General features: G+C 40.6%; 61 protein-coding genes and 3 tRNA genes (2 of these 64 cut by a window edge). 57 read left to right on the forward strand and 7 right to left on the reverse strand.

Going from position 1 to position 57,671, the window contains the following annotated elements; all coding sequences use genetic code 11:
• Nucleotides 1-625 carry the 5' portion of a cytochrome C assembly family protein gene (locus ACOI22_RS00290; protein ID WP_420669050.1) on the reverse strand. The gene continues 179 nt to the left of window position 1, outside the view, so only the first 625 of its 804 coding nucleotides appear in the window; it begins with the start codon at nt 623-625; its stop codon lies beyond the left edge, outside the window.
• A 118-nt stretch (nt 626-743) separates the two neighbouring features.
• Between ACOI22_RS00290 and ffh the strand changes: the two genes are divergently transcribed.
• The 16 genes from ffh to tyrA all read left to right on the forward strand — a co-directional run bounded on the left by ffh (nt 744) and on the right by tyrA (nt 13,857).
• Entirely contained in the window at nt 744-2,168 is a 1,425-nt protein-coding gene (gene ffh, locus ACOI22_RS00295; RefSeq protein ID WP_420669052.1) for a signal recognition particle protein, read from the forward strand.
• Between the two features lie 245 nt (nt 2,169-2,413).
• A complete protein-coding gene (locus tag ACOI22_RS00300; protein WP_420669054.1) occupies nt 2,414-2,719 on the forward strand; it encodes a hypothetical protein in 306 nt (101 codons plus the stop codon).
• A gap of 88 nt (nt 2,720-2,807) precedes the next feature.
• The gene (locus ACOI22_RS00305; RefSeq protein ID WP_420669056.1) at nt 2,808-3,380 is read left to right on the forward strand and encodes a CBS domain-containing protein; all 573 of its coding nucleotides are present in this window, start codon (nt 2,808-2,810) and stop codon (nt 3,378-3,380) included.
• A 159-nt stretch (nt 3,381-3,539) separates the two neighbouring features.
• Nucleotides 3,540-3,836, forward strand: coding sequence for a hypothetical protein (locus ACOI22_RS00310; RefSeq protein ID WP_420669058.1), 297 nt, complete (start codon nt 3,540-3,542; stop codon nt 3,834-3,836).
• Between the two features lie 107 nt (nt 3,837-3,943).
• Complete coding sequence (locus tag ACOI22_RS00315) at nt 3,944-4,414, forward strand: DUF6491 family protein (protein ID WP_420669060.1); 471 nt, start codon at nt 3,944-3,946, stop codon at nt 4,412-4,414.
• 285 nt (nt 4,415-4,699) lie between these two features.
• A complete protein-coding gene (locus ACOI22_RS00320; protein ID WP_420669062.1) occupies nt 4,700-5,743 on the forward strand; it encodes a mechanosensitive ion channel family protein in 1,044 nt (347 codons plus the stop codon).
• A gap of 116 nt (nt 5,744-5,859) precedes the next feature.
• Nucleotides 5,860-6,108, forward strand: coding sequence for a 30S ribosomal protein S16 (rpsP, locus tag ACOI22_RS00325; protein ID WP_311368162.1), 249 nt, complete (start codon nt 5,860-5,862; stop codon nt 6,106-6,108).
• 36 nt (nt 6,109-6,144) lie between these two features.
• On the forward strand, nt 6,145-6,675 hold the full coding sequence (gene rimM / locus ACOI22_RS00330; protein ID WP_420669065.1) for a ribosome maturation factor RimM: 531 nt from the start codon (nt 6,145-6,147) through the stop codon (nt 6,673-6,675).
• Complete coding sequence (gene trmD, locus ACOI22_RS00335) at nt 6,675-7,421, forward strand: tRNA (guanosine(37)-N1)-methyltransferase TrmD (protein WP_420669067.1); 747 nt, start codon at nt 6,675-6,677, stop codon at nt 7,419-7,421. Before rimM ends, trmD begins: the two co-directional genes overlap by 1 nt.
• Nucleotides 7,422-7,464: 43 nt before the next feature.
• Nucleotides 7,465-7,824 (forward strand): 50S ribosomal protein L19, encoded by a 360-nt coding sequence (rplS, locus tag ACOI22_RS00340; protein WP_420669069.1) that lies wholly within the window; start codon nt 7,465-7,467, stop codon nt 7,822-7,824.
• Nucleotides 7,825-7,997: 173 nt separating this feature from the next.
• On the forward strand, nt 7,998-8,555 hold the full coding sequence (locus ACOI22_RS00345) for a sugar O-acetyltransferase (RefSeq protein ID WP_420669071.1): 558 nt from the start codon (nt 7,998-8,000) through the stop codon (nt 8,553-8,555).
• Between the two features lie 100 nt (nt 8,556-8,655).
• Complete coding sequence (gene modA / locus ACOI22_RS00350; protein ID WP_420669073.1) at nt 8,656-9,495, forward strand: molybdate ABC transporter substrate-binding protein; 840 nt, start codon at nt 8,656-8,658, stop codon at nt 9,493-9,495.
• A complete protein-coding gene (gene modB / locus ACOI22_RS00355) occupies nt 9,482-10,165 on the forward strand; it encodes a molybdate ABC transporter permease subunit (RefSeq protein ID WP_420672278.1) in 684 nt (227 codons plus the stop codon). The genes modA and modB overlap by 14 nt, the downstream gene beginning before the upstream one ends.
• A gap of 1 nt (nt 10,166) precedes the next feature.
• A complete protein-coding gene (locus ACOI22_RS00360; RefSeq protein WP_420669075.1) occupies nt 10,167-11,249 on the forward strand; it encodes an ATP-binding cassette domain-containing protein in 1,083 nt (360 codons plus the stop codon).
• Between the two features lie 341 nt (nt 11,250-11,590).
• Nucleotides 11,591-12,679: a 3-deoxy-7-phosphoheptulonate synthase gene (locus ACOI22_RS00365; protein ID WP_420669077.1), complete on the forward strand. Its 1,089-nt coding sequence runs from the start codon at nt 11,591-11,593 to the stop codon at nt 12,677-12,679.
• Nucleotides 12,680-12,687: 8 nt separating this feature from the next.
• The gene (gene tyrA / locus ACOI22_RS00370; RefSeq protein ID WP_420669079.1) at nt 12,688-13,857 is read left to right on the forward strand and encodes a bifunctional chorismate mutase/prephenate dehydrogenase; all 1,170 of its coding nucleotides are present in this window, start codon (nt 12,688-12,690) and stop codon (nt 13,855-13,857) included.
• A 55-nt stretch (nt 13,858-13,912) separates the two neighbouring features.
• On the opposite strand, the gene pheA is transcribed toward tyrA, so the two are convergent.
• The 3 genes from pheA to yciH form a co-directional block, all read right to left on the reverse strand.
• A complete protein-coding gene (gene pheA, locus ACOI22_RS00375) occupies nt 13,913-15,091 on the reverse strand; it encodes a prephenate dehydratase (RefSeq protein ID WP_420669081.1) in 1,179 nt (392 codons plus the stop codon).
• A 274-nt stretch (nt 15,092-15,365) separates the two neighbouring features.
• Nucleotides 15,366-16,163, reverse strand: coding sequence for a response regulator (locus ACOI22_RS00380; RefSeq protein WP_420669083.1), 798 nt, complete (start codon nt 16,161-16,163; stop codon nt 15,366-15,368).
• A 37-nt stretch (nt 16,164-16,200) separates the two neighbouring features.
• A complete protein-coding gene (yciH, locus tag ACOI22_RS00385; RefSeq protein ID WP_420669085.1) occupies nt 16,201-16,524 on the reverse strand; it encodes a stress response translation initiation inhibitor YciH in 324 nt (107 codons plus the stop codon).
• Nucleotides 16,525-16,823: 299 nt separating this feature from the next.
• Between yciH and ACOI22_RS00390 the strand changes: the two genes are divergently transcribed.
• The 38 genes from ACOI22_RS00390 to ACOI22_RS00575 all read left to right on the forward strand — a co-directional run bounded on the left by ACOI22_RS00390 (nt 16,824) and on the right by ACOI22_RS00575 (nt 47,783).
• Nucleotides 16,824-17,810: an extracellular solute-binding protein gene (locus ACOI22_RS00390; RefSeq protein WP_420672279.1), complete on the forward strand. Its 987-nt coding sequence runs from the start codon at nt 16,824-16,826 to the stop codon at nt 17,808-17,810.
• A 37-nt stretch (nt 17,811-17,847) separates the two neighbouring features.
• Nucleotides 17,848-19,464 (forward strand): ABC transporter permease, encoded by a 1,617-nt coding sequence (locus tag ACOI22_RS00395; RefSeq protein WP_420669087.1) that lies wholly within the window; start codon nt 17,848-17,850, stop codon nt 19,462-19,464.
• The gene (locus ACOI22_RS00400; protein WP_420669089.1) at nt 19,461-20,585 is read left to right on the forward strand and encodes an ABC transporter ATP-binding protein; all 1,125 of its coding nucleotides are present in this window, start codon (nt 19,461-19,463) and stop codon (nt 20,583-20,585) included. Before ACOI22_RS00395 ends, ACOI22_RS00400 begins: the two co-directional genes overlap by 4 nt.
• Before the next feature lie 133 nt (nt 20,586-20,718).
• Nucleotides 20,719-22,485, forward strand: coding sequence for an aspartate--tRNA ligase (gene aspS, locus ACOI22_RS00405; RefSeq protein ID WP_420669091.1), 1,767 nt, complete (start codon nt 20,719-20,721; stop codon nt 22,483-22,485).
• 19 nt (nt 22,486-22,504) lie between these two features.
• Nucleotides 22,505-22,954, forward strand: coding sequence for a dihydroneopterin triphosphate diphosphatase (gene nudB, locus ACOI22_RS00410; protein WP_420672280.1), 450 nt, complete (start codon nt 22,505-22,507; stop codon nt 22,952-22,954).
• The gene (ruvC, locus tag ACOI22_RS00415; protein WP_420669093.1) at nt 22,945-23,466 is read left to right on the forward strand and encodes a crossover junction endodeoxyribonuclease RuvC; all 522 of its coding nucleotides are present in this window, start codon (nt 22,945-22,947) and stop codon (nt 23,464-23,466) included. The genes nudB and ruvC overlap by 10 nt, the downstream gene beginning before the upstream one ends.
• Nucleotides 23,467-23,500: 34 nt before the next feature.
• A complete protein-coding gene (gene ruvA, locus ACOI22_RS00420) occupies nt 23,501-24,118 on the forward strand; it encodes a Holliday junction branch migration protein RuvA (RefSeq protein ID WP_420672281.1) in 618 nt (205 codons plus the stop codon).
• Between the two features lie 45 nt (nt 24,119-24,163).
• Complete coding sequence (gene ruvB, locus ACOI22_RS00425) at nt 24,164-25,168, forward strand: Holliday junction branch migration DNA helicase RuvB (RefSeq protein WP_420669095.1); 1,005 nt, start codon at nt 24,164-24,166, stop codon at nt 25,166-25,168.
• 259 nt (nt 25,169-25,427) lie between these two features.
• The gene (gene ybgC, locus ACOI22_RS00430) at nt 25,428-25,829 is read left to right on the forward strand and encodes a tol-pal system-associated acyl-CoA thioesterase (protein ID WP_420669097.1); all 402 of its coding nucleotides are present in this window, start codon (nt 25,428-25,430) and stop codon (nt 25,827-25,829) included.
• Nucleotides 25,819-26,499, forward strand: a complete 681-nt coding sequence (tolQ, locus tag ACOI22_RS00435; RefSeq protein WP_420669099.1) for a protein TolQ — start codon at nt 25,819-25,821, stop codon at nt 26,497-26,499. The genes ybgC and tolQ overlap by 11 nt, the downstream gene beginning before the upstream one ends.
• A gap of 2 nt (nt 26,500-26,501) precedes the next feature.
• Nucleotides 26,502-26,927, forward strand: a complete 426-nt coding sequence (gene tolR / locus ACOI22_RS00440) for a protein TolR (protein WP_420669101.1) — start codon at nt 26,502-26,504, stop codon at nt 26,925-26,927.
• Between the two features lie 18 nt (nt 26,928-26,945).
• On the forward strand, nt 26,946-27,842 hold the full coding sequence (tolA, locus tag ACOI22_RS00445) for a cell envelope integrity protein TolA (protein WP_420669103.1): 897 nt from the start codon (nt 26,946-26,948) through the stop codon (nt 27,840-27,842).
• Nucleotides 27,843-27,865: 23 nt separating this feature from the next.
• A complete protein-coding gene (gene tolB / locus ACOI22_RS00450) occupies nt 27,866-29,224 on the forward strand; it encodes a Tol-Pal system beta propeller repeat protein TolB (RefSeq protein ID WP_420672282.1) in 1,359 nt (452 codons plus the stop codon).
• A 29-nt stretch (nt 29,225-29,253) separates the two neighbouring features.
• Nucleotides 29,254-29,820, forward strand: coding sequence for a peptidoglycan-associated lipoprotein Pal (gene pal / locus ACOI22_RS00455; protein WP_420669105.1), 567 nt, complete (start codon nt 29,254-29,256; stop codon nt 29,818-29,820).
• A 4-nt stretch (nt 29,821-29,824) separates the two neighbouring features.
• Nucleotides 29,825-30,634: a tol-pal system protein YbgF gene (ybgF, locus tag ACOI22_RS00460; RefSeq protein ID WP_420669107.1), complete on the forward strand. Its 810-nt coding sequence runs from the start codon at nt 29,825-29,827 to the stop codon at nt 30,632-30,634.
• 155 nt (nt 30,635-30,789) lie between these two features.
• Nucleotides 30,790-30,865, forward strand: a tRNA-Lys gene (locus ACOI22_RS00465).
• A gap of 39 nt (nt 30,866-30,904) precedes the next feature.
• Nucleotides 30,905-30,980 (forward strand) — tRNA-Lys (locus tag ACOI22_RS00470).
• 158 nt (nt 30,981-31,138) lie between these two features.
• Nucleotides 31,139-32,197: a quinolinate synthase NadA gene (nadA, locus tag ACOI22_RS00475; RefSeq protein ID WP_420669109.1), complete on the forward strand. Its 1,059-nt coding sequence runs from the start codon at nt 31,139-31,141 to the stop codon at nt 32,195-32,197.
• Nucleotides 32,198-32,324: 127 nt separating this feature from the next.
• Nucleotides 32,325-32,415: transfer RNA gene (locus ACOI22_RS00480), tRNA-Ser, on the forward strand.
• Nucleotides 32,416-32,516: 101 nt separating this feature from the next.
• The gene (locus tag ACOI22_RS00485) at nt 32,517-32,777 is read left to right on the forward strand and encodes a hypothetical protein (protein ID WP_420669111.1); all 261 of its coding nucleotides are present in this window, start codon (nt 32,517-32,519) and stop codon (nt 32,775-32,777) included.
• A 92-nt stretch (nt 32,778-32,869) separates the two neighbouring features.
• Nucleotides 32,870-33,139, forward strand: a complete 270-nt coding sequence (locus ACOI22_RS00490) for a transposase (protein WP_420669113.1) — start codon at nt 32,870-32,872, stop codon at nt 33,137-33,139.
• Between the two features lie 83 nt (nt 33,140-33,222).
• On the forward strand, nt 33,223-33,477 hold the full coding sequence (locus ACOI22_RS00495; RefSeq protein WP_420669115.1) for an IS3 family transposase: 255 nt from the start codon (nt 33,223-33,225) through the stop codon (nt 33,475-33,477).
• Nucleotides 33,458-33,760 carry a transposase gene (locus tag ACOI22_RS00500; RefSeq protein ID WP_420669117.1) on the forward strand — a complete coding sequence of 101 codons (303 nt, stop codon included), beginning with the start codon at nt 33,458-33,460 and terminating at the stop codon, nt 33,758-33,760. Before ACOI22_RS00495 ends, ACOI22_RS00500 begins: the two co-directional genes overlap by 20 nt.
• On the forward strand, nt 33,757-33,978 hold the full coding sequence (locus tag ACOI22_RS00505; RefSeq protein WP_420669119.1) for an IS3 family transposase: 222 nt from the start codon (nt 33,757-33,759) through the stop codon (nt 33,976-33,978). Before ACOI22_RS00500 ends, ACOI22_RS00505 begins: the two co-directional genes overlap by 4 nt.
• 139 nt (nt 33,979-34,117) lie before the next feature.
• Complete coding sequence (locus ACOI22_RS00510) at nt 34,118-35,158, forward strand: hypothetical protein (protein WP_420669121.1); 1,041 nt, start codon at nt 34,118-34,120, stop codon at nt 35,156-35,158.
• Nucleotides 35,159-35,167: 9 nt separating this feature from the next.
• Nucleotides 35,168-36,196: a hypothetical protein gene (locus ACOI22_RS00515; protein ID WP_420669123.1), complete on the forward strand. Its 1,029-nt coding sequence runs from the start codon at nt 35,168-35,170 to the stop codon at nt 36,194-36,196.
• Nucleotides 36,196-36,600: a hypothetical protein gene (locus tag ACOI22_RS00520; protein WP_420669125.1), complete on the forward strand. Its 405-nt coding sequence runs from the start codon at nt 36,196-36,198 to the stop codon at nt 36,598-36,600. Before ACOI22_RS00515 ends, ACOI22_RS00520 begins: the two co-directional genes overlap by 1 nt.
• Nucleotides 36,593-37,651, forward strand: a complete 1,059-nt coding sequence (locus ACOI22_RS00525; protein ID WP_420669127.1) for a C1 family peptidase — start codon at nt 36,593-36,595, stop codon at nt 37,649-37,651. The genes ACOI22_RS00520 and ACOI22_RS00525 overlap by 8 nt, the downstream gene beginning before the upstream one ends.
• 20 nt (nt 37,652-37,671) lie before the next feature.
• Nucleotides 37,672-38,412, forward strand: coding sequence for a hypothetical protein (locus ACOI22_RS00530; RefSeq protein WP_420669129.1), 741 nt, complete (start codon nt 37,672-37,674; stop codon nt 38,410-38,412).
• A 2-nt stretch (nt 38,413-38,414) separates the two neighbouring features.
• Nucleotides 38,415-39,020 (forward strand): hypothetical protein, encoded by a 606-nt coding sequence (locus tag ACOI22_RS00535; RefSeq protein WP_420669131.1) that lies wholly within the window; start codon nt 38,415-38,417, stop codon nt 39,018-39,020.
• 37 nt (nt 39,021-39,057) lie between these two features.
• Nucleotides 39,058-42,675 (forward strand): hypothetical protein, encoded by a 3,618-nt coding sequence (locus ACOI22_RS00540; protein ID WP_420669133.1) that lies wholly within the window; start codon nt 39,058-39,060, stop codon nt 42,673-42,675.
• Nucleotides 42,676-42,929: 254 nt separating this feature from the next.
• On the forward strand, nt 42,930-43,499 hold the full coding sequence (locus tag ACOI22_RS00545; RefSeq protein WP_420669135.1) for a MotA/TolQ/ExbB proton channel family protein: 570 nt from the start codon (nt 42,930-42,932) through the stop codon (nt 43,497-43,499).
• Nucleotides 43,496-43,873, forward strand: a complete 378-nt coding sequence (locus ACOI22_RS00550) for a hypothetical protein (protein WP_420669137.1) — start codon at nt 43,496-43,498, stop codon at nt 43,871-43,873. The genes ACOI22_RS00545 and ACOI22_RS00550 overlap by 4 nt, the downstream gene beginning before the upstream one ends.
• Before the next feature lie 65 nt (nt 43,874-43,938).
• Entirely contained in the window at nt 43,939-44,838 is a 900-nt protein-coding gene (locus ACOI22_RS00555; RefSeq protein WP_420669139.1) for a hypothetical protein, read from the forward strand.
• A gap of 109 nt (nt 44,839-44,947) precedes the next feature.
• A complete protein-coding gene (locus tag ACOI22_RS00560; RefSeq protein ID WP_420669141.1) occupies nt 44,948-45,976 on the forward strand; it encodes a hypothetical protein in 1,029 nt (342 codons plus the stop codon).
• A 4-nt stretch (nt 45,977-45,980) separates the two neighbouring features.
• Nucleotides 45,981-46,286: a hypothetical protein gene (locus ACOI22_RS00565; RefSeq protein ID WP_420669143.1), complete on the forward strand. Its 306-nt coding sequence runs from the start codon at nt 45,981-45,983 to the stop codon at nt 46,284-46,286.
• Nucleotides 46,283-46,900, forward strand: coding sequence for a hypothetical protein (locus ACOI22_RS00570; protein ID WP_420669145.1), 618 nt, complete (start codon nt 46,283-46,285; stop codon nt 46,898-46,900). Before ACOI22_RS00565 ends, ACOI22_RS00570 begins: the two co-directional genes overlap by 4 nt.
• A gap of 349 nt (nt 46,901-47,249) precedes the next feature.
• Nucleotides 47,250-47,783, forward strand: coding sequence for a prepilin-type N-terminal cleavage/methylation domain-containing protein (locus ACOI22_RS00575; RefSeq protein ID WP_420669147.1), 534 nt, complete (start codon nt 47,250-47,252; stop codon nt 47,781-47,783).
• Between the two features lie 91 nt (nt 47,784-47,874).
• Here the strand turns inward: ACOI22_RS00575 and ACOI22_RS00580 are convergent, their stop codons facing one another.
• On the reverse strand, nt 47,875-48,282 hold the full coding sequence (locus ACOI22_RS00580) for a hypothetical protein (protein WP_420669149.1): 408 nt from the start codon (nt 48,280-48,282) through the stop codon (nt 47,875-47,877).
• 197 nt (nt 48,283-48,479) lie between these two features.
• Here ACOI22_RS00580 and ACOI22_RS00585 point away from each other — a divergent pair, with 197 nt between their 5' ends.
• Nucleotides 48,480-50,888: a DNA polymerase II gene (locus tag ACOI22_RS00585; protein ID WP_420669151.1), complete on the forward strand. Its 2,409-nt coding sequence runs from the start codon at nt 48,480-48,482 to the stop codon at nt 50,886-50,888.
• A gap of 16 nt (nt 50,889-50,904) precedes the next feature.
• Here the strand turns inward: ACOI22_RS00585 and ACOI22_RS00590 are convergent, their stop codons facing one another.
• A complete protein-coding gene (locus ACOI22_RS00590; RefSeq protein WP_420669153.1) occupies nt 50,905-52,773 on the reverse strand; it encodes a metallophosphoesterase in 1,869 nt (622 codons plus the stop codon).
• 209 nt (nt 52,774-52,982) lie between these two features.
• On the opposite strand from ACOI22_RS00590, the gene ACOI22_RS00595 reads away from it, so the two are divergent.
• Together ACOI22_RS00595 and ACOI22_RS00600 are read left to right on the forward strand one after the other, a co-directional pair.
• Entirely contained in the window at nt 52,983-54,080 is a 1,098-nt protein-coding gene (locus ACOI22_RS00595) for a Ca2+-dependent phosphoinositide-specific phospholipase C (RefSeq protein ID WP_420669155.1), read from the forward strand.
• A gap of 23 nt (nt 54,081-54,103) precedes the next feature.
• Nucleotides 54,104-56,851, forward strand: coding sequence for a TonB-dependent receptor (locus ACOI22_RS00600; protein ID WP_420669157.1), 2,748 nt, complete (start codon nt 54,104-54,106; stop codon nt 56,849-56,851).
• A gap of 94 nt (nt 56,852-56,945) precedes the next feature.
• Here the strand turns inward: ACOI22_RS00600 and ACOI22_RS00605 are convergent, their stop codons facing one another.
• On the reverse strand, nt 56,946-57,671 hold the 3' portion of the coding sequence (locus ACOI22_RS00605; RefSeq protein WP_420669159.1) for a TonB-dependent receptor. It continues 2,235 nt past the right edge of the window; only the last 726 of its 2,961 coding nucleotides appear in the window; its start codon lies beyond the right edge, outside the window; it ends in the stop codon at nt 56,946-56,948.

Raw genomic sequence — 57,671 nt, forward strand, 5'->3', positions numbered from 1 at the left:
AGCCATCGGCTAACATATTTTCAACAAATATAAATCCAGTAGCAAGCGCTACAAATAAAAGTATGCTGCCGTAGGTCATAAGTTTGTACAGTATGTTTTCAACCGCCATTAGTGGTGGCAAGGTGCCGCTAAGCATTATGCGTTTTTTGTGCTTAAGTTGATAATTTATATAAGCTAGCTGGCAAGCGTATAGCGTACTGATACTAAGAACACCAAATGCCATGAGTGATAGCAATATATGCAAAATCATTGGCAAGCTCATGTTGACGGTTATGCCGGTAGTAGCAGGCACCAGCATATCGATACTTATAAACAAAGCTGACACAAAACATACAACAGGAATAAAAAGTAAGTTTTTGATAAATTTATGAGTAATAAATATGGTGAGGGTGACTAACCAAGCTAACATAGCGGTCACAAAACTTAAGCTGAGTTGCTCACCGTTACTGTTACTAGTTTGTAGTATTAGCAAGCCTAAATGGCTAATTAAACCAAGCATGAGGCTAAGCTGAGCATATTTTGCAAGTTTATTAGAATGTGAAAAAAACTGCTTCGCATACAAAACACCAGCTGCCACATAACCTATGATAGCAAAGGCAAAAATGCACGCTTGGGTGCTAAACACTAGTAGACTCCTAAGAAAATTATTTAATTTACATGAATAAAGTTAACGCAAAGATTACGATCGCGCTAGGCTTATTGTATACTCTTTCACATATTAGAAAATACTAAATTGTTGTTTTATGTTTCAGAATCTTTCAGACCGCTTAGGTCAAACCTTAAAGAACATTAGCGGCAAAGGCCGTTTAACTGAAGAAAATATCAAGGATACGCTCCGTGAAGTGCGTATGGCCTTGCTTGAAGCTGATGTTGCTTTACCTGTAATTAAAGACTTTATCAGTAAAGTTAAAGAACGCGCACTCGGTATTGAAGTATCCAAAAGTCTTCAGCCTGGTCAAATGTTCATCAAAATTGTTCAAAGCGAGCTTGAACAAGCCATGGGTGATGGCTCAGAGGGGCTAAATTTAGCCGCTACACCTCCAGCCGTAATTATGATGGCTGGTTTGCAAGGTGCTGGTAAAACCACAAGTGTGGGTAAATTATCTAAGTACTTAACTGAACGCGAAAAGAAAAAAGTACTCGTAGTAAGCGCCGATGTTTACCGTCCAGCCGCTATACAACAGCTGCAAACCTTATCTGAAGAAGTAGGTGTAGAATGCTACCCATCTAACATCATGCAAAAGCCGGTGGATATAGTTAACGCCGCGATTGATCATGCGAAGATGAAATTTTTCGATGTGTTACTAGTTGATACCGCTGGTCGATTAGCTGTTGACGAAAAAATGATGGATGAGATTAAGCAGCTTCACGAAGCGGTTAATCCTGTAGAAACCTTATTTGTTGTTGACGCCATGACCGGCCAAGATGCGGCTAATACGGCAAAAGCTTTTAATGAAGCCCTTCCTTTAACCGGGGTGATATTAACGAAGGCTGATGGTGATGCCCGCGGCGGTGCCGCTTTGTCGGTAAAGCATATTACTGGCAAACCTATCAAATTCTTAGGTATGGGTGAAAAAGTTGACGCTTTAGAACCGTTCCATCCGCAACGAATTGCTTCTCGTATTTTGGGTATGGGAGATGTACTAAGTTTAATTGAAGATGTTGAACGTAAAGTAGATCGTCAGAAAGCAGAGCGCGTTGCTAAGAAGATTCAAAAAGGTCAAGGTTTTGACCTTCAAGACTTCAAAGAACAGCTTGAACAAATGCGTAATATGGGCGGCATGATGTCGCTAATGGATAAATTGCCTGGTATGGGCAACATGACCGCTAAAATAAAAGACCAAGCGAATGATAAGCAATTCACGCAAATGGAAGCGATTATTAATTCTATGACGCCAGGTGAACGCCAACGCCCTGATGTTATTAAAGGCTCTCGTAAAAAGCGTATTGCAGCAGGGTCGGGCACGCAAATTCAAGATGTTAATCGTATGCTCAAACAATTCACTCAAATGCAAAAAATGATGAAGAAAATGGGCGGCGGCAATATGAAAAAAATGATGCGCGGTATGGGCGGAATGATGCCAGGGGGAATGCCCGGTGGCGGTATGCCAGGCGGAGGCATGCCAAAAGGATTACCACCTGGTTTAGGCGGTTTTAGAAAAAAATAAGTGTAAACACACAAAAAAGCCAAACTGAGAAGTTTGGCTTTTTTATAAGTGCGAATAATATTATGCGCAAAGTGGCTCAAACTTTTATTATTAATTACATGAACTAAATGCTATTTTAATTGACCAAACTTTATAGCGCTTATTTAGCGTTCTTTTATTGAAGCTCTTTATACTGCCTTCAGTATGAGATTTTGTTTAGTACTTTATTAGTACTCAAGAGCACAATGTAACCCAAGGTTAAAACCGTGAAATTGACTCAGTTATTCATTTTAATCATGCTCACTATGTTAAGTCATAGTGCTGTTAGCTATGGTTATACTGATGATAAAAGTGAATTTACTGCGGCAAACTTTGATAAGTCTAGTTTTTCTGCATTTATAGAAAGTGCAGAGTTTGACGACGACATTGATGAGCCTTCTACACCTTTTGTTCTAAGGGCTGAAACTACTTTATTTAGTATTCTTCCCATTGCACTTCCTCAAGCGCAATATATTGCTGCATCAGTTTACCGCTTATCTATAAGAGCACCTCCTCAGTTATTTAATTCTTAAGTTCTCAATTCGCTTGCCTTGGGCAAGTTACTAAGCAGGCAAAGTTATTTGTACTGCCATTACTGAATTAAATAAAGAGATTTACATTATGAAAAACTTACCTTTACGTACACTCAATAGTATTGATACCTTAGCATGGCCTAATAACACAGGCTGCGTAACACATAAAACGCCTGCATTGAGCATTTTAACTGACTTTACTCAACATTTTCCTTTAGTGGTAACAGGCGATGTTAAAGCCATTGAGCTTGAGAAAATGATGAAACAATCTCATGTTAAAATGAAGCTCGTGGTAGATGACCACAACAAGTTCATAGGGCTTGTTACATTATTTGACGTAAATGAAGAAAACATCCTTAAAAAAGTCGATAAAAACATGCCTCGAAACGAGCTCACCGTGCGGGACTTTATGCACAACAGGGAATCGTTAAAATGTTTTGATTTTCACGATTTAGCCAATGCAACAGTAGGAGACGTGCTAGCCACGCAAAGAGAAAATCACCTACAACACTGTTTAGTAATTGATTCTACTGAAAATACCATTCGAGGCGTAATTTCTGCGCGTGACATTGCTCGCTTATTATCACCTAATGTAAGTGCAGAAAGACATTTCTCATTCGAAGATTTGTTTAATGAAATTACACCTAGAATGGCGAGTTAGCACGTAGTTATTTGATAAACGCGGTGGGAAAGCCTAGTCACATTGATACTTTTTCACTGCGTTTTACTACTGGCTATACATCAATAACAGATTAGCTATTCTATAGATGAGTACTCTAAAGCATTTAGTTATTTGGGCTTACTAAATTGAGGATAATGAATGAAGAATGTTATGTTTTATTTTGCGTTTACGTTTTATGCGCTTAGTGCTAATGCGACAAGCTTTGAAGAAAAAGAAACAGACAAGTTGCTGCTGATACAATGTAAGCATATTGCATGGCAAGATGTGCAGCTGTTGGTTCAACCGTATTTGTCAGATACCTTAAATACGGCTCTTGTGATGCAGGGGCAAAGCTCCAACTACAAAGTGTCTATAGCCGCTGAGCAGCTTATTGATGAACCGCTTCCTGACATAATTAAAACTATTTTGCGTGCAATTATACAAGCCGATTGCTAAACGGCTTGTAAAGAACTTTAATAGGCGTTAATGTAATAATGCTTGACAATAAAAACGTTTAACATGTAATTGCAAACCACCGTCAGTGATGGATATAAGGACATTTTATGAAATATTTATTTGTTGCCATATTATTAAGCTTATTAGTTAGTGCGTGCAGCTCTACACGTTTATCACATGCTGAAAAAAACAAAATTATAGAAGATTTTGTTCAAAGTGAAGGGCTAGAAAATAGAAGTTCTATTAGTTCATTTTCGATGCGTAGTTGGACGGCGCTTAACGAAGAATATTTGGTCCTTCATACCTCAGTGCGAAAGCCTCATTTAGTGAAACTATTTATGCGCTGCCAAGATTTAGATTTTTCACATACCTTGTATATACATTCACGTATACCCAATACTTTATCTACAGGATTTGACGGCGTAACGACCCCTGATGGAAGCAATATTAAGTGCCAAATAAGCCAAATTTATCCTTTAAGCAAAGAACAGTATAGTGCGCTACTCGACACTATTCGCGTAGAAGCAGAAGAAAAAGAGTTAAAAGCCGTTCAAGAAGAAGCACAAGCTGAATCTTGAAAATGGACATATAGCGCTCGAATATAAATACATAGTGTTTTTAGGATTATGATAGCGGTTTATTTTTTACCGTAATTATCAGTATTTTTTACATAGTTGTAGGCAGTATTTACCCTTGCTTCATTAGCATGGCACAAATAAGGCTTTCACTATGTTATTAATTGCCCGTCAAACCCTTGCTACCATTGGCCTGCTGCTAAGTATTCTATAAGCAATATTTAGGCACACAATCTGCTACGCCCTTTGTCAATTAAAACAACTAGCATATTTTCAAATGAGGCAAAGATGCAAGAGCCAGCAAGCGCAGCTAATGAAGCGCAAATTTTATTAAACGACGCAGAGTCTTTTTATACTTCTTTTATTAACCATTTACCGCAAACTTTAATTGGATTGCTGCTTTTCGTTATACTGTATTTTGCAGCAAGGCCTGTATCTGAATGGATGGTAAAAGTGCTGGCTTACACACAGCAAAGTGAATTAATTAAAGTAGTAATTCGCCGAATTATTAGCGCGGTAATTATTATATTCGGATTTTATTTGTTTTTACGCTTAGCAGGTTTAAGCGAATTTGCCATCGCATTACTCAGCGGCACCGGTGTAGCCGGTTTAATTATAGGCTTTGCATTTAAAGACATTGCAGAAAACTTTATGTCGAGCTTACTTTTAAGTATTCAAAAGCCCTTTAGGTTAGGGGAGGTTATTGAAGTTACAGGCCATTTAGGTGTAGTAAAGCAAGTTACCGCTCGCGCCACCACGCTGGTAGATTTTGATGGTAATCATATTCAAATACCCAACGCGACTGTTTATAAGAACACTATTCGAAACTTAACTGCTAATCCTATTACTCGAGGCAAATTTGTGGTGGGCGTAGGCTATGATTGTGACCCAAGCGCCGCGCAAGATATTGGGCTTGAAGCTTTAAATACCATGGAGTCAATTTTAAAGGAGCCTGAAGCGCAAATTTTAGTGCAAGAACTTGGCTCTTCTACTTACAATCTTACCGTATATTTTTGGACTAACACGCATCAATACAGCCTACTCAAAGTAGCTTCGTTGGCAATGAAGAATGTGGTTTCCGCTCTTGATAATGCGGGTATAAGTATGCCTGATGATGCGCGTGAGGTGATATTCCCAGAGGGTATCAATGTGTCTATGGATAAAGACGGTGCAGGGAAATATAGCGCGAAAAAAGTCGATAAGTTTTATGAGCCAGTAGACGCCGTAAAGCCTAAAAACAAGGGTGAAGAAGATTTAAGCAGCGACAATGATGATATTCGCCGGCAAGCCGATTTGGCTCGTGATCCAGAACAAGGCAGTAATATCCTCTAGATAGGCGTATTTAGCTTGCAATTACACACCATATACGTATAATTCGCGCACTCTTTTTCCCACGTAGCGGGGGAAGGGTGTGTTAACGGTAACGCTACAACGAGTTTGAGGCATATATGGTTACTATTCGTTTACAGCGTGGTGGTGCGAAAAAGCGCCCCTTTTATCAAGTGGTTGTTGCTGACAGCCGTCGTGCACGTAATGGCAAATTTATTGAAAACATTGGCTTTTTCAATCCAACTGCACAAGGTCAAGCTGAAAAGCTTCGTTTAGACCTTGAGCGTGTTGAGTATTGGGTTGGTCAAGGTGCTGGTTTGTCTGATCGCGTATCGCGCTTGGTAAAAGATGCAAAAGCGGCTGCTTAATAGCGGTTTCTTTGTGTTTAACAGTGTGGAGTAAAGATGAGTTCTGCGTCTGAAAATTTGATAGTTGGCAAAATTGGGGCACCTTATGGTGTTAAAGGTTGGGTCAAAATCAATAGCTTTACTCAAAACGCTGACAGTATTTTTGATTATGCGCCTTGGACCTTAATATTAGGCCAAAGCACAAATCAGAGTATTAAAGTTGACCAGTGGCGATATCACGGCAAAAGTTTGGTTGCCAAACTTGAAGGCGTAGATGATCGCAACGGTGCTGAGTTAGTTAAGAATGCCGAAATTAGCATTTTAACGTCGCAGTTGCCTGAGTTAGAACATGATTTCTACTGGAAAGATTTAATTGGCATGCAAGTAGTAACCAACAAAGGTTACGATATGGGTGTAATTAAAGACATGTTTGAAACGGGTGCTAATGATGTGATGTTAGTGAAAGCTAAAATTAACGATGCATTTGGTCAAAAAGAACGTTTGTTGCCTTTTTTACATGACTCAGTTGTGTTGGAAGTCAACAAAGATGGCAGAACCATTACGGTAGACTGGGATCCATCTTTTTGATGGAAAACAATAAGAGCTTACAACGCTTTGCGCTTGTAACTTTATTTCCTGAAATGTTTGATTCGTTTTTTTCACAAGGCGTAATTGGCAGAGCAGTAAAAAAAGGTCTTATTGAAGTGCATGTGTTTAATCCTCGTGATTATACCCATGACAAGCATCGCACGGTTGATGATAGACCATACGGCGGTGGACCAGGAATGCTGATGATGGTGCAGCCATTAACAGACGCAATAGCCGATGCAAAATCTGCATTAGGCGACAATGTAAAAGTGGTGTACTTATCACCGCAGGGACGAAAGCTAGATTACCAGGGTGTGAAGCATATTGGTCAGAATACTGACTTAGTGCTTGTAGCGGGGCGATATGAAGGCATTGACGAGCGCATAATAGAAACGTTGATTGATGAAGAAGTGTCAATTGGTGATTATGTGTTAAGCGGCGGTGAATTACCGGCGATGGTGTTAATGGATGCAATATCTCGTTTGCTACCTGAAGTTTTGGGGCATAAGCAATCAGCAGTAGAAGATTCTTTTACTAACGGTTTGTTAGATTGCCCTCATTACACAAGGCCCGAAGTGTATGAAGGTAAAAACGTACCTGAGGTATTGTTAAGTGGCAATCATGAAAAAATTAGGCAGTGGCGTTTAGAAGAGTCGGTAAAACGAACTTTGCAAAGACGCCCTGATTTATTAAATAACCTAGCTCTGACTGAGGAGCAAAAAGCTATTTTAGCTAAGCTAAAATAATTTTTGTGGCATACGACAGTTACTACTAGGACGAGAGGATTCGATGGCTAAAGTCAATCAAGATATCATTAAAAAAATTGAGGAAGCACAACTCAAGACTGATCTACCGGCATTTGGCCCGGGTGACACAGTTATTGTGCGCGTTAAAGTAAAAGAAGGTGACAAAGAGCGTTTACAGGCATACGAAGGTGTATGTATTGCTAAGCGTAACCGCGGTTTACACTCCGCTTTTACAGTTCGTAAGATTTCAAGTGGAGAAGGTGTAGAGCGTGTGTTCCAAACTCATAGCCCTGCTATAGATTCAATTGAAGTGAAGCGTCGCGGTGCCGTACGCAGAGCTAAATTGTACTATCTACGTGAGCGTTCAGGTAAATCTGCACGTATCAAAGAAAAACTTAACTAATTCTAATTTTTCGTTACCGTTAACGTCCTATTTGGAAACTGAAAAACCGCCTTTAAAGGCGGTTTTTTTGTATCTTTACGCCAACGAAAAGCTAGCAGAGGTGATTATTACTAACACCCACATTGTTTTTTACTCTACACTTATTAACTTAATTATTACTCACAAATGCCTATATGAATTTAGCTAGAAGCCATGCCGACTTTCTGATCCAATCACCAGCTGCTCAGCAAATGATTTCTCAGCAACCGTACTTTGCGAATGACAAATACTTAGTACAAGTGCGAAGCCAAACTAAATCACTTTGTTTTGAATACAACCATTGCGAGCCCAGTAATACTAAGTTGCGAGGCGATACACTTAAACGCTTGTTGCCCCATACTAAGGGTATTCGAGTTGAAGCTAACTTTTTTTGCGATTACGGTGTAAACATAAAAGCGCAATCAGGTGTTTTCCTAAATCATAACGTGACCATTTTAGACGGCGCTGAAATATCTATGGGCGAAAACGTGTTAATTGGGCCCAATACTGTGCTTGCCACAACGAGTCACGCAAAGGATGCCGAGAAACGAAGGGCAGGTGAATGTTTATCACGGCCTATTATTATTGAGCAAGACGCTTGGTTAGGTGCCAATGTTACCGTGTTAGGCGGTGTTACCATTGGTGAGGGGGCTATAATTGGCGCCGGTGTGGTGGTTAAAAGCAATGTAGCGCCGTTTTCGGTCATCACCTGATCGTGAATGCATCCTTTTGCTTATATTTATTACAAAATACTGGTAGCATTCAGCTAAATTATTCCTTTATTTATCAAGCATTACACTGAGTCAGATTCCTATGAAGTATCAATTATGGCTTTTTATTGTATTTAGCATGCTTAGCCAATCTTTAAAGGCTGATACACCGCTTACCATTGGAGTGGCGAGTAATTTTCAGCTACCTCTTAAACAATTGTTGGCTGAATCACCTACGTGGGACACCCAAAACATTCGCATTGTAGTAGGTGCGTCGGGCAGTTTGTATAATCAAGTAGTAAAGGGCGCACCTTTAGATGTTGTATTGTTGGCGAACAGTGAGTGGCCTGAGCGCTTATACAATGAGGGCTTGGCGTCGCAAGTTCATAGTTATGCTATTGGAAAGCTTGTTGTGTGGCCATTTGGGAAAGCCAATACAAGGCTCATAAACATAAGCAAGGCACTTAATGCCACGCAAGGGAAAATTGCTATTGCTCACCCAGAACAAGCCCCCTATGGTGCTAGTGCTAAGGCCTTCATAAATAAACTTCCGATAAACGCAAACATACAGGCTAATTTAGTGTTAGCTCGAAGTGTTTCTCAGGCGTTTCAGTTTGTAGATTCAGGCAATGCGCAAGTAGGGTTTGTAGCAGAATCATTGTTGATTCAAGCCTACAAAAAATTGGGGAAAAGCAAATATTTAGATTACTACCTGATCCCGCAGGAGCAGTATCCGAAAATAGTTCAGAAACTGGCATTGTTAAACTCAGTAAACAATAGAAGTACAAAAATTCAATCACAGGCTAATGATTTTATTGATTTTTTATTAAATGAGAAAACCCAAGAGAAGCTTGAAAAATTAGGGTATTCGCCCCTTAGCTTAGGGCCAACACGCTCAGCAGTATCGGCTAATGAATTACCGGGGCTTAGTGCACATGAATGATTTAACCGCCATTTGGCTCACTCTTAAATTAGCGTTCTTAACGGTGGTGGTTTTACTTGGTATAGGGCTGCCTATTGCGTGGTATTTGGCGAAGTATACCGGCAAACTTAAACCATTCTTAGAAGCTCTTATAGCCTTACCTTTGGTGCTGCCACCAACTGTTTTAGGCTTTTATTTGTTAAGCGCATTTTCACCCAATGCTTGGTTAGGACGTTTATGGATTGATATTACCGGCGGGCAGTTTGTATTTAGTTTTGCGGGAATTTTGTTTGGCTCTATTATTTACTCGCTCCCTTTTGTTGTGCAACCTTTGCTCACTGGTTTTTCTCAAGTGGGAAATAAGTTAAGCCTAAGCGCCAGTACCTTGGGTTTATCGCCAAGTGCTCAAATTTTATTTGTTATATTGCCCGCAATAAAAGCCAATATCGTAACCGCAATCACCTTAGGCTTTGCTCATACATTAGGAGAATTTGGCTTAATTCTAATGATTGGTGGCAATATTCCAAGTGAAACACAAGTGGTGTCTATTGCCTTATTTAATTATGTAGAAACCTTACAGTACGAACAAGCACATCAGTTGTCGCTTATCTTACTTTTAAGTAGTTTAATCAGCCTAACTTTATTATATAAATTTAATCGCAATGCTCGCCCCTTGGGCTTAGGGGAATAAGATGATTGCTATTAATTTAAAACACACCTTAAACCGCCCCAATAGAAGCGATTTACACATAAATGTGTGCGCAAATTTTTGTGAAAATAAAACAATAACAGGCATCTTTGGTGACTCAGGCACAGGTAAATCAAGGTTGCTTAAATGTATTGCTGGGCTTTATTCAAGCAACACATTCACGCTAAACATTGACGGGCATGAAGCTCAAGCAAGACCTGCTCATAACAACCCGTGTGTTTACGTAGGCAGCGAGGCTATCTTATTCGAGCATTTAAGCGTAGTTAAAAATTTAAAGTTAATAGTGAATAAAACGAGTTATGGACAAGCGCCATTGCTTAGTTTGCGTGATGCCGTTAAATGCGCCGGCATTGAACACCTTCTCCAACAATTCCCCAGTAGTTTATCAAGCGGTGAAAAACAGCGCGCGCAGTTTGCGCGCGCTTTGCTATCTAACAAGCCTGTTGTTCTATTAGATGAGGCATTTAGCGCCCTTGATTGGAATGCTCGCATGGAAATGATTAATACTGTTAAGCAGCTAAATAGCACCACTTCTCTGCAATTTATTATTGTGAGTCATTCACTAAAAGAGCTGAGTTATTGCTGCCAAAACATTATTAAACTGCATCAAGGTGAAATTGAGTATTCGGCAAGTATTGATAAAATGCTGAGTTATTTGTCACAGGCGTCGCATTCTAGCAGCATGTTTTCAAGCTTTAAGCTCACCTTTGTAGATGAGGACTCAAGCGATCATATTAGTAGATGGTACTTGCATGGCGAACACCAAGTGAATGCCCAATGTGTTTATGTAAGTGCTTCTACAGCAACTGGCATGCAGCGCTCGGGCTTGGCCAGCTTGAGTATAGATGCCAATCAGGTCAGTTTGTCCCGTTTTAACAATTCCCAAACGAGTATGCTTAACTCTTTAACTGGGGTGGTAAGTGAAGTGTTATGCCACGAAAACGATGCAATAGTCACCTTAAAAGTCGATACTCAAGTACTTCGCGCAAGTATATCTTTGCGTTCGCTTCATGCATTAGATATTCATTTAGGGCAGAAGTTATACGCCTTATTCAAAGCGCTTTGATCAAATTAACATGTGTGTGGGCAACTATCACAAAGAGAAGCTAAACGCCCTTAAATAAGCTAGGTTTATCTTATTTGCATATTTAATAGACAATATACTAGCTTATGCTTTTTTGTTTGGTTTTTTTCTTGCTCATTAGCAACAAGTTTGTTACAACTCTAAACAACGCATCGCCATAAAAGATGCGAGTTGTAAGAGAAACAAAACATCGACAGAAAACGCTTCATTGTTACCTTTTAGTCATGACAGCGCATAATAATAAAATGGTCTCTCTCGTTTGAATCCCGTCAATATAAGGGCCGGATTTGTTGTCTTCATTATTCTAAAAAGTAGCCATAAAAATGCAAAAAGATAGCGTTAATAATTTACATGTAAGTTCAGAAAAAGTATTAGTTACTCCTCAGCAGCTTGCTGAAGAAATGCCAGTGAGTGACAAATCCATTGCCTTTGTTAAGCAATCTAGACAAATTATTTCAGATATTATTCATAGAAAAGATCACCGCTTATTAGTGGTATGCGGCCCGTGCTCAATTCACGATGTAGAAGCGGCCAAGGAATATGCGCTTAAGTTAAAAGAGCTTCACGAACAAAGTAAAGACACCTTGTTTATTGTGATGCGTGTTTACTTTGAAAAACCGCGTACAACAACGGGCTGGAAAGGCCTTATTAATGACCCACATATTGATGATTCTTTTGATATTGAGACCGGTTTGCGCAAAGCGCGTGAATTACTTAATTTCTTGGCTGAATTAGAAATACCAGTAGCAACTGAAGCACTTGATCCAATTAGCCCGCAATACTTGGCTGAATTCTTTAGCTGGGCTGCTATTGGTGCGCGCACCTCTGAGTCACAAACTCACCGTGAAATGGCCAGTGGTTTATCTATGCCTGTAGGGTTTAAAAATGGTACTGACGGCAGCTTAAATATTGCCATCAATGCTTTGCAATCTGCAGCTTCAGGACATAGTTTCATGGGTATAAATCGTGAAGGTCAAGTAAGTGTTATTAAGACCGAAGGCAACCCTGACGGCCATATTATTTTACGTGGTGGCAAGCAACCCAATTATGACTCGGTATGCGTAGCTGACTGCGAAGAATCTTTAAAGAGCCATAATGTTATATCTTCTTTGGTGGTTGATTGCAGCCATGCAAACTCTGCAAAAGATTACCGCCGCCAACCTTTAGTTGCAAAAAACGTGGTAAATCAAATTCTAGAAGGCAACCAGTCAATTATCGGCATTATGCTTGAGAGCCATCTTAATCCGGGCAACCAAAGCTCAAATGGCAAGAAAGTGGTTGATTTGGAGTACGGTGTATCTATTACTGACGGCTGTATTTCATGGGAAGAAACCGATGCTCTTATTCACGCCACTCGTGAAAAATTGATTACGGTTCTGCCTATGCGTTTGCAAAAGTATCAGGTTGCATAAGTTCTTAAATGAATAATAACGGTGCTGATTCAGCCAAAACTGATATAACAGAGCAACTTCAGGCGTATCGCGGCGAAATTGATGCGCTTGATGCGCAGTTAGTTGAGTTACTCGCTGCACGCAAAAAAGTGACCTCTGCCATTGGCCAGGTAAAGCGTGCGCATAGTATGCCTATATACGTGCCAGAGCGAGAAGCCGAGCTAATTGCAAAAAGACGAAGCCAAGCTGAGGCTGCCGGTGTGTCAGGTGACTTGGTTGAAGATGTGCTGCGCAGAATGATGCGTGATTCTTATTATTCACAGCATGCCAATTACGCTAAAGTCGACGCCAGTATCAACAACATAGTTGTTATAGGCGGGGGAGGGGCACTTGGCAAAGTGCTGGTTGGATTATTCCAAAGCAGTACTTATCAAGTAAGTGTAATTGAGAAGGAAGATTGGCCTAATCGTAAAGCGCTTTTAAAAGATGCTGATGCGGTAATTGTTGCGGTTCCTATTAACCAAACTACGCAAATTATAAGCGAGTTACCACCACTACCTGAGCACTGCGTACTGGCCGATGTGACCAGTGTTAAGCTAGCCCCCCTTGATGTAATGCTTAAGGTTCATAAAGGCCCTGTGGTAGGTTTGCATCCTATGTTCGGCCCTGACGCTCCAGGGATGATTAAGCAGGTTGTTGTAGTGTGCGATGGACGTAGAAGCGATGACTACCAATGGTTAATACAACAAATGTTGGTATGGGGTGCGCAAATACACCAAACATTAGCAAGCACTCATGATGAAGCCATGGCTTTTATTCAAGTGATGCGCCATTTCAGTACCTTTGTATACGGCCAGCATTTACAGCAGGAAAACCCAAATTTAAGTGAGCTTATTGCCTTTAGTTCACCTATATACCGCCTTGAATTAGCCATGGTAGGGCGTTTATTCGCGCAAGCCCCCACCTTATATGCTGATATTATTTTTAATAATGTTGATAACATTGCCTTATTAAAACGTTTTCATCAGCGATTTGGTGAAGCTATTGAAATTCTTGAGTCAGGTGACAAAGCAAGCTTTATAGAGCGGTTTACTGAAGTTGAGAACTGGTTTGGAGATTATGCGAAGCAATGCTTACGTGACAGTAAACAAATGTTACTTAAGGCCGATGATGGCCAACTTCTTAGAAAAGCGCCTTAATTAAGGCGCTTTTTTTATGCGTACTGGATACTAGCTAATTTTAATGTTGATGGCCTTACTCTAAGGCACTTGCCGCGGCAATTTTTGTCGGCGATATTTCTTCTACCGGATAACATCCTAATACTTTGAAATAGCGAGTCATTGAACGAAGTTTATCAACCGTTTCTTGCATTGGCCCATCGTCTATATTTCCAAGCATGTCCATATAGAACATTTCTTCCCATGGATTACCATTCACCGGTCTTGATTCTAACTTGGTCATATTAATGTTGTTCTCTTTAAGCACTAAAAGAGCGTCACATAGTGCGCCGGGTGACTGCACAGTAGACATGATAACCGTAGTTTTGGCAGGAACTTGCAAAGGCACTTTAATAGAGCGGCTTGCCACTACTATAAAGCGGCTGTGATTTTCTTTTTGATTCGCCAAATCAGATTTAATTGCCTTTAAGGCATAAAACTGCCCGCTTTCTTCTGAACCAATGGCCGCCACGTGTGGAGACGCAATTTCATTTACTTTGATCATTGCATCAGAGGTGCTGTCACAAGTTTTCACTTCTACATTTCCAAATTCAGCTAAGAAATGGCTACATTGCGCGAATACCTGCGGGTGTGCGTATATGGTTTTAATTTCCGCCTTTCCAACGCTTTCATGAACTAAAAGGGCATGCCTAATAGGGTGAGTGAGCTCTCCTACAATATTTAAACGCGTGTGCTGTAGTTGGTCATATACTTCGTTAATACTACCAGAACTGGTGTTTTCTATAGGAAGCACGGCAAAATCAGCTTCGTTATCTTCAACTTGCTCTATAATTTGAGCGAAACTGTTGCAGCCAATTTCAACTAAATCGCCAGGGCGCCGTGAAAAGTACTTTTGCGTGGCTAAGTAACTATACGAGCCTTTCTTGCCTAAAAACGCAACACGATTAATGGGTAAGCTTGAATTAGGATTTGCCCATTCATGCAACAAAGCTTGTTGCTGCAGCACTGAATCTTCAATTATTACTTGGAAAAGTTTAGTAATAAATAGCGGATCTAAACCCGATTCTTGGCCTTGTTTAATTAAACGGATAAGGAGTTGTTCTTCTCGCGCTTTGTCGCGCACCGAAATATTGTGCTTAACTTTTGTTTCGGCTACTTGAGCCGTTAGCTTTTGACGTTGAGCGATTAAAGCTAACAGTTTGCTATCGGTTTCAGTTATTTGCTCTCGGATTGACGATAAGACTTCTTTAGACACACTATTTCCCTGATTTACATAACTACTTATTTAATAAAAATAGATAGCTGACTATACGCTATTTACCTATTATAACGGCTTAATAATACAAACTTTTGCTATTGCTAGCTTAAGGTAAATATATCGCTGTTTAAATATTCATTTTCAATAGTGCAATGTAAGAAACGTGTATCCACCTGTCAACGACTTATTAGTGCTATTTTAGTTATAATTGATAAAATTGTATGCTAAACATCCTAATTGCGACTAATAATCATATCCAAATGAGAAAAATCTAGCTATCTAGCAAACGCGCCAATATTTTTTTCACCTCGTCAGACTCAAATGGTTTGTCACACAAAGCATTTACACCGGTTTGTTGAATGTTTGACATATGTGCACTTTCTGATGATTCAGAGGTAACCATAATAATGGGAATGTGCGTGGTTGACGGATTAAATCGAATATATTCTGACAGTTCACGGCCGTCCATTTCTGGCATGTTGTAATCAGTTACCACAAGATCAAACTCTTGCTCTTTTAAGTAGGTCAGTGCGTGCGCACCGTTTTCTGCTTCGGTAATAATACTAATGCCCATATTTTCTAGCACGCGCTTAATATGATTTCGGGCAAGGCGGCTGTCATCTACTAATAACACACGAACCTGATTTATATCGAACAAACTCAAATCGAGTTCTTCAGTATTCAGCAATTGTAAACTTGCGCTTAAGCCTCTTGTAAGGTGAATAGGCTCAAATGGCTTAGGTAAAATTGCAGCCACACCAGATTGCTTGAATTTATCTAATTTAGCCAAGCTGGTTTCGCTGCTTACAAGCATGAAAGGAATACTGGCAGTGCTATCATTTTCTTTTAGATAGGTCAGAATATCCAAACCGCTGCCATCGGCCAAGTACATGGAGCTAACTACAACGTCAATATTATGTTGATCAATTGCTTCTTTAGCTTGTGTCACATTTTTGACAATATCAACGCCGTTCACATCTTCTTGACTCAACAAGCCTGAAATTATTTTGGCTTGGGTATCAGAAGGCTCTACTAACAATATTTGTAAATCTGAAATTAGTAATTCCATTAATCCTCTTTATTGCAGTTTGCAATACTAAGCTGTGTTATCCACCAGCGAGTTTCACTTTCATGCCCTTTTGTTCTAAATAGAGCTTGAGTTTATCACGTACATCGCCTTGTATTTCTATCTCAAAGCCTTTTACACTGCCGCCGCAGCCGCAATGCTTTTTCAAATCGCTACATAAATTCTTTAATGCTTTTGCGTCTAAACCTAAACCTTCAATTGCACTTACACCTTTACCTTTTTTACCTTTAGTAATGCGTTTTATGCGCACAATACCATCTCCTTTCGGAGCTTGCTCGCTTTGGTTTTCGCTTGGTGTTATGCGTCCAGTTTCGGTTGAGTACACTAAACGTGAATCGTTCATGCTTAATTTTTACCTTATCAATGTGAATGTATACAAAAAAAGTGCCAAAACAAATAAATGTTCCAAATTATCAATTAACGAGTATACCAATGTAAATAATAAAGAATGACTATTCAATTGACATTATTTCTCATTGAGCTTAACCTTATTGATAATCATTATCATTTAATTATTTTTAATAAAAGTACTTTTTTGAGCTAGTTTTATTAAAAATTACACATAAATACAATATCATTATCACATTCATTGTATAGAAGGAGCGTTTTATCAAAACCTATATTTTTACTGTTGTATTATCAATCTTCTCGTTTCACTCGTTAGCTAATGAAGTTAACGTTTATTCAAGTAGACAAGAAGCATTAATTAAACCTTTGCTTAATGAATTTACGCAACAAAGCGGTATTAAGGTCAATTTGGTAACGGGCAAAGCTGACGCACTACTTACGCGTATTAAATCAGAAGGTAAGTTTACACCTGCAGACCTTGTTCTATTAGCCGACGTTGGCCGCTTGGTGCGAGCAAAGCAAATGGGAATTACCCAAAGCCTAAATAAAGACGGTGCTTATGCGCTTGTTGATGCACAGCTTCGCGATGAAGACGGGCATTGGATTGCTCTAACGAAACGTGCGCGCCCGATTATGTATAAAAAAGGTAGCTTCGATACTTCGAGCATTTCGTCTATTTTAGATTTAGCGAAGCCTGAATTTGCCAATAGCATTTGTATCCGTTCATCTAACAATATTTATAATCAGTCTTTAGTGTCTGCAATGATTGAGTTACAAGGCGAAGAAGCAACACTGCAATGGGCAAAAGGATTAGTGAGTAACTTTGCGCGCACCCCAAAAGGTGGCGATCGCGACCAAATAAAAGCAATGATTGCAGGCGAGTGTAAAGTCGCCATAGCGAATACCTATTATTTAGGTGGCATGCTTGCATCAAAAGATGATAACGAGCGTAAAATTGCTGAGCAAGTAGGGGTGTTATGGCACGATCAATCTGCTGATTCTCAATTGCCTGGCGTGCATGTTAATGTTTCAGGTGCGGCTTTAACGCCATTTTCTAAGAATAAGGCGCAAGCTGAGGCGCTGTTAAGCTTTATGCTGAGTGCCGAGTCACAAAAATGGTATGCAGAAGTGAATCACGAATACCCAGTAATTGACGGTGTGGAATTAAGCCCGCAGTTAAGTAGCTTTGGTAATTTTAACGCCCAAAATATTGCGCTAGAAAAAGTGGGTGAAAATAATGCGAAAGCTTTATTACTAATGGACAAAGCTGGCTGGAAATAATGTGTTTATAAACATTTGTTGTGCTATTACTTAGCACATGTTTAATATTTTAAAGCTTTCCACATGGACAATCTCGGGACTATTTTTAGTCCCTTTGTTGTTTGTATTCTCTAGTATATTTACAGTTCAGTTTGATGTTTGGCAACATTTAGCGAGTACAGTGTTGTCAGACTACGTAAGGAATAGCCTAATATTAGCGCTGAGTACTGGCCTTGGAACCATTTTCCTTGGCACTTATTTAGCGTGGATAATGGTGCATTATCAATTTGTGGGTAAAACTCTTCTACAATGGTTATTGTTACTTCCTCTTGCTATGCCTGCCTATATCATTGCTTATACCTATACGGGTTTATTTGATTTTGCAGGGCCTTTTCAAGCCTTAATTCGCAGTACTTTTGTAATAGCACCAAATGAGCACGTGCTACCTGATATCCGTAATTTAGCGGGTGCTAGTATCATGATGATTCTTGTACTGTATCCCTATGTTTATTTGTTGGCTCGAACGGCATTTCAAGAGCAGTCTTCACAGTACGCTTTAGTGTCGCAGCTTTCAGGGGTGTCAAAATGGTCACACTTTACCAAAATAGCGCTGCCCTTAGCGCGCCCAGCTATTATTACCGGCGCGGCATTAGCAATGATGGAATCATTAGCTGACTACGGAACCGTGGCTTATTTTGGCGTAAGTACCTTTACCACCGGTATATACAGAACGTGGTTTGGTATGGGAAATTTACAGGCAGCAAGCCAGTTGGCATCTATGCTGTGTGTGTTTGTGTTTATATTACTGGTGCTTGAAAAACACAGCCGTAAACATGCCTCTCGATTTCAATCGCGCCAAGGCAGTAATGTGCGCGCAAAAGCTAGAACGGGCAAAGTAGGCGCTGGCCTATTTGTGTTGTGTTTATTGCCGCCTCTATTCGGTTTTATTATTCCATTTGCGCAGCTTTTGTTTTGGGCTGTGGTTTATTTTGAACAAGCCCTATTAAATGATTATTTACCGCTGCTGAGAACCTCTCTTACTTTGGCTTTTATTAGCACTTTAGTCATTGTATTGTGTGCACTTGTTATTAGTTACTCAAAGCGTATTTTTAACAGCAAACGTTTAGCTTTTTTAAGCCAATTTGTATCATTAGGATACGCTTTGCCGGGCGTAGTAATAGCGGTAGGCGTAGTACAAACCGCAGGACTTATTGACAACAGCATTAATGAAATATTGCTGGCATTAATTGATTACCAGCCTGGCTTAATTATAAGTGGCGGCATGGGGATATTAATTTTCGCTTATTGTGTTCGCTATTTAAGTGTGGCTTTACATAATACAGAAACGGGCCTTGAACGTATTAAGCCCAATTTAGATGAGGTATCGGCAACTTTAGGTGCCAGCCAAATTAAAACCTTGCGTAAAATCCATATACCGCTTTTAAATACCAGCTTAATAAGTGCCAGTATTTTAGTGTTTGTTGATATATTAAAAGAATTACCGGCTAGTTTGATTTTACGACCATTTAATGTAAATACATTGGCAGTGAAAACCTTTGAACTTGCTTCTGACGAACGTTTAATTGATGCCGCATTACCAGCAATCAGCATTGTTTTTGCCGGCTTACTGCCAATTGTTGTATTAACCATGAATTTAGAGAAACCCAAAAAATGACCTTACCGCTAAGTGCAGAAAAGACTGCCAGTGCAGCATCAAATAAGCTAGCCACTGAACCTGCATTGTTGTCTATTAGCAACCTGCACTTAGGGTATGGCAGTACTTGTGTACTGCAGAACGTAAATCTAGTACTTGAAAAAGGCGAAATTGGCTGTGTTTTGGGCCCATCAGGCAGTGGTAAAACATCTTTACTTCGCGCTATAGCAGGGTTTCTACCCTTGCAAAATGGTGAAATTTACATATATGAACAATGTGTATCAAGTGCAACAAAAACCTTGGCGCCCAAGCAGCGGTCGGTAGGTGTTGTGTTTCAAGATTTCGCTTTATTCCCCCATATGACCGTTGCTGAAAACATTGCTTTTGGCCTAGCAAAGCTAGATGCGCAAACACGAAAGCAGCGTGTAAATGAATACATGAAAATCACCGGTATTGGGGCATTTGAAAACGTATATCCCGCTGAGCTTTCAGGCGGGCAACAGCAGCGAGTGGCTATAGCAAGAGCAATTGCGCCGCAACCTGATTTGCTATTAATGGATGAAGCTTTTTCATCCTTAGACCCCAGCCTTCGTGAACAAATTGCACAAGATATTCGCCGCATTATAAAATCATTGGGCTTAACCGCTATTTTGGTTACCCATGATCAAACCGAAGCTTTCAGTTTTGCTGATAAAATAGCCGTTGTAGCGAATCAGCAATTACAACAGTACTCGTCAGCTTATGATTTGTACCATGAGCCAGAAACGTATTTTGTAGCAAACTTTATAGGTGAGGGCGCTTTTATTAACGGTGTGGTTAATATTGCGGCTAATAAAGCTCAGGTAAATACAGCTTTAGGTGTTTTTACACTTCAGGCAAAACAAGTACAGCAATTAGATTTAGTTCATCAGCAAACCATTCGGGTATTGCTGCGCCCTGATGATTTAATCCACGACGATGCAAGCCCAACCAAAACGCTAATAGAAGAAACCAACTTCCGAGGTGCCTATATTCGCTATCAATTGCGTATTCAAAGTAGCCAAGAAAAGGTATTGTGTTTTGCGCCAAGCCATCACAATCATAAAGTGGGTGAACACTTTGGTGTACGCGCTAATGTTGAACATGTGATTTGTTTCCCCTAAAACTGCGAATTAGGCGTTTTGTAAGCTAGTCTATTAGTTTATAATGCCCGCCAATAATGCCAGTCAACCTAACAATGTGGGTTTGTTTGGCAATAACAACAATTATAGACTCTCGATATAAAAGGCTAGATGCATGCGCACTGATTACTGTGGAAGAATAGATACTCGTTACCTTGAACAAACCGTTACCCTGTATGGTTGGGTGAATAAACGTAGAGATTTAGGTGGAGTAGTATTCATTGATTTACGTGATCGCGAAGGTGTGGTGCAAGTAGTGGTAGACCCAGACACAGCTGACGCGTTTTCAACTGCATCATCGGTACGTAATGAATTTTGTATTGAAATTAGCGGAAAAGTGCGTGCTCGCCCTGAATCACAAATAAATAAAGATATGCGCACGGGTGAAATTGAAATTTTAGCTAAGTCGGTATCTATTATTAACAAAGCCCCCGCGTTACCGCTAGATTGGAATCAAGAAAACAGTGAAGAGCAGCGCTTAAAGTATCGCTATTTAGATTTGCGCCGCCCGGTAATGACCGAACGCCTTGTGTTTCGCTCAAAAGTCACTGCAGCGGTAAGACGTTTCTTGGAAGATAACGATTTTCTTGATATTGAAACACCTATTCTAACTAAAGCGACGCCTGAAGGCGCCCGTGATTACTTAGTGCCTAGCCGTACACATAAAGGCGAGTTTTTTGCCTTGCCACAATCACCACAATTGTTTAAGCAATTATTGATGATGAGCGGCATGGATAAATATTATCAAATAGTAAAATGTTTCAGAGACGAAGATTTACGTGCTGATCGCCAACCAGAATTTACGCAAATAGATATTGAAACCTCGTTTTTAGATGCTGATGGCGTAATGGCGATTACCGAAAAACTAGTACGTGATTTGTTCCAAAAAATGCTTAATGTAGATTTGGGTGAATTCCCGCATATGACCTATGACGAGGCAATGACGCGCTTTGGTAGCGACAAACCTGATTTACGCAACCCGCTAGAAATAGTAGATGTGGCCGATGCGCTTAAGCATATTGAATTTAAAGTATTCAGTGGCCCAGCGAATGACGAAAAAGGCCGTGTAGCAACAATATGCGTACCTGGCGGAGCAAGTTTATCACGCAAGCAAATTGACCAATACGCAGAGTTTGTAGGTGTATACGGTGCGAAAGGCTTAGCATGGATAAAAGTAAATGATTTATCTAAAGGCAACGAAGGCTTACAAAGCCCAATTCTTAAATTTTTAGATGACACCGCCATTGCCGCCATATTAAGTGCAAGCAAAGCGAAAGACGGTGATATTTTAATGTTTGGGGCTGGTGACTACACAACTGTGACCGAAGCCCTTGGTGCATTGCGCATAAAACTAGGCAATGATTTAGAGTTGTTAGAAGGCGAGTGGAAACCATTGTGGGTAGTAGACTTCCCAATGTTTGAAGAGGCCGATGGCCGATTGTATGCACTGCATCATCCATTTACCGCTCCAAGTTCAAGTGATATACAAGCACTGAAAGATGCGCCCACTAAAGCACTTTCAAACGCATATGACATGGTCCTTAATGGGGTTGAGTTAGGCGGTGGTTCAGTACGTATTCACAATATGGAAATGCAAGCGACTGTGTTTGAACTTTTAGGAATAGAAGAAAAAGAAGCACAAGAGAAATTTGGTTTCTTACTAGAAGCCTTAAAATATGGTACGCCACCACATGCTGGCTTAGCATTCGGTTTAGACCGCTTAGTTATGCTAATGGTAGGTGCAGATTCAATACGTGATGTTATGGCTTTCCCGAAAACAACGACAGCGGCATGCCCACTAACAGGTGCGCCTGGATTCGCTAATCCAGAGCAATTAAAAGAGTTGTCAATTGCGACCTTAGCGAAGGCCGACAAGGACTAAGCATTCAATATTGAACTCTATTAGCGAACCTTTTAAACGACCTGAATCGGTGCTTGTTGTAGTTTATAACGAGCATCATCAGGTGTTAGTGTTGCAGCGCATTGATGACCCTAGTTTTTGGCAGTCAGTCACCGGCTCAATGGAGCATGACGAAACCCCCATTCAAACTGCACTTCGTGAGTTAAAAGAAGAAACCGGTATTGATTTGCATGGCACACAAGCACTGCAAGATTGCAGGAGGGTGAATCAGTACACTATTCGAGAAGATTGGCGCCATAGATACGCGCCGGGGATCACGCGTAATTTTGAATACGTGTTTTGCGCACAAGTATCATCACATTTAAAAGTAAGCCTGACCGAACATTTAGACTACGTTTGGTTAACCAAGCAAGCGGCTATACAGAAGGTATGGTCGAAGTCGAATAAAGAAGCGATTCAACAATTTATTCCCGAGCTACCATGCAAATAATCTTAGGTATTGACCCAGGCTCACGAGTAACCGGCTATGGCGTAATAGGCATAAAAGGGAAGAGCACTGTTTATTTGGGCAGTGGCTGTATTCGCGTGATGGACGAAAGCCTGGCAAAACGGCTGAAGAACGTATTTGATGGCGTAAGTGAAATCATCAAGCAGTTTCAGCCCACTACCTTTGCGATTGAACAAGTCTTTATGGCAAAAAACCCTGACTCAGCCTTAAAATTAGGCCAAGCAAGGGGAGCCGCTATTGTGGCCGCTACCTGTGTTGATTTACCCGTGTTTGAATACTCCGCAAGGCAAATCAAACAATCCGTTGTGGGCAAGGGCAGTGCTGATAAAACCCAAGTTCAGCACATGGTGACTCACTTGCTAAAATTAAACAAAACCCCTCAAGCAGATGCTGCCGACGCACTTGCTGTTGCTTTATGTCATCTTCATACCGAACAAAGTATGATTAAAATGGCAGGTAGTGCTACTAAAACGGTCAGACGACGTTTACAATAAGCACATAATAAGTGTTAGCGAAAATAATAACGATATGATTGCACGACTACATGGCATTATAGTAGAAAAAATTCCACCTGAAATAGTATTAGACGTAGCTGGCGTAGGATACGAAATACAACTTCCCATGACGAGCTTTTACGCCTTACCTGAAGTTAATCAGAGCGTGACGTTATTCACCCACTTTGTGGTGCGTGAAGACGCCCAATTGTTGTTTGGATTTACTGAGCGCAATGAAAGAAGTTTGTTTCGCGTATTAATTAAAGCAAATGGAGTAGGGCCTAAATTGGCTTGTACTATTTTATCGGGTATGTCTGCTGGGCAATTTGTTCAGGCAGTGATGCATGAAGATATAACTGCGTTAGTAAAAATGCCAGGGGTAGGTAAAAAGACTGCAGAGCGTTTAGTGGTAGAGCTTAAAGATAAGCTAAATGAACTAGATGCAACTCCTAGCATGCCAACGCCCTTAAGTGGCGAAAACGCCAAGCAAGCAATACTCAGCGAAACCATGAGCGCGAAAGATGAAGCCATAAGTGCACTACTTGCGCTAGGTTACAAACGTTCGCAAGCCGAAAGCGTAATAAAGAAAGTGGCCAGCGACAATGCCAGCAGTGAGCAACTTATTAGAGACGCATTAAAATCAATGGTATAACGCTATTTGCCAATATTGGCGAATACCTAATGTGAAGAGATATTTATGATTGAAGCCGACAGCATACTACGGCCAGAAGAACAAAATGATGACGCTGCGGTAGACCGTGCCATACGCCCAAAAATGTTAGCTGATTATGCTGGCCAACAAGCGGTATGTGATCAAATGGAAATTTTTATTCAAGCTGCGCGCGCTCGCGAAGATGCGCTTGATCACTTACTCATTTTTGGTCCGCCTGGTTTGGGTAAAACCACATTGGCCAATATTGTGGCCAATGAAATGAATGTGAGCATTAAAACCACCTCAGGCCCAGTACTTGAAAAAGCTGGGGATTTAGCCGCACTGTTAACTAACTTAGAAGAAAACGACGTATTGTTTATTGATGAAATACATCGTTTAAGCCCTGTGGTTGAAGAAGTACTATATCCTGCCATGGAAGATTACCAGTTAGATATTATGATTGGTGAAGGCCCAGCAGCGCGCTCTATTAAGTTAGAGTTACCTCCATTTACGCTTATTGGTGCAACCACACGAGCGGGCTCGCTTACATCACCATTGCGTGATCGTTTTGGCATAACTCAGCGCCTAGAATTTTATAAAGTAGAAGATTTAACCCGTATTATTGAACGAAGTGCAAAGCACTTAAATATGGATATGAATCAAGAGGGCGCACTTGAAATCGCTAAACGCTCTCGCGGCACTCCGCGTATTGCAAATAGATTGCTAAGAAGGGTAAGAGATTACGCTCAAGTAAAAGCAAAAGGTGAGGTTTCTGCAAGTATAGCGGCCGCTGCATTAGATATGCTTGACGTTGATAAACTGGGTTTTGATTTAATGGATAGAAAACTACTGCTATCTATTATTGAAAAGTTTGATGGCGGGCCTGTGGGGCTTGAAAACGTAGCCGCAGCCATAGGCGAAGAAAAAGAAACAATAGAAGATGTGATAGAGCCTTTTTTGATTCAGCAAGGTTATTTACAGCGTACGCCACGCGGGCGTATAGCCACTGATAATGCCTATTTGCACTTAGGCTTTGATATTAAATCTTAGCTAAAAAAAAACCCGTGCAAAGCACGGGCTATAAGTATAATCAACGGAAGGGAATCCATGAAAAAGAACAAAAAAACGCGGTGGTTAATTTGTATGTGCGTATTCTATGTTTTTTTACCTTTTTCACAAGACAATAAAATTTAAATTTTACATTAGTAAAATTAATGCGATTGGTATGGTGGAAATGTCGCAACCCACCATTTAGAGTGGTTCATATCAATTTATTAACAACGGTTAAAGAATATTCACATTGAAAAGCATGAATAAATATAATATAAATTTGCGTGTTTATTACGAAGATACAGACGCGGGCGGGATTGTTTATCACGCTAACTATTTGAAATTTATGGAGAGAGCCAGAACCGAGTGGGTTAGGTCACTCGGGGTGAATCAGCATAATTTGTTGGAACAATCCTTGGGTTTTGTCGTCATAGACATGAATATACGCTTTCAGCATAGTGCTAAATTAGATGATATGTTGAGCGTGAGTTGTGAAGTCATTACAATTAAACGAGCGAGTTTAGTGTTTGAGCAATCTATTTTACATGAGGGTAAAGTACTTGTAAGGGCTACTGTGAAAGTAGCATGCGTTAATACAAGCACCAATAAACCTATAGCAATACCATCAACAATATTAAAGGAAATGCGCAGTGGCCACTGAGATGTCAGTATTACATTTGTTCTTAGAAGCGAGTTTGGTTGTACAATTTATTATGTTGTTATTATTAACAGCATCGGTTGTTAGTTGGACATATATATTTCAACGTGGCGCTGCACTAAAGCGCGCAACCCAAGAGGTAGAAAATTTTGAAGAAACCTTTTGGTCAGGTGCCGACTTAAATACCTTGTATTCAGATTTAGCAAACAAGCCCGATTTAAGCGGCTGCTCTCTTATATTCTGCTCGGGTTTTAAAGAATATGTGCGTTTACGCAAAGCTTCATCTTCAGTGCCAGAATCTATTGCTGATGGAACGTACCGGGCCATGCGGGTAGCCATGTCACGTGAAGTAGATGAGCTAGAACAACGCTTACCATTTTTAGCTACCGTAGGTTCAATATCACCCTATATTGGTTTGCTAGGAACCGTTTGGGGAATCATGACTGCGTTTATAGCATTAGGCCAAGTGAAACAGGCAACATTGCAAATGGTTGCTCCGGGTATTGCAGAAGCCTTAATCGCCACAGCTATTGGTTTGTTTGCTGCTATTCCTGCGGTAATTGCCTATAACCGATTTAGCACTAAGGTAGAAAAAATTGAAAATACCTATGGTAACTTTATGGAAGAGTTTTCAGCTATTTTGCATCGCCAAAGCATTGCGAATAGAGGCTAAGCATGTTTATTCGTAAACGCCGCAAACCGGTTTCTGAAATTAATGTTGTGCCATATATTGATGTAATGCTGGTGCTGCTCGTAATTTTTATGGCAACAGCGCCGCTTGTTACGCAAGGGGTAAAAGTTGATTTGCCTAAAGCCGAGGCTCAAACCATAGAATCTGAAGACGAAGCAATGATGATTGTTTCAGTAGATGCCCAAGGCCTATATTACTTAAACGTAGGGGATGACCCTTCAAGTGCTATGAGCGCGCAAGCCATTGCTGACATTGTAAAAACACGGCTTTCGGTTTCGCCCACCACGCCAGTAGTTGTTAATGGCGACGGTAAAGTGAGTTATGAGAAAGTAATTGATTTAATGGTCTTACTTCAGCGAGCGGGTGTTCCCTCTGTTGGCTTAATGACTGATCCTAACGAACAGTCATAAGTGATATAAACAAGATATATGTTGAGTGATCAAGTGCCCAAGGGCAATGACAAAAAAAGTGAGAATAAACGAGCCCAAAGCAGTTCGAGTAACAAAGCTGTAAAAAATACAGCAAAAGAAGGTGATGCTAATACTAGTGATTTCTTTCGCGCATCTATTGTTAAATCAGCGTTACTACACGGGCTTCTTTTGCTGGCACTTTTGGTCAGTTTTAATTTTTCATCAAAACCATTAGAATTTGCATCGCAAGCCCAAGCTTCAGCGCAACCGGTGCAAGAAATAGTACAAGCGACTTTTGTTGATAGTAACGTTATTGAACAAAACAAACGCGAAAAAGCACAAGCACAAGCGGCAGCTAGAAAACGGCAACAAGATGCTATACGTGAAAAAGAAAAAGAGCGTGATAGATTGCGCAAAGCCGAAAACGCGCGTAAAAAACGTGAGCAAGAGGCTCAGAAAGAACAAGAACGCGTGGAAGCGGAGCAAGAAAGATTAAACGCGCTTGAGCGTGAAAGGCAAAAAGAGCAAGAAATTGCAGAGCAACGCGCGCAGCAAGAAGCAATGCAAGAGCAGTTAGCGCAAGAAATGGCCGAGCAGCTTGAACGTGAGCAGCAGGCTATGCAAGCAGCTCAAAATCGTAAAGTAATGACTGAATTAGAAAAGTATCAGTCTTTAATTACGCAAACCATTATGAGGAATTTAAACTCCGATGGTGGATTTAAAGGCAAAAAATGCAAACTAAATGTAAAATTGGCGTCTAATGGATTAGTGCTTGAAGTGAAAGCACTGGAAGGAAATGATGCCTTATGCAGAGCTGCTCAAACTGCTGTGCTTAGGCCAAGTACACTACCAGTATCATCTGATCCACTAGTGTTTGAGAAAATGAAAAACCTTAATATTATAGTAGAGCTTTAATGACAATAACGAAAATGCGACACATGTATCGAAATATTAGCGTAACTGTATTGCTGTTAGCCAGTTCATTTATGACCCTAGCGCAAACGTCTCTTGACATTATCATCACCGAAGGAATGAATAATGCTCGCCCCATAGCCGTAGTTCCTTTTCGCTGGACGGGCGATACGGTATTGCCTGAAAATTTATCAAGCGTTATTAGTAACGATTTGCAAAGAAGTGGAAAATTCAGCCCCGTTGGACTGTCGAGCATGCCGCAATTTCCATCGGAAGATCAAGATGTAGATTATGCAGCGTGGGCTAAAAAGGGCATTGATACTGTTTTAATCGGTAGTGTTGAGCCGGTAGGCTTAGATCAGTACAAAGTGAGCTTTTCATTAATCGACATTTTGCGCGCGCAAATAACGGGCGGAGAATCAAAGTCATTAGTTGACGGTAAACTAGTGCTTAGCCATGACCACATTATTGAAAGCCGTGAGAAAATTATTTCCAGCGATGACTTCCGCCAATACGCGCATATTATTAGTGACGTTGTGTATGAAGGCTTAACTGGTGAACGCGGCGCATTTCTTACTCGTATTGCTTACATAGTAGTGCGCGACCGCACCACGAATGCATTGCCATACCAGTTGGTGATTGCAGATTATGACGGTGCGAACGAAACACGATTGTTATCATCACCTGAACCTTTGATGTCACCGGCTTGGTCACCCGATGGAAACAAGCTTGCCTATGTGAGCTTTGAAGAAAAACGTCCTCAAATATTTATTCAAGATATTTACACAACGGCACGTACGCGGGTAACTGATTTTCCTGGCATTAACAGCGCGCCTACTTTTTCGCCTGATGGTAAAAAGCTAGCTATGGTATTGTCTAAAGATGGCAATCCTGAAATTTATACAATGGATTTGGCCACTAAAAAGCTAGATAGAATTACTCGAAATAGAGCTATAGATACAGAGCCTTCATGGGCTCCAGATGGAAAAAGCTTAATATTTAGCTCAGAACGGGGTGGAAAACCTCAGATTTATCAAGTAGATTTAGAAAGCAAGCGTGCAAGACGACTAACTTTTGACGGTGAAATGAACCTTGGAGCGTCAATAACTCCAGATAATTCGCATTTAGTAGTCGTAAATAGAACGCAAGGCGATTATCATATAGCCAGACAGCATAAAACCACTGGTGATATGCTAGTGCTTACAAAAACATATTTGGACGAATCGCCCAGTATTGCGCCAAATGGAAGTATGATTATATATAGTACTCTTCATGAAGGTAAACAGGTGTTATCACTGGTGTCGTTAGACGGGCGTTTCAAAGCGCTTTTACCTGCTACGCAAGGACAGGTGAAATCGCCGAGTTGGTCACCATTTTTATTATAAATATAAGTTTTACTCAATAAGGATTTAACATGCTTACTAACAATAAATTACGCTCTTTAATTTTAGCCGCAGCAGCTACGTCATTAATGGCGTGTCAATCAGGCCCAACTGAAGAAGAACTTCAAGCTGAAGCAACTCGCGCAGCACAAGAAGCTCAACAGCAAGAACAAGCTCGTATTGAAGCTGAAAAAGCACAAGCAGAAGCCGCTGCAATTGAGCGCAAACAGCGTGCAGAAGAAATGGCTAAAAAGACGCTTGATTCTTTAAAAAGCCAACAAACAGTTTACTTCGATTTTGACCGCTCAACGGTAAAATCTGATTTCTTGCCAGTATTGGCTAAGCATGCTGATTTCCTAATTGCTAACCCTAGTCAGAAAATTGTAATTGAGGGACATTGTGATAGCCGTGGTACACCTGAATATAACATTGCTTTGGGTGAGCGCAGAGCAAAAGAAATACAGCAGTACCTAACGACTGCCGGTGTTAAATCTTCACAAATTTCAGTGGTATCTTACGGCGAAGAAAAACTAGCTGTAATGGGCGCATCTGATTACGCAATGGCGCAAAACCGTCGCGGTGTATTGGTTTATAACTAAGCCTATGTCAAAACAACTACTCATTGGGGTAAGTTGTTTATTAATAAGCGGTGCTAGCCTAGGGCAAGCACCGGTTGTTGATGCAACTACAACCAACAACACGCCTGAAACCACAAAGGTTCAAGCATCAGCGCTTAATTTAGCAAATGATGACCTAGAAGGCCGCCTCGTTATTTTAGAGCGGATTGTGGATTCACGTACCCAATCGCAGCAGCGTATGCAAGGGCAGCTTAACGATTTACAAACCGATATTGATGAAATGCGCGGCTCTATAGAGCTTCACAATCATCAGCTTGAAAAACTACTTGAGCGCCAGCGTGAGTTGTTTTTGGAGCTAGATCGTCGCTTTGAAAATATGCAGCAAGACTCTAATAATTTAGCCAGTGATATTGCTAGCATTGATGCCGGTACAACCAGCACACCAAGTAGCAGTACGAACAGCGCAAACGAACAAGTGTCTTATCAAGCAGCCGTTAATCTTATTCTAAAAGATAAAGATTACGATAAAGCCGTTCCCGCTTTTCAATCGTTTTTGGCGCAATACCCAAATTCCGATTTAACCGCAAACGCGCATTATTGGTTAGGGCAGTTATTGTTTAATAAACAAAACTACACTGAAGCAAAAGAGCAGTTTGAGCAAGTGGTGAGTAAATTTACTGATTCACCCAAACGCGCAGATTCTATGTTAAAACTTGGCATGATTGAAAAGTCGATTGGTAACCAAAGTGCGGCCAATTCATTCTTCAATAAAGTGGTTCAGGAATATCCTGATAGCACACCAGCACGTTTAGCATCACAACAACTGGCTAATTAATAGCCAGTTGCATTTTTCATTTGCCTACTTTGTATGCAAACAACACTTTATTTACTAAATAAGTAATAAAAAAAGCATTTAGTACTTGCACCCTCGGCCGATTTCTATATTATATGCCGCCGTTGCAACAGATACTGTTGTTTACTAAAAGATAAGGGTCGTTAGCTCAGCTGGTAGAGCAGTTGACTTTTAATCAATTGGTCGCTGGTTCGAATCCAGCACGACCCACCATCTTTTAGCTAACACATAAAAATGCAACTTCAGGTTTAAGGGTCGTTAGCTCAGCTGGTAGAGCAGTTGACTTTTAATCAATTGGTCGCTGGTTCGAATCCAGCACGACCCACCACTTGAACCTGAATACCACAAGCAATCCACATGCTTGTTTAAAAAATTAGCCATCATAATAATTTATATCATAATATTTGAACTGCTTAAGTGAAATTATTATGACATAACGTATAATACCCTAACCACATCTTTGAGTTTTAACGTAACAGCACAATTATGACACTAGCAAACAGAATTGCCCCAATAGATTACCCGTTTCCAAAAAAGCCTGCGAAACTAAGCGATATTCAACAAAGCCAGCTGGTAGAAGAAATAAAAGCCTTATTGATTGCTAAAAATGCAGTGTTAGTTGCACATTATTATTGTGAGCCTGAAATTCAAGCATTAGCTGAGGCTACCGGCGGCTGCGTTTCTGATTCTTTAGAAATGGCGCGTTTCGGGCGTGACCACGCTGCGCAAAACCTAGTGGTTGCTGGCGTTAAATTTATGGGTGAAACCGCAAAAATACTTAGCCCTGAAAAATCAGTAGTTATGCCCACACTAGAAGCTACCTGCTCATTAGATTTAGGCTGCCCAGTAAAAGAGTTTAGCGAGTTTTGTGACGAGCACCCTGATCATACCGTTGTAGTATATGCCAATACCTCTGCTGCGGTTAAAGCGCGCGCTGATTGGGTAGTAACATCAAGCATTGCCCTTGAAATAGTAGAGCATCTTGATAGCCAAGGTAAAAAAATAATATGGGGGCCTGATCGCCACCTAGGTGCTTACATTCAAAAGCAAACCGGTGCTGATATGCTAATGTGGAATGGTGAATGTATTGTACATGACGAGTTTTCAGCGCAAGCGCTTTTAAAAGCCAAGCACTTATATCCTGATGCCGCTATTTTGGTGCACCCTGAATCACCAGCGAGTGTAGTGGAAATGGCAGATGCTGTTGGGTCAACCACACAGCTTATTAAAGCCGCTAGCGAATTACCTAACGAAAGGCTAATAGTGGCAACTGACCGAGGCATTTTTTACAAGATGCAACAGCTAGTACCAAACAAGACCTTATTAGAAGCCCCAACGGCCGGTGACGGCGCTACATGTAAAAGCTGTGCTCATTGCCCTTGGATGGCAATGAACGGCTTACAAGCGGTTAAAGAGGCCTTGGTTGAGCCAGAAGGGCGGGAGATTTTTGTTGACCCAGCGCTGGCTAAAAAAGCCATGGTGCCACTTAACAGAATGTTAGATTTTGCTGCACAGCTTAAAATACAAGCCAAAGGTAATGCATAAAGCTGCTCAGCGATTAAAAAGCGAGCTAAGTAGATGGTAAAAGCAATATTTTCTTGCATACAAAGCGTGGTTTGCTAACATACGCGCCCCACTTAAGGTAAGCGTTTAGCTTATTTTACAAAGATTTGGAGAGATGGCTGAGTGGCTGAAGGCGCACGCCTGGAAAGTGTGTAAGGGTTAATAGCCCTTCGAGGGTTCGAATCCCTCTCTCTCCGCCAAATAATCTTGAAAGCCCTTATGAAATAAGGGCTACAGCGACGCAGTTTTGGAGTTTTTAAAACTTTGTCACGCTACTCTGTCACAAAATGGCAGTTTAGACATGAAAAATAATGTACCTCCAACACACTTATATCGATTCAAAGACTCTCAAAATTATTTTATTCGCTTCAGAATGAATTTTTTCAAAAACATCAGCTATATTAAAGATAACGACTATTTCGTAGCGTCGTTGCGCACTCATCGTTATGACGATGCACGATGGTTAGCGTTCTACATTAAAAAGAATTTGTCTAAGGAGATAGCCATGGAAGGCCTTTCAAACAATGCAGTTAAATATGCGGTGCCTACTGTAATGGTCTAATTTTCCTAGACACCTAGTTAGAGGTAATATAACCAAAACTAACGAGGTTTTAAAATGGGTAGAAGATTATTTACAGCAGAATTTAAACGCGAGTGTGCAGAGCTTGTTCTCACCAAAACTATAGAGTCAAAGATGCTGCCGAAGCGATGAATATAGGCCAATCTACATTGCAAAGATGGATGAGACAATATAGGGGCGAGCAATCAGGCGTTACGCCCAAAGCTACGGCGATTACTGAAGAGCATCGCCGAATCCAGCAACTTGAAGCACAAGTAAAACAGTTGAAAAGCGACAATGACCTATTAAAAAAAGCTTCCGCCTTTTTCGCCATGGAAATGAACGTCAGCAACAAGTCGCGCTGAAGCTGAAAAAGGCTGGACATAAAGTCCGTGATGTTTGTCGGTGTTTACATGTCAAACGCAGTACGTTTTATGCCCGTTGTAAAGTGAAGTCAATCAAAGCCGAACAAGTTAGGCTAACCGCTGCTATGGAGCACGTGCACCAAGAAATGGATGCAACGTATGGTAGCAGACGAATGTTGAGTGAAGTACGCGAGCTTGGATTTGACATAGGGCGATACAAAGTCAGGCGGCTTATGCGGCAACTAAAATTAGTTGCTAAACGTCCAAAACAACATCGCTACCCAACTTATGGCAAGTTAAGCGTCATTGCGCCTAACGATGTTAAATCGTCAATTTAACCCTGAGAAAGTAAATACTTATTGGTCTGGTGACATCACCTATGTTCGCACCTCCCAAGGCTGGTTATATTTGGCTATTGTGATGGATTTGTATTCACGTAAAGTTATTAGTTGGGCATTCTCAGATAAGCCCAATGGTGAATTAACAACCCGGGCATTACGACCAGCAATAAATAAGCGCAATCCCAATCAACCAGTGGTATTTCACACTGACCAAGGTGCTCAAACACGAGTGAGGCCTTTCAAAGCTGTATGGCTGAGCACAACGTTATTTCGAGTATGAGTCGAAAAGGAAATTGTTTGGATAATGCAGTGACAGAACGATTTTTTAGAAGTTTGAAATCTGAAAGGGTAAACTATCGAAGATACGAGAGTCGCAGTCAGGCAATTGGCGACATTATTGCTTACATTGAGCCGTTTTATAATCAAAAACGGCGGCATGCCAAACTGGGTAACATTTCCCCAGTAGAATATGAGTTAAGAAATGTAAAAAGTGTCTGACGAAGTGTCTAAGGTAATTAGACCATTACAATCAAACAAGCTAGCCCACAAATTTATTTACCTCTTTTTGTTATTTTAACAACCAACTATGCGTTTCTCTTTGTAGACGGTTCATTTCAATCGCTCAAAGGAGATTTACATGCATACAATCAAACAGACCTTATGTTTTATCACGCTTTTTACAATATTCTGTATAAGCTTTAAGTTCGAATTTGAAGCTTATAGTCACTTCTTGCAACAAATGACTTCATCGGTCAATGCAGATTTATGGCCTGCGGTTGTCGCCTTTACCTTTAACGCCGGAAAATTATTACTCTTTAAGGCGATTGTTGAACACAAAAACTTAGGGTTTCTCAAGCTCTGGAAGCACTACCTTGCGTTAACGGGGCTGATTTTAAACTCTTTCATGTGTGCTTTTTGTGTCATGTCTTACAGCTTAGAGTCGGCGAATATCGACGTTGTATTAGCTGATCAAAAAGCAAAGGCGCAAGTACAATACGATTCTGAAGTGCAAGTAACAGAGCAAAAAAATACGCTGTTATCCCAACAGCTACTTAGAAAGTACGAAGCTAACATCGCCCAAATTAACGCGGCATATCAGCCACAAATAGATAAATACGACACTGAGTTAACCCTAGAGATGGACGATAAAAACTCTGTCACCGGTGTTTTTATCGACAGAGAATATCGCGCAATACAAGATAAGTTAACGGCAGCCCAAGCTTTAAAAAAACGAGAAGTTGATGCCGCTAGCAGGCAGTATAATATGCAGGTCGTTGGTTTGAGTAATCAACTCACCAAGCAGCTCAATACTTTGAGTCAAACCTACCTTGATTCTCTTGCCCTACTGACGGTAGATAATCTACAAAATTCAGGTATCGGTCGTATACATTCTCCACTTATTACTAAGTCGTTGAATGTTTTTAATCGCGTTTCACAAAGCAACATTGATTACATGTACCTTATTGCTTTTGTTTCTTTACTTATGGCAGTGATTGTTGAATCTCTTGCGTTTTCGCTTATTCAAACTTTGCATTTATCAACTGTATCCTTGCACACAGCTAGTGACGCTGTAGCCAACCGCTCTGCACCAAGCGACAACGCTACGTCTGAAAGCCCAACACCAAGCAGCACTGAACCTGCCCAGCCAATCATCCATAAAACGCCATTAATGGCATAGGACACAATCATGACTAAATTAAATACACGATTAAAACCCAGATATTTTGCATCAATCGCTGCCAGTATTGCAGTAATAGCAGCCTGCTTACTCTTTTGGAACTGGCTTTATAGCCAACAATTATTTGCGGTGGGATATGTGAGCGAAATACTCACAACTCCGAGTCAGTACCGTGTGCTGATTTTAAATGGCCTCTTTGAAGAGTCGGGTGTCGCTTTGTTAAGTTCATCAAGCGCTGAGGTAGCCCTTGGTGATTGGTTAATGGTATATGGCACAAACTATCAAGCCGATGCCCAGTTGCTTATTGCTGATAGTTTTCTGCATAACCCAATATTGTCTTATTTGCCACAATATAGCCCGCAGCAGTGGTTAACTTATGTATCTGAGTATAAATATATGGCAATTTTACTTGCAGGCGTCTTGATATTGTCGTCAGGAACTTGCTTTCGGTATTCGTATACCTTGCTGGTTACCTTGTTTCTGCTTGTTTCGCTTTGGCATGCAGGACATGCCGCAACGGTTTACGGCTACATCGACACCAGCGGCGTAGAGTATTACCTATTGTTTGGCATTGTTGGGCTTTTTGGGCTACTGGCATACAGAACCCATGACAAATTTCAAATATCGAGTCGCATCGTACTAGGTGTTTTAACCTTCATGTACGGAAGCGAACTCGCGAATTGGCTCGGCTTCGGACAAGGCGATTTCGACCTATTGCTATTTATTGTCGCGGTTTCTTTTCCTACAGCTATTACGCCTCTATTTGCTGCGTATTTATTGTCAAAAGGCTTTGCTACAAAGGCTGTTGGTGACTACATGTTGCTAGCTTTGGCATACGCTCTTTCGTTTGCCTTACTTGACCGCAATACGCCTCAGCGTTTGTTTAAATCTTTCAATAAACAAAGTGTAAAACACAAGCTAAAAAATAGCTTAACTCGCCAAATTCACCAATTTAAAAAGCAATTTAAGCCAGCATCAACTTTGCAAGTAAAAGGCAAAGTTACCCTTGCTGAGTTAATGAACAAAAGGAGCGCGTAATGACAAACTTTACTGCTTTAAGCCAAACCTCATTGTCTGCAGAAGTTATCGAATTGCTAAATAAACAAGGTGTTATTGATGTGCAATCTGCCATTGCTTTATTGAGCAGGCTAAAGCTAGACAATAGTCAAACCATATTAAACGATGACCAGTTACGACAAGCGTGGACATGCCTTGCAAGCTACCAAAGCGATGATAATAAAGATTTTGCGGCTACGCATAACTTACCGCCTATGACATGTTATGGCGGCATACCTAACGCAGCAAAACGCAGTGTTAGTGATAATGCCAAGGTGGCGCTATATAACTTACTTGAACAACTGCAAAATAATAAAAACAATCCGGATAATGCAAACAAGGGTCAATTGGGTCAAGCAAACAATAAGGATGACAACAATGAATAAAGATATTTTTACCCCTATTGATGAACTTAATTTTGCGAGTTTAACCCGGCAACACGCGGCAACATTGAAACGCTCAGGAATCGCCACTTTTGCCCACTTAAATGAGGCCTTGCGACGTGAATCTAAACAGCCAAAATTATACGGCATTCAAACTAAGGCCTTGCGCGAAGACTGTATGCAATATGAGAAGAAGGTTACACGAGGAAACCTCGCTTATAACAAGGGGCCAATTATCGTGCCACCTATGGGCATGGTGCTCGATGCAAAAGACTCTCCTACTATAATGCAGCGCCGTCAAAACACGCAGTCGGAGCGATTAGCTTTATCACAATTGGCACAGTCTTTAGAAGACGAGTTACCTAAGGAGTATTTGCTAAACGATTTAATGCAAGATGTCAGAAATCAACAGTATTTGGGCTCATGTACCGGCTTTGGATCTATTAACAGTCGTGAGTTTTTAGTGCAACTCGCTTTGTCGCCAGGCTTTGCGTATCGTGGCGCCAAAATGCTTGATGGTTATCCTTATCTTGAGGGCAGTTGGCAAGAGTTTGCCTTCGAATTTATGGTCAAGCATGGGGCTGTTTTAGAGTCGGAATACCCATACGAAATGTGTTTAAACGAAGAGTGTATTGAGCCTTATCTTGATATAGCGACGACTTTTGCTATTTCGTCGTATGTTGACTTAATGGTAGAGCATGAATACTTAGTCAGCGTATTAAAAGCGGCGCTTAGCGGATACTTGATGCCTGAACTTGGTCCGCAACCGGTATCGATATCAGTGGCCGTGTACGAATCTTTTTGTGATTATGCGGCTTACTCAACGGGCTTAATACCGGTTCCACTGGCCTCTGAAAAACAAGAAGGCGGGCATGCTATGTGTGTGTGTAGATATACATCGCTTTATGGTGTAGATTACTTTTTGGTTATTAACAGCTGGGGTAAAAGTTTTGCCCAAAACAGCCCACTAGGCTTACCCGGCTATGCATTAATTCCTGCTGCTTATATCGCTACACCAGGTTTGGTTGGGGAGTTACTGATGCCCTTGGAATAATATGAAATGGAGTATTTAATTTGCTTTGGTATAACGATGATGCCTATGTGCGAATGTTAACAGATAAGATGTTACGTAGTTTGCTAGCTAGAGGTTGTTCAATAGATGATGCTAAAGATGTGGCACAAACTGTTTTAATTAAATTGTTTCGTGATACAAAATTTAACACTAAACAGGCGCCCATTTTTGACGAAGGATTTGAACACAATTGGTCTTACCTTTTTAGAATGTGTCAAACATCTAAAATAGACCTATATCGCGATAGAAAAGATTTCCGTTATAAAACAGCGCGCGACTACATGCTCGAAGACCAAGCAGAGCAAATTAGTAATGCTGGCGAGGTTCAGCGTTTTAGCTCAAAAACTATCCAGCTAAGGTCTGATAAAGACGTGACAGAATTACTCGAGCGACAAAGTAGGTCGGTAAATGAAAATCACCCAGAACAGTGGTTGTTAAACACTAATCTAGTGACGTTTATATACCCAAAACTTATGGGAGCTGTTGATACAGTTTTATCAAAAATTGACGACCAACAGCAGCGCGAATTTTTGCTAAAAATGTTATGGGACGACGGCACATCAAAGCAAACCGTTGATGAATTAGCATTAAGCTGTGGTTTTGATAAGAAGCAACCGCGGTCTTACTTCCAAAGTTTTGCAAAAAAAGTAGAAAAGATACTTCTCAAAGAAGATCAATTAACAATAACACTGCGCTCAGGCTGCTTTGACGCAATAGCTGAAATAAACGATTTACAGGCATGAAAATGAAGAAGACGATAGATATAAGCGACGAGTTACAAGAGCTTCATAATTTATTAAGTGGTGAAACAGAACCCACAGAAGAAGAGTTAGCGTCGGTAAAGCTTGACCCTAAAGACACGATTGAACAAGCCAATAAATTTTTAAATTTTGTCAAAGAACAACAGGCGCTCCAGCAACAAGCACAAACACTGACGGTGCAAAAAGCAGCAAACGATGAAACGCCGCTTGCCGAATTTAAATTGCTGTCGGCGGGTAAAAAAGAGTCAAGCATCAAATGGCATGAACAGCTTATTACGGTAGGCGGTGTTGATGGCAGAGGTGGTTGCCTATTAGAAATTGCCACACGCGCCAAAACTAATCAAGTTAACATTACATTGTCGGCGCAAGCAAATGGCGAAGCTCTCCTACAAGCACTCTTGGCCGATTACGCAGGCGGTGAACTCGATATTAATATAACTTTTAAAAACAAGGTTTTATTAGAGGCGCATATACGAGTAGCAGAAGATGCGGATATTGCCAGAGGCCGTGGTGTATTGTTTGATAGTGAAAGGCCAGATACCAAAGACGAGAGCGCAATAATCAATATCATAAATAAAAAAGACACCTAAGCCCTAGGTTATTTACCCCTCAAAAAGGATTTTTAAGATGTATATTCTTTTGTCAGACAATCAAATTGTGTATCGGGTTGACACAATCGAGTTATCTCCGCGCGGCGATCAAACGGCAAGAGCTGTTCTTGATAGTGAATTAGGTTTACCCAGACCCCAAGAAATAGAACAAAACGCTTATGTGCAAACCGCCGCAGAGGCGGCTTATGCCTCGTTGAATAAATTGGATTGGGTAAATCGCTTTTATTGTGAAGTTACACTGACGGCTAACGATAATAAACGAGTATCGTTTAGTGAGGACAGTAATAGCTCGGGCCTTGGTTATGGCTTAGCAATCGCACTTGAATGGCGTGAACAACTGCAAAAAAGTTGTCAGTATGATGTGACGGTTTTTGCCACTGGTGCCTTGTATAGTAGTGGCGCCGTTAGCTCTATTGATTTTATAGAAACCAAAATAACCGCTGCGTGTAATTTTATGCAAAAGGCGAAGGAAAAAACGCTAGCTACGCCGCCATTTGTTGTGTTTTATCCCGATGCTGATGACCACCAAATATCCGCTGAATTAAGGCACACGGTTTCTTCTTTAAATGGGCATCTACTGCCTGTTAATCGCTTACAAAAAGCCCTAGTCCACCTATTGAAAACGCAATACGACGGCGACCCAGCAGGCCGTTGGCAGCCGTTTAAAGGACTCGCGAGTTTTGATTATCAAGACAGCTTACGTTTTTTTGGCCGCGAACGAGCGTTACAAGACTTAGTGCGAGATTACGATGGTAAAGGGCTTTTCGTCATTACTGGGGTTTCGGGTAGCGGAAAGTCGAGTTTGATTAAAGCTGCACTCATCCCTTATTTGAATAAAAAGCATCATCAAGAGTCACGGGAAGCTGCCAACGATTTACCGTTAACATTTGACTGGGGGGTAACGTCTCCAAAACAAGCCGGCAGTATTGGAGCAATACTATCTAAAATGTTTGCAGGATTAGGCAAAATGTTTGAGGTCGATATAGAAGCAAGCGCTTTTAGTCAACTTGCTTTGAGTTCACCTGAACAATGTGCCGATGCATTGAAAAAAGCCCTCCCACTAGACCATTATTGTGCCCAATATGTATTTTATATTGACCAGTTTGAAGAATTGTATAACGACCCTAACTTTGAGCCCGAAGAGGCGCAAAGGCTAAACAATGCGCTTGACACTTTAGGCTTAAAATTATCTTGTTTGTCGGTCATTGTATCGTTCAGAAAAGGAAGCGATTTTGAATTAACAACGAGTGGACCCACCAAGCTCGTAGATGCAAGAATTCATGCTAATGAATGGCGTGAAATTATTTCTAAGCAAGCGACCTCCTTTGGCTTAGCCTATGAAAAAGGGCTTGAAGATGCCTTGGTTAATGAGGCAAGTGTTTTGCAACATGCACTACCTGCACTTGAGTATCTGCTTGAGCAAATGTACGAAAGGCAAATCAAGAGAGAGGGAAAAGCAACATATTTAAGGTTTAAAGATTATCAAGAGTTAAGCGGAATACGCGGTGTCATTGCCTCGCGTGCCGAAGCCGTTATGCAAACATCGCCCCAATGCGCACACGCCTTTTTTGCGCACTTCGTTGGTCTCAATAACGAAAATAAAGCGGTTACACGCAGTGTCGATATTGATGAAATTGCGCAAAACAACCAGGTACTATTCGATTTAATTAAGGCATTTTCTGAAGCGCAACTCGTTGTTGATTGCAGCACAAACCAAGCTAAGCGAGTAAAACTTGCGCATGATACTCTACTGAACTTACAAAGCGCCTCTGCTTGGAGGAGTCTTAAAGAGTGGTTTGATGACAATTATGACTATTTACACTGGCTAAATGCAATTTCTGGCAACATGAATCGATGGCTGGATATTGATGCTAACGGTTTGAGTTATAAAGGCTCAGAACTCAAGCCTAATCATTCAGCCGAAACGTTTTTACTTAACCCTCATGACTTAGCATTGGGTAATCAATTTAAGCAAGAGGATAAGATTCAGCAAACCCATGTTGAGCGTTATTACCAAGCATCTATTCAATATAAAGCGAAACAGACGTCGCATACACGACGAGTATTGTCGGTTTACGTTTTCATTATATTATTCTTGGTATCGGGTGCAGGCTATTTTATAAATCAAGCGCATCAAGCGACCAAAAAGTTAGAAGAAAAACTCGCTGAATTAGAAGGAGGAACAAGCAACAATTCGGAATTTCAGGCCGGCGTTAACATAATCAATGAGGTAATGTTACAAGGTTTGTACATAGATGACGGCGTTGCAGTAGAGAATCGTTTTGCCGTAGGCGCTATTATTAGAGATTTAACCTTGTCTCAAACAGAAAAGCAAAACGCGCTTGATATACTCGGTAATGAAATCGCGTCAGATCCCCAGATATTAGTCGACTTAAATAGCAATAAATTTTCTTATGATGAAAACCTCGTACGTGAAAGGCCTAAACTACATCGACTAATACTAGAAACTGATAGCATGGATGACGAAGAGAGACAGTACTGGTTTGACATATTACCATCAATGACTGATGAGCAAGTGTCAAGACTGTTTACCATCTTAAATACCGAAAAAGTCAAGTTAGCAGCCTTAGAAGAAAAATACATCAAAGAAATTAGAATGTTAAATCGCAAGCATTTACGAGAATGGCAAGACTTTGAGGCAAAGTCGAATAATATTCCAGTGCCCAATCGAACAATATCAGAACAGCTTGCACAGGCAGAAGAACTAGCCACAGACGAGCCCGAACAATCTATCGCCCTAGCGCTCAGGATCGTGCAGGAAGAAAACACAATAGATGCAAACGGCGTATTCGATCCAAAAAGTAAAAGTACGACTTGGGCTTCGGTAGGTGCACTTGAACTACTTGCCGAAAACCACGCCCGATTAGCGCAGCATGCCCAGTCTATTCGTTTTTACACAGCAGAACTTAAGCTGCGAGAGCGCTTAAATATCGCGTTAGATGAAAATAAGCAGGCAAGTAAGTATTGGAAAATCGCGAGCTCTTACGAGGCTGTCGAAAATTTTGCCGCGGCCTTAGACTTTGCATCTCGGGCGAAGGCAAAAAAAGAATGGTCAAACGTGAATTTAGCCAAGCTATCTGCTAATCAAGCTGCCTATGCGATAATGGTTAGCCAAGAATCAGAAGCTGGCAAATATGCAGCAGAAAGTTTAGCAGCCTACTCAGAACAAGTATATTTACGAACATCAATTAATACTCAATCTAGAGATACCCAAAAAGAATTCGTAATTAAGGCTATCGCTTTATATCCGGCTCTTTTACAAAACGAGCCTCAGCATAAAGATACCTTAGCTCCGGTGCTTGGCAGTTTATGGGGATCTATGTCTTATTTTCATTTATTTTATAATGAGCCTGAAAGTGCTATCACCGCTGCTATCACCGGTTTGAGGCTTGCGCCGGAGCAAACATGGATAAAAACAAATTTGGCACATGGCTACATGCTAACAGGCGAGACTAATAAGGCGCTCAAAACCTATAAATATAATGCTAATCAACGCGTGAATTCTACAACTCTGTTTAAAGAAGCCGTTTTACAAGATTTTATTGATTTAGAAAAAGCCGGCGTTACTCACCCTTTCATGACACAAATAAGAGCGTTTTACCAAACCGAATAATTATTTTAGTCACTTTATTATTTTTACAACACACTTTGCGTTTCTATCTATGAAAGCACATAAACAATGATGTTTATGTGATCCATAGAGGAAACATACATGCCCAATAATTTAAAAACCCTTGCAACTAAGCTAATCATGGTCTTTTTTATGTCTGCACGCCTGATTAGTCTTGTTCATAAAAAGAAAGCTCTCTTTCACTCATCTAGTCACTCATCTAGTATTTAACAACTCACTGTTATGGGAGGCAAATAATGGCTATTTATAGTTATTTCGCGCATGCGGTTATGCTTTTTTGCATATTTTTAGTAATCAAATATACCTTTGAGTTTTACCGATTAAAGCGCACTATTTTGCATGACGATGCCGATATTAAAGCGGTCTTACAAGCTCGCGATATTGCCCGTATAAAAGCAGTCCGACACCCTTCAGTGATGTTTTATCGACGTTCGCAAACTAAAGAAACACAACAATCATTGGAAGAGCAAACCCTGCAGTTGTTTGCCCCCTTATTGTTAAAAGTGAATGCGCTTAAATCTATCGCTCCTGCGCTAGGACTTTGTTTTACTGTTATTTCTATTATTTTATCATTCCAGGTGTTTGCCAGTAGCGGCGACATTAAAATGATGTTTCAAGCCGCTGCGGTAGGTTTAGGCACAACAGCAATGGGTGCTTTAGTAATGTCGATGGCAAAATGGTTAAGCGACCGTAAGTTAATACCCACCTTTCAACATATTTTTTTACTCAATCAAGCTCACCTTAATCATTTACGCACTATGTTGCAGGCAATGGCTAAGCGAGTGCCAACGAGGGATAGCCAATGAACACCTTAAAATTAATCACCGAGAGTGGAAATGAAGAGGCATGGTTATTTGCAGACCTGTTTGCCAGTTTGCTAATGACTATTGTGCTATTGGTAAACGTGCATACCTTGCAAGCGTCGCCACAAACAACCGACCAAGAAGGTGCAGACGCTAAGCAAACTCGTCTGCTGTTTTTGCATGCCGATGGCAACGTCTCAATTGACGAACAGAGCAATCCCTCAATGTCGTTAAAAGAAGCTATTACGCAGTTTCAAAGCAGTGATACTCAAGTCGAAATAGTCGGAACAACTAATGCTAATAGCTTAGTGCTTTACACCGCGTTTAGTCAGCTTAGCCAACAAAATATTCAGTACGTATTTACGGCTGAACAATAATTACGTGGCGGTTTTACACGCCTCGATTTTAAAGTTTTCCATTATTTTACAAGAGAGAAAAAAGTATGATTAAACTTCCTCGTCCTGCCAAACCCACTCTTTTAGCCATAGCGTGTATTTTACCTATTATGCTACTTTTATATGAATACTTAGCTAGCCAAAATGGTCACTTGTCGTTGCTGGAGCCATTTAAATCTTTGCCAATCAACGAATCTAAAATAACAGAGAGTAAAGCTTTACTATCCTCTAAATCCTCGGCACAGCCATTGCAAAAGCTAAGCATAAAAACAAAACCCGACATGTCAGAAACAACCACAAATGAGCAACTAAAGGAGCCTATAACCGAAGCACAACAAGCGCAGACTAATCAAACTGTGATTGAAACAAGCTCAAATCAAACCCGAGTAAAGTCTTTACTTGCAATCGATGAGCTACCAAAAACAACAGATAACAATCGCAAGGCTGTTACTACAAAAGGCGAGCATACAGACGGTAAACTGCACTTGCCTGCTTTAAAAGTAGATGCTCATTGGAGTAACGAACTGATCATGGCCTTATTGCGTGAGGGTAAAATTCGTGTTGTCGCTAGCAATGCTAAAGGCCAACATTTCGATTATAAAATGAATGGGACTGCATTTCATCAAGGCACTTTTGTTCCACTGAAAGACTACGACCTGTTGTCCGATAGGCGCTTATTACTGAGGCCTCTTAGCGGAGCGGCTTATCACCAATTGCTGACGGCGTATAAGTTATCAGGACGCGGAACACACACTCCTAATCTTATGATTAGGTTCACCCGACAATTTAACCATGAAATTTCGCAACAGCAACTGGCTTTAGTTGATAGCAAAACGTCAAGAAACACTGCACTTGGCCAAGCCTCAAATGCTTCTGAATTGGGCACAACCGTGCTTTCATTTTCGACCTCTAATGGTGAGTCACAATACACGATGAGCGCTCAATAAACGTCTTTGCAATAAATATTTTAATAATTTTGTTATTTTTCGAAACAATACAGCGTTACTAAATAATGAACGACCAGACGTTCTTCATTTACCCAAATAGGATGACATTATGCGTACAATTCAAGCCTTAAATAAACCAGAGAAGTTAGCCCTGCCAGCATCAAAAACAGCACTAGCAGTTGCGATTGTCTATACCCTCCAAGTAGGCGCGGTTAATGCACAGCAATCTGAGATGGTCGATGTGGAAGTCGTTCCAATTGGAACAGTCGAAAAAAAGAATATCCACGCATCAGTGTTAGAACAAGCTGCTGTTGAAATGGATAACCGCGCAAATGCGTTTAACGCTTATGCCAAGGTGGTTGCTAATGAAGCAAGTGCTGTAAAAGCGTGCAGTGATAAAGCGCCATGTCTTATTAGCGTTTTATATACCTCGGCTGATGCCAGAAAAAACTATGGCCAATTCATGATTGAACATGGCAAAAAATTTGACTCAATCGCTGTAGGTTTTACCGAGCTTGTAAAGGCTGCCGATGGGCGCGCAAAAAGCTTATACAGCGACTACGACTTTAAACGCACCGAGTTTTTTAGTTCGTACGACAACGCGCTAAACTTGTTGATGGCCAATAATGTGATGACTGAACAAGATGCGCAAAATTTGTTGAGTAACGAACAGTACGCCGCTTTAGTAACACTATCCATCGAGTTAGACACGCAGGCGTACGACTTGCTCGCCACCAAACAATTGATCGAAATTGCGGGTGTCGAGTCGCAAACATATGCAGCCAACATAAACGCTTATAAGGCCTACGCAATAGATGCCAAAATTGAAGGCACTAAACTCGACAGTGAAGGCTATAAGCAAGGTCGAAATGCTGATGTGTTAGTGGCACAAGAAAACGGCAAATTGATTAACGACAACTTAAATAGTTTTGCATCTGTGATGTCTGATAACGCATACAAAACAACCGAGTCAGCATTTTTAAAAGATGTCACTGTTAGTGGTTTTGCAGGTAGTCAAGACGACTCAGAGCCAACGTTTGGTGGGGGCGGTCTGTCTTTGTTCTTCGGTAACTCGAAAAGAATCGACAACATTCGTGATTTCACCTATTCAAATAAAAACACGTCAGACGAGGGTTAAGTCCATGAAAAAGTTTTTCTCAAGTAAAAAAAATCTATTGCCAGCGGTTTTGGCAGCCAGCGTCATTATTTTTTGCGCAAGCTTTGTGTATTTTGCAGGTGATGTGCAATTAGTGAGTTCAGTTCCTTTGTCAAAACAGCAAAAGCTGCAACAACAGCAGACACAAATACAGTCGATGTTGCACAAGATGAAGGCCGACGCTAAGCGTATTCGAGAGTCGGCGTTAAATACGCCTGGCTACAACAAAATTAACGAACCAGCAAAAGCAGACACACCTGCCAAAACCAAAACAGATGGAGACAGCCAATGAAAAATGCATTAAGTAGTTCAGCGACATGCCTGTTAGCGCTTGCAAGCATGCTAACGAGTACGATAGCTTTGGCACAAGTAGACCGCGAAAAGCTCGTTCAAGCCGCCACCTTGAATGCGTATAAATCGAACCCAGACAAACACCCTATCGACAATCAAGACTTAAACAGTAAAAGCAAAGCAAACTCGTTAGAGCCGCGCTTACTTATTAAGTCAGAAGCGCCTAAAGAATTAACCCAAAGGCTTGCCCCAATTGGTGCAGAAAACCAAAATGTGGATGCTAATCCTAATGCGACAAATTGGCAATTACAGTTACTCGACCAAAATATTAGCAGTAGTGCAGAGCGTTCAGGTAAGTTACAAGAGGCTACAAATAAACTGAATGCTATTTTAAAAGTTCCTAAGCAAGTCTCAGGCGTGTTGCTAAATAATCAACAATCAGCACTTAAGACGTTAAGTGAAAATGATGTTCGCTCTTTTGGGAATACTCCACGCAACCCCATACAGATTGACAATAAAGCCGTATTGACTGATCCTAAGGTGCCACTTAAAAGCTTTCATGATGCAGATAAACTGAAGCAAGCCACGCAACATTTTGAAAGCTTATTTGATTAAACAGATGCTTATGACAAAAATGCGCAATACATGAAATGCGTTGCGCATTTTATTGGTTTGAAGTGCAATAGTCTAAGTCCCCCAGGCACTTTCTCAGAAACTATCTAATCAAAATAACTACTTTTCTTTAAATGTGAAACAATCATTTTTTAAAGCACATCTTAACTAGCGTAAGGTTAATATTGATATGGTGAACTTACCTATTAATGGTATTTGTATGAATAACAATGTATTTTTTCGTGTATTTCATCAAGCTAGAAATATGTAATACTCTTATTATAATGGCGCCTGAATATTGAGATATGCGTGATCAACAAATTTATAAATTGCAATAAAGTGAAATTTTCACATGCAATTTAACCGTCATTCTTTTGCGGAAAAACAATCCGGTTTTACCTTAATTGAGTTAATAATTGTAATTGTGATACTAGGTGTTTTAGCCGTAAGCGCTGCCCCACGCTTTATCAATATATCCACTGAAGCTAACGTGTCTACTTTACAAAATATGGGTGCTGCAATTATGGCTACGGCCAATATGGTGCGCGCAAAAGCAAGCATTCAAGGAGTAGAAAAAATGGCTTCTGCTTCAGTCGATTTAAATGGTGATGGTGAAGGCGATATTGCTACTGTTTATGGCTATCCTCAAGCATCAAGGGTTAACGGTTTATCCACTAACTTAAATGCTGATTTTGAAAACCAATGGGGATGGGCAACAACTTACGGCCTAGACAAATTTTACGTGGCGTCTGAAGCGGCAACAGGCATAAAAGGCTTTAAAGTGAATCGGCAACAACATTTTGCATCAAATTGCTATCTTGTATACAGCAATGCGAGTAGCGCCGGCAGCGAGCCAACAATTGAGTATGAATTAAGCGGGTGCTAAGCGTTCGCTGTTTCTCTTCACCATAATGACTGATGTAATCATCCGCTAATCAAAAACGCACTGGCGTGTTTAACTAAGCTATTAATGGGCATTAGCCATTAATAGCTCCAATAATAAATAAACACAGTGCCAAAAAACCTACAGCAATAATTACTTTATGTAGCGCTGCACTAATGCCGCCGCCTATCACGCCACCTATAATATATGCGGCTGGCTCTACTACATTGTTTTGGCTCATCAAGTAACATGACGCAATAAAACCAATAATAAAAAATAATATGGCTAATGAACCATCGTCAGCCTTTTTCGCACTTGATGTGTGCTGTACTTTTTTATTTGTGCTGCGCACTTTAGTTTGTTTGCGGGGTGTAGCAGGAGTATAGCTGTTGCTGCGGGTAGGGCGGTCTTGCAAACCTGCGGTATTATGCATTGAGCCAGTTACCACACCTGTTTGGCCAAGTGCGTATTCTTCCATATCTTTAAATGCTTGTTCGTTCATAGTCAGTCACCTTTATTTGAAAATTTTTAAACCTCAATATGGGTTGACGGACATAACATAAAAAGTGAACAAATTATTATAATAATAGTGCCAACATAATAGCCGCGCTATGTTGTAGCGCTCTCATTTTCTTCACACATCATATTACAGATCCTTTACAATAACGCAAAAATATTAGCTTGTAGTTAAAGTCACACGTGTTCACTCAAAACTCACCACAAACCGGTTTTTTGTTAAGCCGACAAGCTCACGATACTCGTTCGGGTATTGTGCTTACGTTTTGGTTAAAAACGCACAGTGCGCCTGTAAAACTGTCTATTGAGAACGAGCAAGCGCTATTCTTTGTTGAAACCCGCCAAATTGAAGAAGCGCTTAAGCGGCTAAGTAATCAAAATCTACATTTTGCGTCATATAAGTCATTGCCACTTAAAACATTTGGGCAAGCGCCAGTATCCGCCATTTATTTTAATTTCATGAAAGATTTTTATGCAGCCCGTGACCTACTCAAGCAAAGTGAAATTAAAATATATGAAGATGACTTTAGGCCTGAAGACCGCTACTTAATGGAGCGTTTTATTACAGCAAAAGTGGCATTTGTAGGCCAAGAAAGCCAGCCAGGTTCGCTCACTTCAAGCGCCAACAAAATCCAGAGTAATAAACACTTAAGTGTTCACAATACAAAATGTAAGCCCGGTAGCGGCAACTTTCAATTACGCATGGTATCTATAGACATTGAATGCGCAATAGATGGCGCCTTGTATTCAATTGCCGCCTTTAGTGAAACAGAACAAGTCGTGTTTATGATTGGTGAGGCGCAGTCTGACTCGCCCACGTATATACATTGGCTTGAAAACGAACATGCCTTGCTTGTGGAATTTATTGCGTGGTTTATGGCCTACGATGCTGATGTGCTTATTGGCTGGAACGTAGTTAATTTTGATTTAGACTTGCTACAAAAACGTTGTGACATATTAAACCTTAGTTTTGCCATTGGGCGTGATGGCCGCAGCCCTTATTGGCGCAAAAACCGAAACACAGGCAATCAATATATTTCTATTGCGGGCAGGGTGGTTCTTGATGGCATTGATTTATTAAAAACCGCCACTTATAGCTTTTCCAGTTTTTCTCTTGAAAATGTATCAAGGGAGTTATTAGGAATAGGTAAAAAAGTGAGCAATGTTGAAAACCGTTTGGCTGAAATAACCCATAACTTTATGCATAACAAGCTTGCGCTTGCCGCATACAATCTTGAGGATTGCCGATTGGTATGGCTTATTTTTGAAAAAACACACTTACTTGAATTTGCGATGCTAAGAGCGCAATTAACGGGCTTAGAGCTTGACCGAATAGGCGGTTCGGTTGCAGCCTTTACTAATTTATATTTACCTAAACTACACCGTGCTGGCTATATTGCGCCTAATTTGGGAGATGGCGCTTCAGGTTTAGTGTCACCCGGTGGTTTTGTAATGGACTCAACCCCAGGCTTGTACAACAATGTGTTGGTGCTTGATTTTAAAAGCCTATACCCGAGTATCATCAAAACGTTTAACGTTGATCCAATGGGCTTAATAGAAGGAATGAAATCACCCTCTACAGCGATTGAGGGCTTTGACGGAGCTTGTTTTTCAAGAACCAAACACTTTTTACCCCAAATAATTGATGGCTTATGGAAAGAAAGAGACAAAGCGAAAAAAGAAAATAATGCGGCTTTGTCACAAGCTATCAAAATTATCATGAATTCTTTTTACGGTGTATTGGGCTCAACAGGCTGCCGTTTTTTTGATCCTCGTTTGTCGGGCTCTATTACTAAACGCAGTCATGAGCTGTTGGTCACCACCAAAGAGTGGATTGAAACCAAAGGTTACAAGGTTATATATGGTGATACCGACTCAATATTTGTTCATGCGGGTAACAATCTTAATGCCAATGAATGCGCAAGTTTAGGTAAAGAACTTCAAAGCTATATCAACAATAAATGGCAAGAAAATATTCAAGCGCGTTTTGCCATAAATAGCCAATTAGAAATTGAGTATGAAACGCATTTTGTGAAATTCTTTATGCCTACCATTCGCGGCTTAGATATAGGTACTAAAAAACGCTACGCGGGCACAGTTGTTAAAAATGGTGAGCAAAAGCTAATCTTTAAGGGATTAGAAAGTGTGAGAACTGATTGGACTGAATTAGCAAAAGAGTTTCAGCAATCTTTATACGCTAAAGTATTTAATGATCAGCCTGTTGATGAATATGTATTGCAAACCGTAGCTGATACCTTGGCCGGTAAATTAGACAACAAATTGGTATATAGAAAGCGGATTCGTCGTAAATTAAAAGACTACGTTAAGAATGTTCCACCGCATGTGAAAGCCGCGCGCCTGGCAGACGAACAGAACAGTTTGCAAAATAAGCCGCTTAAGTATCAAAATACAGGGTGGATTTCGTATGTTATTACCACTAGTGGCCCTCAGGCTATTGAATACCTTAGCGCACCTATTGATTATCAGTTTTATATTGAGCGGCAACTAGCCGCAATTGCTGATGCTATTTTACCTTTCGTTTCAACAAGCTTCTCGCAAATTACAAACAAACAGCTGAATCTTTTCAATTAGCGCTAGCTTTGTCTTTTTAGCGTGCCTGCAAACTGTGGGTGTTTAAATCAATACTAAAATTGCCACTAGCTTCGCTTTGAATCATCATTGCCATGCTAGATAAAAGTTGTTGTAGCTGAGTATTTACCAAAGTGTTAGGTAGCTCGCAATTCTCGTACATTTCATGTAGCTGTAAGTAAGCATTCTTTTTTGGTGTATTAACAGCCGCAATATGGTCAGCATTTTTGATGCGGTAAAAGTCGTAAATTAGGCTTAAACCACTCTCTTTATTACCCTGCTGCAGATCGTTTATTTTTATGTTGATAGCCTGAGCGCATTTAGCTTGTGTTGAAAGGGCCTTTAGTGAGTTATTTTTTAAAAATGACACAAGTGCTTGGGGCCATTCTTTTGGTATGTATCGGTGCGTAACTACTCCTTGTAAATGCTTGTCGGTAAACTGTGCATAAGACGACACATTTAAAATGTTCTTGTCCCAATTAGGAAGGTTATGCGCATGATTAAATTCCCATTCAGCTTGGTAATGGGTAAAAAGGGTTTTAAATTTGGGCACGTTACTTACCGTAACGGTTTCAATGTTTGCAATGTTTGCAATGTTTGAACTTGATAAACTTAAGATCTTATAAGCGGGTTGGTACGCAGCTAGGCTAGGCACTTGAATATTAAACAAAGTGCTACCTGAGTCGGATTGTGCTGTTCCTGTATCATTTATATGCATATGCCCAGCAAAATGTAGCTGTAAGCCTGTGTTAGCTAATAAGTTCTCAGTTTGCGCAGTGGGTAATCTTTTCAGTTGAAACGCATTGTTGCCGAAAAGTTGCTTTATGTTTGCAGATGCGCCGTCATAAAAGTCAGTCATAGGAAAGTGGCTAAATGCTACTAATTGTTTGTTTGCTTTTTTTGCCCGCACTACGACCGACTTTATCCATTCTAATACAGGTTTCTTATAGGTAAACATAGCATTGTAGCCTGCGCTGCTTGAACCTTTAAATGCTTGCTCGCTTGCGTTTTCAATCACGTAAACATTTGCGTCAATAGCTAATAACCATAGGCCTTCAACAGGCTCTACTAAATAACTTGCGTCTGGCATTTTGAAGCATTGGTCAGGGGTATCATTTGAGCACCAATCTAAGTAGCGTTTTTGCATTGCATGGTCAAGCATTGATTCGTGCATTGACTCGTGCATTGATTGCGTAAAAGGGGTTTCATAATGCAGGTAGTTTTGTTTCGGCATAAAGCCGTGCTGCGCTAATGCCTCCATTATTTCTTTATAACCCCAATGCTGAATGTCGTTTGTACAAAAGGTTTGCGCTTGCATACTTGAGCCGGCAGCGCACTTTTTATGTTCAAGACTATACACACCCGCTTCTTGACCATTTTTAAGCAAAAAGTCTTTCTTTCCCCCCGGCACAGTAAATGGCTTTACAGGGTCATGATTACCGGTAATTACAAAAAATTGAATACCGTGCTCTTGCGTGTATTTATCCAGTATATTTTTGATAGCAAGTACATTTATGGGCTGGCCGTCGTCGGTGAAGTCCCCGGGAAGCGCTACAAGTTTTATGTTTCTTGCAACAATGTCATCTAGCGCTGCAAGAAGCACATAATAATTCTCATTGAAAAGCCGCGTTGAATGTAATTGTGACGACATGCTACGCAGCAATACTGCCTTACCTTGTTTATCTGTTGGAAATAGAGCGCGTTCTTGGTGGGTTAATGGCGCAATATCTGCGTGAATATTGTGAAGGTGAATATCTGCTAAAAAAGCAATTTCAATATTTTGGCTAGGTTTGGCTGCCACATTAGCCTTTTCCTGATTAGCCATTACCGGCAGTGAAAAGCTCCATTGAATAACTAAAACGCTTAATGCTAGGTGGAGCTTCTTCATCGTTATTGTTCCCTTTTTACGTATATTTTTAGCTGATTATAATAAGACTCACTTACTGACCAAAAGGGGACAAAAGTAATTAAAAATTAATAATTACAGTGTTTTATGTGACACTTTTATGAAGATTGATAACAAGTCAGAAATGCTTTGTCCCCTTTATTGAATTTTTACACTCAATAGGGTCAGTTAATATACACAGAGCAATTTTAATGACCAACTTGTTAAGAATAAGCCCCATTTTATTTGTTTGGATGTGCTTGTGCAGCGCGCCGCTTTGGGCTAAACCGCTGAATCACTTTCAAGCAATAGGATCGCACAACAGCTACAAGCAAGTTATGCCGAATGCGGCATTAGACTATGTGGCAACTCAGAATGCGACTTTAGCAAAGGCAATTAATTACTCTCATCCATCATTAACTAAACAATTGCACTTGGGCATTCGCCACTTTGAAATTGACGTATTACTTGACCCAATTCCAGGCATGTACGCAAAGCCTACTTTGGAAGCTGAGCTTGGTCAGTCATTTTTTAGTGATACAGAGCGAGCATTACTCAAGCAGCCCGGATTGAAGGTGCTGCACATTCCAGATGTTGATGTTAAGTCTCACTGCAATTTGTTCAGCCAATGCCTTACCCAACTGTTGGATTGGTCAATTCAACACCCTGAACATTTTCCGCTTATTATTTTGATGAACGTTAAAGAGACGCGGGTAAGCTTTATTGATGGCCAGCAAGCTATGGCCTTTACTGCTGCCGACTATAGCGAAATAGACAAAGAAATTAGGCAAGTATTACCAGCCAATAAATTATTTAGCCCTGATCATTTACGCGCAAATTACGCAAGTTTAGAAGAAGCTGTACTTACCCAAGGCTGGCCAGAGCTAGCAAAATTAAAAGGTAAATTTATCTTTTTGTTTGATGGAAAACCCGGTCAAACAGCCTTATACGCAAAGAATCACCCATCATTAAAAGGCCGGGCAATGTTTGCTGGTTTCGCACCAGGCCAAGCCGAATCGGCTTTCTTAATTATGAATAACCCCTTAAAAGATTTTGAAGCAATTCGCTCAGCGGTAAAACAAGGATACATGGTAAGGACGCGCTCTGACGCCAATTTAACTGTGAGTAATGAGGTACGAGCTGCTCGCAAGCATGCTGCATTTTTAAGTGGCGCTCACATTATTTCCAGTGATTTTTACCAAGGCTCATTACAGGCCCAACAGGCTGGTTATTCCGTTGTTTTTGACGCTAATTCTTTCATTCGACTTAACCCTATTTCTAATGCCTTTTCTAAGGACGCAACTAATTAATTTACACACTTATGGAGTTTCACATGCAAAATAAATTTATAAAACAACCTTTGGTTTTAGCTGTAATTGCTGGGCTTGGCACAATATCAAGCTCTTCATTGGCCCAAAGCAATGAAAGCAATGGCGAATCAAGTATTGAACAAATTGAAGTAAAAGGCTTTAGAGGAAGTTTGCTTAAAGCGCGAGACCTTAAGCGCGAAGCCCTAGGCTCACAAGACTCAATTGTAGCTGAAGATATTGCTGACTTTCCCGATCTGAACCTTGCCGATGCATTACAGCGTATTCCGGGTATAGCCATCACGCGTGAAGGCGGTGAAGGGCGTCAAATTTCGTTACGAGGTTTAGGCCCTGACTTTACACAAGTACAACTTAACGGCATGGAAGCACTTGGTACGTCTAGTTCTGCTATGGATAGTCGCGGCTCAATAAGCCGCTCTCGTGCATTTGATTTTAACATTTTTGCCTCAGAATTATTCAACCGTGTAGATGTTGCCAAGTCATTTTCTGCAGATATGGATGAAGGTGGTATTGGTGGCACCGTTAATTTAGTCACGGCAAAACCTTTTGATTACAACGGATTTAAAGGTGCAATAAGTGGGCAGCTTGGGCAAAACACATTGGCTGATGGCACCAGTCCTCGTATTGCTGGGCTAGTATCAAATACATGGGGCGATTTTGGGGCTTTGGTGTCAGTGGCGTATAGTAAGCGTAACACTAGTGAACAAGGCTTTGATACTTACCGCTGGCGCTTAAGAAACGCACAGGGCTCTGATATATCCGCTTTGTCACAAGCTGACCAAGACGCAGTAAATTCGGGCGAATTGCGCTTTTCTCGCGGCAGCCGCTATTCAACATTTGAAAACGAACAAACCCGAGTGGGAGCAACACTTGCATTACAATATCGCCTAAGTGATAGCTTTAATTTAGGCTTTGACGCTTTGTATGGGGTGCTAGACAACGCGCGTGATGAATTTCATTTACAAAGTCGTGGCTCAAGTTCAACTGCGTTAGGCTGTACAGGCCCCACTTACGTAAATATTCAATCTCAAGCAAATGATCCTATTTGTTCGAGCATTTTGGATATTGAATATAACCAGGGTAACGAAGTTATTTATGCGCGTTTTGACAATGCCGCTATTCATTCTGAAAGCCGTGAGCAATATGCCGACACTACCTTTACTCAAATGGTTGTAAACAGTGAGTGGAATGTTAGCGAGTATTTGACTATAACGGCTTTGCTAGGTACATCAACAAGCGAGTTTGATACGGCCAGCACAAAAGTGTACTTAGAGTCTTTTGGTGAGCAAACCATTGATTACCGCTTAGACCGCTTTTATGGCAAAAATACCTATGGTTTTGATGTGACTGACGTGAATGAGTTTCGCTATCACGAGATTGATTTAGAAGACGACCAAATAGAAAACACCTTCGATATTGCTAAGTTAGACGGTGCTTATATAGTAGATGGAGCAGGCGTGATATCGGCCGGCGTATCACTCAAAACTTTTGAAAATGAAGCGTGGAAAAATCGTGATGGCAATCTAATGCGCACTCAATGGCAAGAGGGCGATGTATCAGATGTTGTTGACCCAAGCCTTACATATACGTACACCGGCCATGATGAACAAAAATGGTTGGCGGTAGACGTAAACGGTGTTTTAAATGCATTTGGAATTGATAGCAGCCTCGCGAAGGCCGAATATTCTGATAAAGTCATAGAAGATACCGTAGGGGCATACTTACAATATGAGTTTGATGCTGACTTCGCCGGTGGTTTCTTGCGAGGTAACGTAGGTGCACGTTATTACGATACTAACATCAGTTCATTCGGCTTGGTAAATGGCGAATTAGCAGAAGTAACGCAAGATTACTCAGGGGTATTACCTACTGTTAATTTGGCGTGGGATGCAACAGACAACTTAGTGCTTAGAGCCAGCTTCGGCAAAAATATTACACGGCCATCTTTAAGCGCGTTAAATGCGGCTGGCACAGTTCAAAATGATCCCACATCAACCAATGGTTTGAGTATTTCTGCCGGCAACCCCAAGTTAGAACCTTTTAAGTCAAATAACTTTGAAATGGGAGCCGAGTACTATTTTGATGAAGTGGGTTATGTTTCTTTCGCTTACTTTAATAAATCAATCGACAACTTTATTGTTACCAATACGCAAGATATGGCATACAGCGACACCGGATATGCGCTGTCGTTTTTAGGTGCGGTTGATGAATTAGGTAACCCGCAAACTGCCGATACTATTTTTACCGTAATTCAACCCATTAATACCGACAAAAGCGATATTGTGGGATATGAATTAGCGTTTCAGCGCGATTTTGATTTTTTACCGGCACCATTTGATAGTTTAGGCATAATTACTAACTATACCTATGCTGATGGAGAAGCTTTGTATAGAAATGTGGGAAATAGCGGAGTAGATGAGTATAAGTCGTTTCCTGGATTATCAGAGCATTCAGGTAACTTTACGCTTTACTATGAGCAAGATTCTTGGGGAGCACGTGTTTCCGCTGCATATCGCAGTGACTACATCTCTAACGTATCTTCTAATAGTGACGAAGACGAAAGAGGCTTCCACGCTACAACTTACGTTGATTTCTCTGCTTTCTATAATGTGTCAGAACAGATAAAAGTCACTATTGAAGGTACTAATTTAACTGATATACGTGAAGAGCAATACAGTGACACGGCTGATAGATTATACAACAGCACTAAAAATGGCAGGACTTTTTATTTAGGGGCGACGTATACATTTTAAGGTAAATAAAAGCTCGCCTGGATGAGCATTTATCAGCGCTTAAAGGCCAGCACTTTTGCTGGCCTTTTTATTATTTCAAATGCTAATTTTGTGTCTAATACTGGTAAGTTAAACCCATATAAAAAGTACGCCCACTCGTAACTGAATTATACGGCCTGTCGGCTGAATCGCTGTATTGCTCTTCTCTTTGGTTCGTTAGGTTTTGTGCTTTTATTTTAAATTGCCAGTTAGGATTAAATTGGTACGAAAAACTCGCATCAAGGTACAAGGTGGCATGAAAACCATTTTCGTCTTCATCTAGTAAAGTTTGGCTGTTAACAGTTTGAATGTATTTGTCGCGATACGTGGCGACCATTCGAGCTGTGAGTAAATCGGTTTCATAATAGAGTGTTACCGAGGCGGTTTGTTTTGATAAATATGGAAACGCTTTGCTAAACAATATCTTACCGCTAAGTTCGTTGTAATAGTTAGTTTTGCCGTTTGTAAATGTATATTGCCCAGCTATTCCAATATTATTCCAAGGAGCGGGTAAATTAGACAATTTGTAAGTCAGCATTGTTTCAATACCATTTAGCGAGGCCGATTCATGATTACTTTTTGTCACAAGCCTAACGATGGTGTTCGATTGTAAATCGTTCTCGGGCCATATATTCGGTAATGCTGTATCACCAAATTCTATTAATTTAGCTCTTGGCGCAACAAAATTAGATATTTTTTTATAAAAAGCTGAAAACGAAAATAGCGTGTTGTCATTAATATAACCTTCTAAGGACACATCCAAATTATTAGCAATGTAAGGGGCTAAAGAGTAGTTAAGACC

Origin of the sequence: Glaciecola sp. 2405UD65-10, assembly GCF_048820975.1 — a bacterium.
Taxonomy (GTDB): Bacteria; Pseudomonadota; Gammaproteobacteria; order Enterobacterales; family Alteromonadaceae; genus Glaciecola.

Excerpts from the sequence above, each read along its gene's own strand:
- ACOI22_RS00400 (WP_420669089.1), top strand. The coding sequence starts at position 19,461 with ATGACCTTACCGCTAAGTGCAGAAAAGACTGCCAGTGCAGCATCAAAT.
- yciH (WP_420669085.1), bottom strand. The coding sequence starts at position 16,524 with ATGAACGATTCACGTTTAGTGTACTCAACCGAAACTGGACGCATAACA.
- ACOI22_RS00310 (WP_420669058.1), top strand. The coding sequence starts at position 3,540 with ATGAAGAATGTTATGTTTTATTTTGCGTTTACGTTTTATGCGCTTAGT.
- rpsP (WP_311368162.1), top strand. The coding sequence starts at position 5,860 with ATGGTTACTATTCGTTTACAGCGTGGTGGTGCGAAAAAGCGCCCCTTT.
- ACOI22_RS00510 (WP_420669121.1), top strand. The coding sequence starts at position 34,118 with ATGCATACAATCAAACAGACCTTATGTTTTATCACGCTTTTTACAATA.
- ACOI22_RS00315 (WP_420669060.1), top strand. The coding sequence starts at position 3,944 with ATGAAATATTTATTTGTTGCCATATTATTAAGCTTATTAGTTAGTGCG.
- ACOI22_RS00590 (WP_420669153.1), bottom strand. The coding sequence starts at position 52,773 with ATGAAGAAGCTCCACCTAGCATTAAGCGTTTTAGTTATTCAATGGAGC.
- ACOI22_RS00535 (WP_420669131.1), top strand. The coding sequence starts at position 38,415 with ATGAAGAAGACGATAGATATAAGCGACGAGTTACAAGAGCTTCATAAT.
- trmD (WP_420669067.1), top strand. The coding sequence starts at position 6,675 with ATGGAAAACAATAAGAGCTTACAACGCTTTGCGCTTGTAACTTTATTT.
- aspS (WP_420669091.1), top strand. The coding sequence starts at position 20,719 with ATGCGCACTGATTACTGTGGAAGAATAGATACTCGTTACCTTGAACAA.
- ACOI22_RS00555 (WP_420669139.1), top strand. The coding sequence starts at position 43,939 with ATGATTAAACTTCCTCGTCCTGCCAAACCCACTCTTTTAGCCATAGCG.
- tolB (WP_420672282.1), top strand. The coding sequence starts at position 27,866 with ATGTATCGAAATATTAGCGTAACTGTATTGCTGTTAGCCAGTTCATTT.
- ACOI22_RS00545 (WP_420669135.1), top strand. The coding sequence starts at position 42,930 with ATGGCTATTTATAGTTATTTCGCGCATGCGGTTATGCTTTTTTGCATA.
- ruvA (WP_420672281.1), top strand. The coding sequence starts at position 23,501 with ATGATTGCACGACTACATGGCATTATAGTAGAAAAAATTCCACCTGAA.
- ACOI22_RS00565 (WP_420669143.1), top strand. The coding sequence starts at position 45,981 with ATGAAAAAGTTTTTCTCAAGTAAAAAAAATCTATTGCCAGCGGTTTTG.
- ACOI22_RS00570 (WP_420669145.1), top strand. The coding sequence starts at position 46,283 with ATGAAAAATGCATTAAGTAGTTCAGCGACATGCCTGTTAGCGCTTGCA.
- rplS (WP_420669069.1), top strand. The coding sequence starts at position 7,465 with ATGGCTAAAGTCAATCAAGATATCATTAAAAAAATTGAGGAAGCACAA.
- modA (WP_420669073.1), top strand. The coding sequence starts at position 8,656 with ATGAAGTATCAATTATGGCTTTTTATTGTATTTAGCATGCTTAGCCAA.
- ACOI22_RS00395 (WP_420669087.1), top strand. The coding sequence starts at position 17,848 with ATGTTTAATATTTTAAAGCTTTCCACATGGACAATCTCGGGACTATTT.
- ybgF (WP_420669107.1), top strand. The coding sequence starts at position 29,825 with ATGTCAAAACAACTACTCATTGGGGTAAGTTGTTTATTAATAAGCGGT.
- ACOI22_RS00500 (WP_420669117.1), top strand. The coding sequence starts at position 33,458 with ATGTTAAATCGTCAATTTAACCCTGAGAAAGTAAATACTTATTGGTCT.
- ybgC (WP_420669097.1), top strand. The coding sequence starts at position 25,428 with ATGAATAAATATAATATAAATTTGCGTGTTTATTACGAAGATACAGAC.
- ACOI22_RS00575 (WP_420669147.1), top strand. The coding sequence starts at position 47,250 with ATGCAATTTAACCGTCATTCTTTTGCGGAAAAACAATCCGGTTTTACC.
- ACOI22_RS00560 (WP_420669141.1), top strand. The coding sequence starts at position 44,948 with ATGCGTACAATTCAAGCCTTAAATAAACCAGAGAAGTTAGCCCTGCCA.
- ACOI22_RS00595 (WP_420669155.1), top strand. The coding sequence starts at position 52,983 with ATGACCAACTTGTTAAGAATAAGCCCCATTTTATTTGTTTGGATGTGC.
- ACOI22_RS00320 (WP_420669062.1), top strand. The coding sequence starts at position 4,700 with ATGCAAGAGCCAGCAAGCGCAGCTAATGAAGCGCAAATTTTATTAAAC.
- tolR (WP_420669101.1), top strand. The coding sequence starts at position 26,502 with ATGTTTATTCGTAAACGCCGCAAACCGGTTTCTGAAATTAATGTTGTG.
- ruvC (WP_420669093.1), top strand. The coding sequence starts at position 22,945 with ATGCAAATAATCTTAGGTATTGACCCAGGCTCACGAGTAACCGGCTAT.
- ACOI22_RS00360 (WP_420669075.1), top strand. The coding sequence starts at position 10,167 with ATGATTGCTATTAATTTAAAACACACCTTAAACCGCCCCAATAGAAGC.
- ACOI22_RS00365 (WP_420669077.1), top strand. The coding sequence starts at position 11,591 with ATGCAAAAAGATAGCGTTAATAATTTACATGTAAGTTCAGAAAAAGTA.
- ACOI22_RS00515 (WP_420669123.1), top strand. The coding sequence starts at position 35,168 with ATGACTAAATTAAATACACGATTAAAACCCAGATATTTTGCATCAATC.
- ACOI22_RS00580 (WP_420669149.1), bottom strand. The coding sequence starts at position 48,282 with ATGAACGAACAAGCATTTAAAGATATGGAAGAATACGCACTTGGCCAA.
- ACOI22_RS00520 (WP_420669125.1), top strand. The coding sequence starts at position 36,196 with ATGACAAACTTTACTGCTTTAAGCCAAACCTCATTGTCTGCAGAAGTT.
- rimM (WP_420669065.1), top strand. The coding sequence starts at position 6,145 with ATGAGTTCTGCGTCTGAAAATTTGATAGTTGGCAAAATTGGGGCACCT.
- ACOI22_RS00525 (WP_420669127.1), top strand. The coding sequence starts at position 36,593 with ATGAATAAAGATATTTTTACCCCTATTGATGAACTTAATTTTGCGAGT.
- ACOI22_RS00485 (WP_420669111.1), top strand. The coding sequence starts at position 32,517 with ATGAAAAATAATGTACCTCCAACACACTTATATCGATTCAAAGACTCT.
- ACOI22_RS00380 (WP_420669083.1), bottom strand. The coding sequence starts at position 16,163 with ATGGAATTACTAATTTCAGATTTACAAATATTGTTAGTAGAGCCTTCT.
- ACOI22_RS00600 (WP_420669157.1), top strand. The coding sequence starts at position 54,104 with ATGCAAAATAAATTTATAAAACAACCTTTGGTTTTAGCTGTAATTGCT.
- pal (WP_420669105.1), top strand. The coding sequence starts at position 29,254 with ATGCTTACTAACAATAAATTACGCTCTTTAATTTTAGCCGCAGCAGCT.
- tolA (WP_420669103.1), top strand. The coding sequence starts at position 26,946 with ATGTTGAGTGATCAAGTGCCCAAGGGCAATGACAAAAAAAGTGAGAAT.
- ffh (WP_420669052.1), top strand. The coding sequence starts at position 744 with ATGTTTCAGAATCTTTCAGACCGCTTAGGTCAAACCTTAAAGAACATT.
- ACOI22_RS00345 (WP_420669071.1), top strand. The coding sequence starts at position 7,998 with ATGAATTTAGCTAGAAGCCATGCCGACTTTCTGATCCAATCACCAGCT.
- nadA (WP_420669109.1), top strand. The coding sequence starts at position 31,139 with ATGACACTAGCAAACAGAATTGCCCCAATAGATTACCCGTTTCCAAAA.
- ruvB (WP_420669095.1), top strand. The coding sequence starts at position 24,164 with ATGATTGAAGCCGACAGCATACTACGGCCAGAAGAACAAAATGATGAC.
- ACOI22_RS00305 (WP_420669056.1), top strand. The coding sequence starts at position 2,808 with ATGAAAAACTTACCTTTACGTACACTCAATAGTATTGATACCTTAGCA.
- tyrA (WP_420669079.1), top strand. The coding sequence starts at position 12,688 with ATGAATAATAACGGTGCTGATTCAGCCAAAACTGATATAACAGAGCAA.
- ACOI22_RS00505 (WP_420669119.1), top strand. The coding sequence starts at position 33,757 with ATGAGTCGAAAAGGAAATTGTTTGGATAATGCAGTGACAGAACGATTT.
- ACOI22_RS00550 (WP_420669137.1), top strand. The coding sequence starts at position 43,496 with ATGAACACCTTAAAATTAATCACCGAGAGTGGAAATGAAGAGGCATGG.
- ACOI22_RS00540 (WP_420669133.1), top strand. The coding sequence starts at position 39,058 with ATGTATATTCTTTTGTCAGACAATCAAATTGTGTATCGGGTTGACACA.